The sequence below is a fragment of the Pseudomonas sp. AD21 genome, assembly GCF_002878485.1.
Taxonomy (GTDB): Bacteria; Pseudomonadota; Gammaproteobacteria; order Pseudomonadales; family Pseudomonadaceae; genus Aquipseudomonas.
This window is the reverse complement of the sequence record NZ_NQYG01000045.1, coordinates 1-44,826: the sequence shown is the minus strand read 5'-3', so window position 1 is coordinate 44,826 and position 44,826 is coordinate 1. Positions and strand designations below refer to the sequence as shown.

At 60.1% G+C, this 44,826-nt stretch carries 42 protein-coding genes and 1 riboswitch; of the genes, 19 read left to right on the top strand and 23 right to left on the bottom strand.

The annotated features are described in order from the left end of the window. Positions 1–184: 184 nt before the first annotated feature. Positions 185–922, bottom strand: coding sequence for an ABC transporter substrate-binding protein (locus tag PseAD21_RS21860; RefSeq protein WP_102357769.1), 738 nt, complete (start codon positions 920–922; stop codon positions 185–187). Between the two features lie 257 nt (positions 923–1,179). On the opposite strand from PseAD21_RS21860, the gene PseAD21_RS21855 reads away from it, so the two are divergent. Then, positions 1,180–1,632, top strand: coding sequence for a GNAT family N-acetyltransferase (locus PseAD21_RS21855; protein ID WP_102357767.1), 453 nt, complete (start codon positions 1,180–1,182; stop codon positions 1,630–1,632). A gap of 102 nt (positions 1,633–1,734) precedes the next feature. Here PseAD21_RS21855 and PseAD21_RS21850 read toward each other — a convergent pair whose 3' ends face one another. Genes PseAD21_RS21850 through PseAD21_RS21840 form a run of 3 tightly spaced genes read right to left on the bottom strand, consistent with a single transcriptional unit; the run spans position 1,735 to position 4,710 of the window. Further along, positions 1,735–2,031: a helix-turn-helix domain-containing protein gene (locus PseAD21_RS21850; protein WP_102357766.1), complete on the bottom strand. Its 297-nt coding sequence runs from the start codon at positions 2,029–2,031 to the stop codon at positions 1,735–1,737. A gap of 20 nt (positions 2,032–2,051) precedes the next feature. Beyond that, positions 2,052–2,543 carry a M48 family metallopeptidase gene (locus PseAD21_RS21845; RefSeq protein WP_102357764.1) on the bottom strand — a complete coding sequence of 164 codons (492 nt, stop codon included), beginning with the start codon at positions 2,541–2,543 and terminating at the stop codon, positions 2,052–2,054. Positions 2,544–2,586: 43 nt separating this feature from the next. After that, positions 2,587–4,710, bottom strand: coding sequence for a bifunctional diguanylate cyclase/phosphodiesterase (locus PseAD21_RS21840; protein WP_102357763.1), 2,124 nt, complete (start codon positions 4,708–4,710; stop codon positions 2,587–2,589). 335 nt (positions 4,711–5,045) lie between these two features. Here PseAD21_RS21840 and PseAD21_RS21835 point away from each other — a divergent pair, with 335 nt between their 5' ends. Next, the gene (locus PseAD21_RS21835; RefSeq protein ID WP_102357761.1) at positions 5,046–5,714 is read left to right on the top strand and encodes a polysaccharide lyase family 7 protein; all 669 of its coding nucleotides are present in this window, start codon (positions 5,046–5,048) and stop codon (positions 5,712–5,714) included. Between the two features lie 198 nt (positions 5,715–5,912). Here PseAD21_RS21835 and PseAD21_RS21825 read toward each other — a convergent pair whose 3' ends face one another. Beyond that, on the bottom strand, positions 5,913–6,287 hold the full coding sequence (locus PseAD21_RS21825) for a DUF6124 family protein (RefSeq protein WP_102357773.1): 375 nt from the start codon (positions 6,285–6,287) through the stop codon (positions 5,913–5,915). A gap of 591 nt (positions 6,288–6,878) precedes the next feature. Between PseAD21_RS21825 and PseAD21_RS29585 the strand changes: the two genes are divergently transcribed. Continuing rightward, positions 6,879–7,457 (top strand): hypothetical protein, encoded by a 579-nt coding sequence (locus tag PseAD21_RS29585; protein WP_146011306.1) that lies wholly within the window; start codon positions 6,879–6,881, stop codon positions 7,455–7,457. A gap of 68 nt (positions 7,458–7,525) precedes the next feature. Here the strand turns inward: PseAD21_RS29585 and fba are convergent, their stop codons facing one another. The 6 genes from fba to tkt all read right to left on the bottom strand — a co-directional run bounded on the left by fba (position 7,526) and on the right by tkt (position 13,916). Then, positions 7,526–8,590, bottom strand: coding sequence for a class II fructose-bisphosphate aldolase (gene fba, locus PseAD21_RS21820; RefSeq protein WP_019694035.1), 1,065 nt, complete (start codon positions 8,588–8,590; stop codon positions 7,526–7,528). A gap of 252 nt (positions 8,591–8,842) precedes the next feature. Further along, positions 8,843–9,175, bottom strand: coding sequence for an MliC family protein (locus tag PseAD21_RS21815; protein WP_102357758.1), 333 nt, complete (start codon positions 9,173–9,175; stop codon positions 8,843–8,845). Between the two features lie 57 nt (positions 9,176–9,232). Next, on the bottom strand, positions 9,233–9,454 hold the full coding sequence (locus PseAD21_RS21810; RefSeq protein ID WP_102357757.1) for a hypothetical protein: 222 nt from the start codon (positions 9,452–9,454) through the stop codon (positions 9,233–9,235). Positions 9,455–9,488: 34 nt separating this feature from the next. Continuing rightward, the gene (locus PseAD21_RS21805) at positions 9,489–10,652 is read right to left on the bottom strand and encodes a phosphoglycerate kinase (RefSeq protein WP_102357755.1); all 1,164 of its coding nucleotides are present in this window, start codon (positions 10,650–10,652) and stop codon (positions 9,489–9,491) included. A 26-nt stretch (positions 10,653–10,678) separates the two neighbouring features. After that, positions 10,679–11,737: an erythrose-4-phosphate dehydrogenase gene (gene epd, locus PseAD21_RS21800; RefSeq protein WP_102357754.1), complete on the bottom strand. Its 1,059-nt coding sequence runs from the start codon at positions 11,735–11,737 to the stop codon at positions 10,679–10,681. 181 nt (positions 11,738–11,918) lie between these two features. Further along, on the bottom strand, positions 11,919–13,916 hold the full coding sequence (tkt, locus tag PseAD21_RS21795) for a transketolase (protein WP_102357753.1): 1,998 nt from the start codon (positions 13,914–13,916) through the stop codon (positions 11,919–11,921). Positions 13,917–14,173: 257 nt separating this feature from the next. On the opposite strand from tkt, the gene PseAD21_RS21790 reads away from it, so the two are divergent. The 4 genes from PseAD21_RS21790 (at position 14,174) to PseAD21_RS21775 (ending at position 18,783) form a co-directional block, all read left to right on the top strand. Further along, positions 14,174–15,169, top strand: coding sequence for a metalloregulator ArsR/SmtB family transcription factor (locus PseAD21_RS21790; RefSeq protein WP_102357751.1), 996 nt, complete (start codon positions 14,174–14,176; stop codon positions 15,167–15,169). 18 nt (positions 15,170–15,187) lie between these two features. Further along, positions 15,188–16,378, top strand: coding sequence for a methionine adenosyltransferase (metK, locus tag PseAD21_RS21785; RefSeq protein WP_102357749.1), 1,191 nt, complete (start codon positions 15,188–15,190; stop codon positions 16,376–16,378). Positions 16,379–16,613: 235 nt separating this feature from the next. Further along, a complete protein-coding gene (ligB, locus tag PseAD21_RS21780) occupies positions 16,614–18,290 on the top strand; it encodes an NAD-dependent DNA ligase LigB (RefSeq protein WP_102357748.1) in 1,677 nt (558 codons plus the stop codon). Positions 18,291–18,387: 97 nt separating this feature from the next. Next, the gene (locus PseAD21_RS21775) at positions 18,388–18,783 is read left to right on the top strand and encodes a DUF1090 domain-containing protein (protein WP_102357746.1); all 396 of its coding nucleotides are present in this window, start codon (positions 18,388–18,390) and stop codon (positions 18,781–18,783) included. A gap of 120 nt (positions 18,784–18,903) precedes the next feature. Here PseAD21_RS21775 and PseAD21_RS21770 read toward each other — a convergent pair whose 3' ends face one another. After that, positions 18,904–19,353, bottom strand: a complete 450-nt coding sequence (locus tag PseAD21_RS21770) for a cytochrome c (protein WP_102357745.1) — start codon at positions 19,351–19,353, stop codon at positions 18,904–18,906. Between the two features lie 128 nt (positions 19,354–19,481). On the opposite strand from PseAD21_RS21770, the gene PseAD21_RS21765 reads away from it, so the two are divergent. Further along, entirely contained in the window at positions 19,482–20,666 is a 1,185-nt protein-coding gene (locus tag PseAD21_RS21765) for a murein transglycosylase A (protein ID WP_102357743.1), read from the top strand. A gap of 114 nt (positions 20,667–20,780) precedes the next feature. On the opposite strand, the gene PseAD21_RS21760 is transcribed toward PseAD21_RS21765, so the two are convergent. Next, positions 20,781–21,164 carry an MAPEG family protein gene (locus tag PseAD21_RS21760; protein ID WP_102357742.1) on the bottom strand — a complete coding sequence of 128 codons (384 nt, stop codon included), beginning with the start codon at positions 21,162–21,164 and terminating at the stop codon, positions 20,781–20,783. Positions 21,165–21,203: 39 nt separating this feature from the next. After that, positions 21,204–22,037, bottom strand: a complete 834-nt coding sequence (locus PseAD21_RS21755; RefSeq protein ID WP_102357740.1) for an EamA family transporter — start codon at positions 22,035–22,037, stop codon at positions 21,204–21,206. A gap of 155 nt (positions 22,038–22,192) precedes the next feature. Here PseAD21_RS21755 and PseAD21_RS21750 point away from each other — a divergent pair, with 155 nt between their 5' ends. Next, entirely contained in the window at positions 22,193–23,455 is a 1,263-nt protein-coding gene (locus PseAD21_RS21750) for a sodium:proton antiporter (protein WP_102357739.1), read from the top strand. Positions 23,456–23,486: 31 nt separating this feature from the next. Here the strand turns inward: PseAD21_RS21750 and PseAD21_RS21745 are convergent, their stop codons facing one another. Beyond that, positions 23,487–24,350: a LysR family transcriptional regulator gene (locus tag PseAD21_RS21745; RefSeq protein ID WP_102357737.1), complete on the bottom strand. Its 864-nt coding sequence runs from the start codon at positions 24,348–24,350 to the stop codon at positions 23,487–23,489. 91 nt (positions 24,351–24,441) lie between these two features. Between PseAD21_RS21745 and PseAD21_RS21740 the strand changes: the two genes are divergently transcribed. Continuing rightward, positions 24,442–24,855: a VOC family protein gene (locus tag PseAD21_RS21740; protein WP_102357736.1), complete on the top strand. Its 414-nt coding sequence runs from the start codon at positions 24,442–24,444 to the stop codon at positions 24,853–24,855. 38 nt (positions 24,856–24,893) lie between these two features. After that, on the top strand, positions 24,894–26,183 hold the full coding sequence (locus tag PseAD21_RS21735; protein ID WP_256588216.1) for a cation:dicarboxylate symporter family transporter: 1,290 nt from the start codon (positions 24,894–24,896) through the stop codon (positions 26,181–26,183). 2 nt (positions 26,184–26,185) lie between these two features. On the opposite strand, the gene PseAD21_RS21730 is transcribed toward PseAD21_RS21735, so the two are convergent. Both PseAD21_RS21730 and PseAD21_RS21725 read right to left on the bottom strand, forming a co-directional pair. Next, a complete protein-coding gene (locus tag PseAD21_RS21730) occupies positions 26,186–27,082 on the bottom strand; it encodes a formate/nitrite transporter family protein (protein WP_102357734.1) in 897 nt (298 codons plus the stop codon). Positions 27,083–27,271: 189 nt separating this feature from the next. Continuing rightward, the gene (locus PseAD21_RS21725; RefSeq protein WP_016984776.1) at positions 27,272–27,679 is read right to left on the bottom strand and encodes an acyl-CoA thioesterase; all 408 of its coding nucleotides are present in this window, start codon (positions 27,677–27,679) and stop codon (positions 27,272–27,274) included. Between the two features lie 196 nt (positions 27,680–27,875). Beyond that, positions 27,876–27,974: riboswitch (S-adenosyl-L-homocysteine riboswitch) on the top strand. Positions 27,975–27,997: 23 nt separating this feature from the next. Here PseAD21_RS21725 and ahcY point away from each other — a divergent pair. The 4 genes from ahcY to PseAD21_RS21705 all read left to right on the top strand — a co-directional run bounded on the left by ahcY (position 27,998) and on the right by PseAD21_RS21705 (position 33,481). Further along, positions 27,998–29,407: an adenosylhomocysteinase gene (gene ahcY, locus PseAD21_RS21720; protein ID WP_102357732.1), complete on the top strand. Its 1,410-nt coding sequence runs from the start codon at positions 27,998–28,000 to the stop codon at positions 29,405–29,407. A gap of 156 nt (positions 29,408–29,563) precedes the next feature. Then, complete coding sequence (gene metF, locus PseAD21_RS21715; RefSeq protein ID WP_102357770.1) at positions 29,564–30,409, top strand: methylenetetrahydrofolate reductase [NAD(P)H]; 846 nt, start codon at positions 29,564–29,566, stop codon at positions 30,407–30,409. Positions 30,410–30,565: 156 nt separating this feature from the next. Further along, positions 30,566–31,378 (top strand): ABC transporter substrate-binding protein, encoded by an 813-nt coding sequence (locus PseAD21_RS21710; protein ID WP_102357731.1) that lies wholly within the window; start codon positions 30,566–30,568, stop codon positions 31,376–31,378. 222 nt (positions 31,379–31,600) lie between these two features. Then, positions 31,601–33,481, top strand: a complete 1,881-nt coding sequence (locus PseAD21_RS21705) for a DEAD/DEAH box helicase (protein WP_102357729.1) — start codon at positions 31,601–31,603, stop codon at positions 33,479–33,481. A gap of 325 nt (positions 33,482–33,806) precedes the next feature. Here PseAD21_RS21705 and PseAD21_RS21700 read toward each other — a convergent pair whose 3' ends face one another. The 3 genes from PseAD21_RS21700 to PseAD21_RS21690 all read right to left on the bottom strand — a co-directional run bounded on the left by PseAD21_RS21700 (position 33,807) and on the right by PseAD21_RS21690 (position 37,088). Continuing rightward, on the bottom strand, positions 33,807–34,400 hold the full coding sequence (locus PseAD21_RS21700) for a YceI family protein (RefSeq protein WP_102357728.1): 594 nt from the start codon (positions 34,398–34,400) through the stop codon (positions 33,807–33,809). A gap of 31 nt (positions 34,401–34,431) precedes the next feature. Beyond that, a complete protein-coding gene (locus PseAD21_RS21695; protein ID WP_025109173.1) occupies positions 34,432–34,983 on the bottom strand; it encodes a cytochrome b in 552 nt (183 codons plus the stop codon). A 338-nt stretch (positions 34,984–35,321) separates the two neighbouring features. After that, positions 35,322–37,088, bottom strand: coding sequence for a flavin monoamine oxidase family protein (locus PseAD21_RS21690; protein WP_102357726.1), 1,767 nt, complete (start codon positions 37,086–37,088; stop codon positions 35,322–35,324). A gap of 223 nt (positions 37,089–37,311) precedes the next feature. Between PseAD21_RS21690 and PseAD21_RS21685 the strand changes: the two genes are divergently transcribed. Further along, positions 37,312–38,718 carry an adenosylmethionine--8-amino-7-oxononanoate transaminase gene (locus tag PseAD21_RS21685; RefSeq protein WP_102357725.1) on the top strand — a complete coding sequence of 469 codons (1,407 nt, stop codon included), beginning with the start codon at positions 37,312–37,314 and terminating at the stop codon, positions 38,716–38,718. Positions 38,719–38,927: 209 nt separating this feature from the next. Continuing rightward, on the top strand, positions 38,928–39,647 hold the full coding sequence (locus tag PseAD21_RS21680; RefSeq protein ID WP_102357723.1) for a 16S rRNA (uracil(1498)-N(3))-methyltransferase: 720 nt from the start codon (positions 38,928–38,930) through the stop codon (positions 39,645–39,647). A 121-nt stretch (positions 39,648–39,768) separates the two neighbouring features. Here the strand turns inward: PseAD21_RS21680 and PseAD21_RS21675 are convergent, their stop codons facing one another. Both PseAD21_RS21675 and PseAD21_RS21670 read right to left on the bottom strand, forming a co-directional pair. Next, positions 39,769–40,671 (bottom strand): transporter substrate-binding domain-containing protein, encoded by a 903-nt coding sequence (locus PseAD21_RS21675; RefSeq protein ID WP_102357722.1) that lies wholly within the window; start codon positions 40,669–40,671, stop codon positions 39,769–39,771. A 53-nt stretch (positions 40,672–40,724) separates the two neighbouring features. Continuing rightward, complete coding sequence (locus PseAD21_RS21670; RefSeq protein WP_102357720.1) at positions 40,725–41,966, bottom strand: D-amino acid dehydrogenase; 1,242 nt, start codon at positions 41,964–41,966, stop codon at positions 40,725–40,727. A 109-nt stretch (positions 41,967–42,075) separates the two neighbouring features. On the opposite strand from PseAD21_RS21670, the gene PseAD21_RS21665 reads away from it, so the two are divergent. Further along, positions 42,076–42,987, top strand: coding sequence for a LysR family transcriptional regulator (locus PseAD21_RS21665; protein ID WP_102357719.1), 912 nt, complete (start codon positions 42,076–42,078; stop codon positions 42,985–42,987). Between the two features lie 102 nt (positions 42,988–43,089). Here PseAD21_RS21665 and PseAD21_RS21660 read toward each other — a convergent pair whose 3' ends face one another. After that, entirely contained in the window at positions 43,090–43,707 is a 618-nt protein-coding gene (locus PseAD21_RS21660; protein ID WP_047596560.1) for a hemolysin III family protein, read from the bottom strand. Between the two features lie 142 nt (positions 43,708–43,849). Between PseAD21_RS21660 and PseAD21_RS21655 the strand changes: the two genes are divergently transcribed. Next, positions 43,850–44,770, top strand: coding sequence for a LysR substrate-binding domain-containing protein (locus PseAD21_RS21655; protein WP_102357717.1), 921 nt, complete (start codon positions 43,850–43,852; stop codon positions 44,768–44,770). Positions 44,771–44,826: the final 56 nt, after the last annotated feature.

The window sequence follows — 44,826 nt, the reverse complement described above, 5'->3', positions numbered from 1 at the left end:
TCCCCCCAGGGGAACGCACTCCAAAGGTGGGAGCGGGCTTGCTCGCGAAAGGGCCACCAGCCACACAACAATTTTCAGATCAGCCCCAACATCCCATGTCCCCCCAGAGGAACGCACTCCAAAGGTGGGAGCGGGCTTGCTCGCGAAGGGGCCATCAGCCACACAGCAGTTTGCGGATCAGCTCCTACATCCCATGCTGCCGCATCAACCGGTCATAACTGCCATCCGCCTTCATCGCCGCAATCGCTTTGTCAAACCCCGCCACAATCTGCTCATGCTCGGGATTCTTCAGGCTCACCAGAATATGCAGACTGTTCTCGCTCAGCGGCTTGGGCAGGAACTCCACGGCGTTGCGCACCTTGGGTGATTCGCGCGTCAGGTAATACCGCGCGACGTATTCATCTTCCAGCGTCAATTTGACCCGATCCGCCGCGAGCATGCGCACGGCCATGGCGAAGTTATGCACAGGGACTTTCTGCAGCGCGGTGTCGGCATCGAACGCCTGCGAATAGGCATAACCGCGCACCACCGCGACCGGATACGTGTGCAGTTGCTCCAGGCTGCTGTAGTCCAGCGGCGTGTCTTTGCGCTTGAGAAAGCGGATGCGGTTGAGCAGGTATTCGCCGGAGAACTGGCCGAGCTTTGTGCGCTCGTCGTTGTACCAGGCGTTGACCAGCACGTCGTAACGCCCTTCGCCAACCCCCAGCAGTGCCCGCGCCCACGGCACCTGCTCATAGTCACTGGCGTAGCCGGCCCGAGCCAGCGCCGTGCTGACAATATCCGTAGCCAGGCCGCCGTTGACCAGCGTGTCATCGGTAAAGGGCGGCCAGATATCAAACACCAGTCGCAGCTTGTCCGCTGCGGCGGTTTGGGCCAGCAAGAGCAATCCGATCAAAGCAAAGGCTCGATGCAGTCGCGGCATGCTTGAAAATCCTTAGCGGGCAGCTTGCCCAGCGTGTTTTCCAGTCAAAACCCCAAGACCCCTTACCGGCGAAACCCAGGCCCTAACAGTAGCTCATTGAAGCCAGTGCACAGCGCTTACCAGCAGATTACACAAAGCCGGCGCCGTCGCGAGAAAGGAATGATGGCATTTTGACCTTTGTCACAGACTCTTACGCCATACAGACATCCAAAGCCTGTGCGCTTAGTATCGGACGACAGCGTTCAAGGAGCCGGAAGATGACAATCGAGTGGATCTGCAAACATCACAGCGATCTGGGTAAAGAGCAGTTATACGCACTGTTGAAGCTGCGCTCGGAGGTGTTCGTGGTCGAACAGAAATGCGCCTACCCGGACCTCGACGGTCAGGATCTGGACGGCGACACCCATCACTTGATGGGCTGGGAAGATGATCACCTGATGGCGTATCTGCGCCTGCTCGACCCCGAGTCCCAGGGCGGTGACGTGGTCATAGGCCGCGTGATCATCGCGCCGCAAGGGCGTGGCAAAGGGCTGGGGCACACAATGATGGAACACGCACTGAAACAGGCCGAGAAGCATTGGCCGCAGGTACCGATCTATCTGTCGGCGCAGGCGCATTTGCAGGGGTATTACGGCAAGTACGGGTTTGTCGTGGCGGGTGAGGAATACCTCGAGGATGACATTCTGCACATAGGGATGCGTCGTTCCTGAGGCCCTATCGCGAGCAGGCTCACTCCTACATTTGATCGCATTCCATCTGAAGAAACCCGATCTACTGTAGGAGTGATGGCGTCAGCTCAGTCACCGCAGGATTCAGGGATATTCCAGCACAGCCTTGATCTGCCGCAAATTGCGCTCGATCCACCCACGATCAATCGCCCCCCACTCGCGAATCCGATAGCGCCCGGCATGGTTGCGTGCGCCCTCTTCCTGCTCGAATTCACAAACAATATCCAGATCCGCCAATGCGGCGATGGTGTCCTGCGCCGTGCGCCGCGGCATGCCGGTGACCTCGGTCAGCGCCGGCACGCTGGCAGCCAGGCCGCTGTCGATCAGGTAGGCCACGTACAGGCGACGGTAGAAACTGCTTTTGGTCTTGCTGACGTCCATCCACCCGCTCCTTGTTGCGGCTATTGCAGATCCCGCCACGTCAGGTACACCCGCAGGTCGAACTCGACCTGGTGATACCCCGGCAGCATGTGTTCACACAATTTGTAGAAAGACTTGTTGTGATCCGACTCTTTGAAGTGTGCCAGCTCATGCACGACGATCATCTTCAGAAACTCGGGCGCCGCCTCCTTGAACAGCGAAGCGATACGAATCTCTTTCTTGGCCTTGAGCTTGCCGCCCTGCACCCGCGAAACCGTGGTGTGCAGGCCCAGCGCTCGATGAGTCAGGTCGAGGCGGTTGTCGAACAGCACCTTGTCGATGGCCGGGGCGTTGCGCAGGTATTCCTGCTTCAGGTCCAGCGCGTAGCTGTACAACGCCTTGTCGCTCTGCACATCGTGGCGCCCGGGATAGCGTTGGCTCAGGTAATCACCCAGACGCTGCTCGGCGATCAGTTGGCGCACCTGATCCTGCAATTGCGCGGGATAGGCCTGGAGGTATTTCAACGCAGTCATGGACACGGCAACACGGTTTGAAAAGAGCGCCAGTGTAGCGAATTCAACCGGGCAGCGCGCTCCAGTCAAACGGCTCGGCAAAGCTTGCAGCAGCATCGGCCATCATCGGCCGCGCTACCAGGAAGCCTTGCACGTATTCGCAACCATGGGCCTGCAGCCATTGGTACTGCTCGATGGTCTCCACACCTTCGGCGATCACCAGCAAACCGTACTGTTTGCACAGGCTGATCACCGTGCTCACCAGCGAGGCATCCCGGGCCGAATCCGGCAGACGCGCGATCAGGTGCCGATCAAGCTTGAGTGTATCGAGTTCAAGATCACGCAGATGCGCCAGCGAACACGGCCCGGAACCGAAATCGTCCAGCGCCACCCGCACCCCAAGATTGCGCAGCAAGCGCAGCTGCTTACGGGTTTCATCGGGGTTGTGCATCAACGCTTCTTCAGTGATTTCGACTTCCAATTGCCGTGGCTGCAAGGCATGCCGCTCCAGCACCTGACGCAATTCGGTGGCGAGGTTGGGCAAGCCGAACTGGGTGTTGCTCAGGCTCACGCCGAGCACCAGGTCTTCGGCAAACAGGGTTTCCCAGGCTTTGCGCTGACCGGCGCCACGGTGATAGATCCAGCTGCCGAGCCGGCTGATCAGCCGTGCCTCTTCCAGCAATGGCAAAAACAGCCCCGGCGGCACATCGCCGACACTCGGATGCTGCCAGCGCAACAGCGCCTCGAAGCCACGGATCTGCCCGCTGTCGATCGCCACCTGCGGCTGATACACCAGATTGAAGTCACGATTTTCGATCGCCGCGCGCACGCTTTCTTCGAGCATCAGGCGCGAGCGTGCCCGACCGTTCATGTCGTGATCATAAAAGCGATATTGCTGCCGCCCGGCGCGCTTGGCTTCGTACATGGCGATGTCGGACGCACGCAGCAATCCGTCGAGGTTCGAACCGCAGTCCGGGTAAGTGGCGATGCCGATACTGGCGCCGAGGGCAATGTCCAGCCCTTCGATCTGCTGACAGATCGACACCCGCTCGATGAGCTTCTCGGCAATCTTCGCCGCCTGCTCGGGAAACTCCAGATCGAGCAACGCGGTGAACTCGTCCCCACCCATGCGCGCCAGAATGTCGAACGGCCGCAGGCAAGCCTTCAGTTGCTCGGAGACCCAGCGCAGCACCCGGTCGCCGGCATCGTGACCGAGGGAATCGTTGACCCGCTTGAAACCATCGAGGTCGAGGTACAACAGCACCCAACTGCTGTCGCTGCGTTCACCGCGCAGCAGCAGATTCTCCACGGTCTGATAGAAACCACGGCGGTTGAGCAAACCGGTCAGCGGATCGGTGCCCCCCTGAAACTCCAACTGCTGATGCAAGTGACGCACCACCGACATGTCCAGCACCGTCACCACCATCGCCTGCTGCACCGCCGGCAACGGCGCGCAAGACAGCGCCACCGGCACTTGCTGGCCGGGCGCCGTGCGCAACAGCGCGTCGTGCAGACGCAGGGTTTCGCCGCGCCGATAACCGGCAAACAACTCGGAGTCGGCCCATAGGGGAATGTGCGGTTTCTGCAGGAAATCGAGAAATTCCTTGCCCTCAAGCTCCTTCACCGGGGCATTGAGCAAGCGCGAAATCGCCGGATTGGCGAAGCGGATCAAACCGTCCTCGCCCAGCACCAGAATCCCTTCGGCCGCGTTATCCAGCACCGACGCATTGAAGGCGCGGGCGACTTCCAGATCATGGGTCAGGCGTTGCAAGGCGCGGCGATTGCGCTGATGTTCGAGCAGCGCCTGCACCTTGGGCTTGAGAATCTGCGGGTCGAACGGCTTGAACAGGTAATCCACCGCGCCGCTGGCATAGCCCTTGATCACCGCGTCCTGGGATTGCTCGTTGGCGGTGAGGAAAATAATCGGGGTGAGGCGCGTGCGCTGGCTGCCACGCATCAGCCGCGCGACTTCGAAGCCGTCCATGCCCGGCATCTGCACATCCAGCAGCACCAGGTCGACATCGTGTTCGAGCAAAAGACTGAGCGCCTCGAAACCGGAGGCGGCGGTCATGACGAGCCAATCCTGACGCTGCAACAACGCACGCATGCTGATCAGGTTTTCAGGGTAATCGTCAACGATCAAAAGGACAGAGCTGCCTTCACCTGGCTGGGGTTGCGCGCATTCCATGCTGCTTCTCTTGTCGGGACATCTCTTGTCGGGATATCGGCCGGTTTCTCGTGAAAACCGTACAGTTACTGAGCCATCACTCTAGTCCCGGATCTGTGAAAGCAGAAGCTGTCACGCCGCCATCATTTAACCAAAGCTACGATTTACCGACTAACGGTCACCCCTGCAGCCCCCGGAAACCGGCACAGATGGCATTTCGACAGGATGTTGACGCCAATCATCTGCCAAACGGGCGTTAACAAAAAACTCCTCTACGCTTATAACTGCCGCCCGAAAAGGCGCGGGCTAGAGCTTCTGGCACTCGCGTTCAGGATGAATTGAGTGGAAGAACCGACATGATCGATCTCGCAACCTGGAACCTCAGCGTTCCCGTCGGCAGTCCGCCGTACACCGTTGAAACCTCCAAACTGGTGAATGGCTTCAAGGATCAATACTTCCATTCCGACACCGGCACGCTGTTTTTCTGGTCACCGGTCACCGGGTCAAAAACCGAAAACGCCATCTACCCGCGCACCGAACTGCGCGAAACCTTCAGCAACGGCACCTTGCGCAACTGGTACTACCCAGATGCGGACAACACCCTGCGCGCGACCCTCGCGGTGAACAAGGTGCCCAGCTCCGGCAAAATCGTCATCGGCCAGATCCACGCCTATGAAAGCCAGCGCCCGATGGTCAAGCTCGAATACCAGTACAAGGAAAAAACCCAGACAGGCAACCTGGTGATCAAAGTCCGCATGCACCCCGACGACAAGGAAAGCCGCGTCATCACCCTCGCCACCGGGATCAAACTGGACAACGAATTCAACTACCTCATCCACCTCAGCCCCGGCGGCGCGCTAGGCGTGAGTGCGGCGGGTTATCAGTGGGATTCACAAATCAGCGCGACCTGGCGCAACAAGCCGTTGTACTTCAAGGCCGGGGTTTATGTGCAGGACAACACCGGCTATACCAGCGAAGGCGGCCAGGTGACATTTACCAAGCTGGATATTGATCACGACAAGTGACATCGACGAACTGAAGAACTACCCACAACCCTGTGGGAGCTGGCTTGCCAGCGATGGCGTCCCGACCACCAACCAATATATTGCAGAATGCACACGATCCAATTGTAGGAGTGAGCCTGCTCGCGATGACGGCGTATCAGTCGCCAACAATGCTGAATGTCAGATCGCAATCGCGAGCAGGCTCACTCCTACAAAGGTTCAGCGGTGTTCCGGGGATTGGCTGACTTCCACATTATCCAGCACCCGACTCACCGCCAGCTCCGCCAGCATGATGATCTGCTGAATCGCCAGAATCGTATGCCGTTGCGGCGTATCCACATAAGCGGCAATGTCACTGGTCATGATGCTCGCAGAGGCCAGCGACTCACAGGCATGAACCAGCAGACTTTCGTTGTCCATGCCCGGGCTGACCTGGAACATCGTGCTGGGTTTGTGGAACCTCAGAGTGGCGGCGTTCGGCTTGAGGTAGTGATCGAGCGCCCGTTCGGCGGCGTCGTGGAGCTTTTTTGAGTCGAGGGATTCGTAGGGCGACGTAGATTCCGCCTCGGGGGGATTGGGTGTTGGCTTGATCATCGTAGACATACTCATGGCTGGTTGAATTGCAGCCGCCATTTTCGTTTTCCAGGCGAAAGGGTGGCAGCTGAGCGCGGACTGGAAAAACCGGTCAACCAACCCAAACCGGCAGGCCCAAAGGCCTCCCGCGCGCAGCCGCCATTACATCGCGAGCAGAAAAGCGCCGCAGTATGCCATGGGCAGAGTTGGTATGAATCGGGTTTTCCAGACCCGGTCACTGATACGTCAGCGACACGACCAGCCTATCCAGCCGACTTCCGAGGGACAACCGACGCGACCTGTCGGAATATTCCCGGCGAATGCCAGTGTCTGTAGGACGAGCGCACGACCGACAAACCTTAACCCAAAGTAACTACTCTTCAGGCGGAATTTAAGTACAAAGTACGAAGCTAATATTCCAGCTCTTGAAATTTCTTTCGCGATCAAACTTTCCGCAATATCAATCACAGCAAAATCATCTTAAAACCTGTCAACTCTGACAGGTGTGCTCACCCCTCCCGCGCCTCTATTCTACTTCTCGAAGTAACTTACAATCCTTATCTAGCGCCAAGCGTAAACCACGCAACCTAAATAACTGCAATGAGGAATATCATGAACAAGGAAGGCTCATTCACAGGGTACATGTCGATATCCGGATACTCACTGCCGTGCCAACTAGGGTTTCAATACTTCGAGTCGACGTCAAGCCCTGGCAGCAAAGGAATCGGAATGGAGGGTGGAAGCTCCTCCACAACTATAACCTTACCGAAAACTGACTATCTATGTGCGAATACCTGCTCGGGAAGTAGAGGAGCTTTATTCCACTTTGAGCAAACCAGCAACTATGGAGAGTACACCATAACCAGTAGAGACAAAGATTTTTATGAAGGATGCTACTTGGGAATAACCGACAAGAGCTATCTTTTCGCCTATCGCCCTCGCTCCGAATCGAATCGCTTCAGTTTTAAGCAAAACGGCAAGGTGATAGGTCTAAATGAAATGACAGGAAACGTTATTGCTGGTTTGGAATTAGTTTGCAAACATGGCGGAATAGAGCTTCACAAAAAAATAGTACGACCAGGGAGCAACGGGGATAGTCAATGGGCAGCTTATGTTTGCACACAGGGAGGCGATGTCGGACTTGTCGGAACTAATATCGAATTGCGCATTAAAGAAAGAAACGTTGAGTAGCTTGAATGCGAACCATAAGAAACCCGCCTCTCGGCGGGGTTCTCATAACAGCGGCTCAACGCCCAGGCTTAGTTAACCTTGGCGTTCAACTCACCCTTCAAATACCGCTGGAACATCGCTTCCAACGAGATCGGCTTGATCTTCGAAGCATTACCCGCAGTACCGAACGCTTCATAACGAGCGATACATACGTCGCGCATCGCCGTCACAGTCGCGCCGAAGAATTTACGTGGGTCGAATTCGCTCGGGTTGGTGGCCATCAGGCGACGCATCGCACCGGTGGAGGCCAGACGCAGGTCAGTGTCGATGTTGACCTTGCGCACGCCGTGCTTGATGCCTTCGACGATTTCTTCAACCGGTACGCCGTAGGTTTCTTTGATGTCGCCGCCGTACTGGTTGATGATCGCCAGCCACTCTTGTGGCACCGACGAGGAACCGTGCATCACCAGGTGGGTGTTCGGGATGCGTTTGTGAATTTCCTTGATGCGGTCGATCGCCAGCACGTCGCCGGTAGGTGGCTTGGTGAACTTGTAAGCGCCGTGGCTGGTACCGATGGCGATGGCCAGGGCATCGACCTGAGTGCGTTTGACGAAGTCAGCGGCTTCTTCCGGGTCGGTCAGCATTTGGCTGTGATCCAGAACGCCTTCGGCGCCGATGCCGTCTTCTTCACCGGCCATGCCGGTTTCCAGCGAACCCAGGCAGCCCAGCTCGCCTTCTACCGAAACGCCGCAGGCGTGCGCCATGGCCACGGTTTGTTGGGTAACGCGGACGTTGTAGTCGTAGTCGGTCGGGGTCTTGCCGTCTTCGCCCAGCGAGCCGTCCATCATCACCGAGCTGAAGCCCAGTTGGATCGAGCGCTGGCAAACGTCAGGGCTGGTGCCGTGGTCCTGGTGCATGCACACCGGGATGTGCGGGAATTCTTCGATCGCGGCCAGGATCAGGTGACGCAGGAACGGTGCGCCAGCGTATTTACGGGCGCCGGCCGAAGCCTGGACGATCACCGGGGAGTCAGTCTTGTCAGCGGCTTCCATGATGGCGCGCATCTGCTCAAGGTTGTTGACGTTGAAGGCTGGAACGCCGTAGCCGAACTCGGCTGCGTGGTCCAGCATCTGGCGCATGCTGATAAGTGCCATTGTGTGTGTCTCTCCCGGTTGAGGGTCGTTAATCGTGCCAGCCTGCCGGAGCGGCGGCGGCTATTCAAGTGATTGCAGATCGGGGGTCGAGGCCCGGTCTGGTGATTCGATAAAGCAAAATCCTGAGAACTACACAGAACCCCTGTGGGAACGAGCCTGCTCGCGAAAGCAATCTTGCAGTCGCTGATGCAGTGCCTGTCAGACCGCTTTCGCGAGCAGGCTCGCTCCCACATTAGAACTGTGGTGTGTCAATTACTGCGCCTTGCAGCCACGCCCGATCAGGTCATTGGTGGCAACCCAGTACACCAGGCCTTCGTCACCCTTGACGTGAAACGCCAGCATGCCGTCGCTGTACAGCGTGCCCGAGGCGCCCGGCTCTTCTTTCAGGCGATAGACCTGATCACCGCCGCCGAGTCGAACATCGACTTCCTTCTGGCCGGCATCGGCGTAGCGCCACAGCACTTTGGCCTGGCTGTCGCAGGTCCATGTCGTCCAGCTGTCCACAGGGGCGGACGACTGAAACAGGTTCATCTGCGCGCAACCGCCCAACAATGCCAACGCCGCAATGGCGATCAAGCCTTTCATCCGTGTTCCTCGACTGACGGCGCACGCCGCCAGCCCTGAGTTAAAGAGTCAGACCCGTCAAGGACAACCATGTTCCTTGGCCGGGGTTTGCGTCTCGTATTTGTCCAGACCGTCCGGCCCCGAGCGCTTGTTCAGCACCGGGTTGGTTTCAGCCTGCCAGTCGGCCTGGTAGCAGCCTTTCTGCGCCTCTCCCGGCGCAGGCGTCGCCTCGGCCTTCGGGTTACTCCCGCAGGCCGCCAGCGTACCGGTCAGCAACAACAGCGCTAACGACTTGACCATGTGAACACTCCTTTGCCTGGCCAAACGGGCGGCCTCAGGCCTTGGCCCGGCTTTCCAGGACTTCAACGGCTGGCAGCACCTTGCCTTCGACGAATTCGAGGAACGCGCCACCACCGGTGGAAATGTAGGAGATTTGCTCAGCCACGCCATATTTATCGATCGCGGCCAGGGTGTCGCCACCGCCTGCGATGGAGAACGCGGCGCTGTCAGCGATGGCTTGCGCCAGCACTTTGGTGCCGTTGCCGAACTGGTCGAATTCGAACACGCCAACCGGACCGTTCCACAGAATGGTTTTCGACGATTTCAGCAGTTCGGCGAAGTTGGCTGCGGTTTGCGGGCCGATGTCCAGAATCATGTCGTCCGCTGCGACGTCAGCGATCAGCTTGACGGTCGCTTCGGCGGTTTCGGCGAATTCCTTGGCCACCACGACGTCAACCGGCAGTGGCACGCTGACCTTGGCGGCGATGGCGCGTGCGGTGTCCAGCAGGTCCGGCTCGTACAACGACTTGCCCACCGGGTGACCGGCCGCAGCGAGGAAGGTGTTGGCGATGCCGCCGCCGACGATCAGTTGATTGCAGATCTGGCTCAGGCTATTCAGTACGTCGAGTTTGGTCGAGACCTTGGAACCGGCAACGATCGCCGCCATTGGTTGCGCCGGAGCACCCAGGGCTTTGCCCAGTGCGTCCAGTTCAGCGGCCAGCAGCGGGCCGGCAGCGGCGACTTTGGCGAACTTCGCCACGCCGTGGGTCGAGCCTTCGGCGCGGTGAGCAGTGCCGAAAGCGTCCATCACGAACACGTCGCACAGGGCGGCGTATTGCTGTGCCAGTTCGTCGGCGTTCTTTTTCTCGCCCTTGTTGAAACGCACGTTTTCGAACAGCACGATGTCGCCGGCCTTGACGTCAACGCCGCCCAGGTAATCGGCCACCAGCGGCACTTCACGGCCCAGCGCCTTGCTCAGGTAGTCAGCGACTGGCTTGAGGCTGTTCTCGGCGGAGAACTCGCCTTCGGTCGGACGGCCCAGGTGCGAGCAAACCATCACGGCTGCACCTTTTTCCAGGGCCAGCTTGATGGTCGGCAGCGAAGCCAGGATACGCGCATCGCTGGTGACAACACCGTCCTTGACTGGGACGTTGAGGTCTTCGCGAATCAATACGCGCTTACCTTGCAGATCGAGGTCGGACATCTTCAACACGGTCATGGGTCGCACTTCCTGAGTAACTGTTCTTAGAGAGCAGGTTTTTTTGAAATCGCTGTTTGCAGATAGTGTTCTGCAACGTCCAGCATTCGGTTGGCAAAACCCCATTCGTTGTCGAACCAGGCCAGGATGTTCACCAGCTTGGGGCCGGAAACACGGGTCTGACTGGCATCGACGATGGCCGAATGTGGGTCATGATTGAAATCACAGCTGGCGTGCGGCAACTCGGTATAGGCCAGCAGTCCCTTGAGCGGACCACTGGTGGCGGCCTCGCGCAGGATCCGATTGACCTCACCCGCGTCGGTCGCGGTGGCGGTCTGCATCGTGATGTCGAGGCAAGACACGTTGACCGTCGGCACGCGTACGGCTTTGGCCTGAATTCGCCCGGCAAGTTCCGGCAGCAAGCGCTCGATACCACGCGCCAGACCAGTGGACACCGGGATCACCGACTGGAACGCCGAACGGGTGCGGCGCAGGTCTTCGTGGTGATAAGCGTCGATCACCGGCTGATCGTTCATCGCCGAGTGAATCGTGGTGATCGACACGTAATCGAGGCCAATGGCCTTGTCGAGCAAACGCAACAGCGGCACGCCGCAGTTGGTGGTGCAGGAGGCGTTGGACACCAGCAGTTCGTCGCCAGTCAGGCAGTCCTGATTGACGCCGTAGACGATGGTGGCGTCGACATCCGCCTCGCTGGCCATCGGCTGCGAAAACAACACGCGCGGTGCGCCGGCGTCGAGAAAGCGCTGGCCGTCTTCACGGGTGTTGTAGGCACCGGAACACTCAAGCACCAGATCGACGCCCAGCGACGCCCAATCGATGCCTTCGGGGGTAGCACTGCGCAGGACCTTCACGCAGTCGCCATTAATATGCAGACAATCGCCTTCTACTCGCACTTCGCCGGGAAAGCGGCCGTGAGTGGAGTCGAAGCGTGTCAGGTATTCGATGCTGGCCATGTCAGCCAGATCGTTGATCGCGACAATTTCAAACCCGGCTTTCTCGCCTCGCTCGAACAACGCACGCAAGACGCAACGACCAATCCGGCCGTAGCCGTTGAGTGCAACTTTGTAAGGACGCGGTTGAGGCATGGGGTTCTCGATTACCGTGGTGAATCCGTTATTGCAGTGGTGTCTGAGCCACCGATTTCGCGAGCAAGCCCGCTCCCACATTGGATCAGGGTTGTGAACACTGTTTGTGTCACACAACAAATCCCCCTGTGGGAGCGGGCTTGCTCGCGAAGGCGTCCGTCCAGACGACGCGACTCCTGGATCAGTCTTCCAGCAGTTCTTCAGCCTGACCCAGGATGTTTTCCAGGGTGAAGCCGAATTCTTCGAACAGTGCCGAAGCCGGCGCCGACTCACCGTAGGTGGTCATGCCGATCACGCGACCTTCCAGGCCCACGTACTTGAACCAGAAGTCGGCGTGTGCCGCTTCGATCGCGATACGCGCGCTGACCTGCAACGGCAGCACCGCTTGCTTGTAGCCAGCATCCTGAGCATCGAACACGCTGGTGCAAGGCATGGAAACCACGCGCACCTTGCGACCCTGCTCGGTCAGTTTGTCATAGGCCTGAACCGCCAGACCCACTTCCGAACCGGTCGAAATCAGGATCAGCTCAGGCTCGCCTGCGCAGTCCTTCAGCACATAACCACCGCGGCTGATGTCGGCGATCTGGGCAGCGTCGCGTTCCTGATGCTGCAGGTTCTGACGCGAGAAGATCAGCGCCGACGGGCCGTCTTTACGCTCCAGCGCGTTTTTCCAGGCCACGGCCGATTCAACGGCATCGGCTGGACGCCAGGTGTCGAGGTTCGGTGTGGTACGCAGGCTGGTCAGTTGCTCGATCGGCTGGTGCGTCGGGCCGTCTTCGCCCAGACCGATGGAGTCGTGGGTGTAGACGTGGATCACTTGCTTCTTCATCAGCGCGGACATGCGCACGGCATTGCGGGCGTATTCCATGAACATCAGGAAGGTCGCGCCGTAAGGCACCAGGCCGCCGTGCAGGGTCACGCCGTTCATGATGGCGGTCATGCCGAATTCGCGCACGCCGTAGTACATGTAGTTGCCGCTGGCGTCTTCAGCGCTGACGCCCTTGCAACCTTTCCACAGGGTCAGGTTGGAGCCGGCGAGGTCAGCCGAACCGCCGAGCAGTTCCGGCAGCAGCGGGCCGAACGCGTTCAGGGTGTTCTGGCTGGCTTTACGGCTGGCGATGGTTTCGCCTTTGGCCGCGACTTCAGCAATGTAGGCGCTGGCTTTTTCGGAGAAGTCAGCCGGCAGCTCACCGCTCAGGCGACGCACCAGTTCGTTGGCTTCGGTCGGGAATGCTGCGGAGTAAGCAGCGAAACGCTGATCCCACTCGGCTTCGACTGCGCGACCTTTTTCCTTGGCATCCCACTCGGCATAAATGTCGGCCGGAATTTCGAACGGGCCGTAGTTCCAGTTCAGCGCCTTGCGGGTCAGAGCGATTTCCGCGTCACCCAGTGGGGCGCCGTGGCAGTCTTCTTTGCCCTGCTTGTTCGGCGAACCGAAACCGATGGTGGTCTTGCAGCAGATCAGGGTCGGCAGCGGGCTCTTGCGCGCGGTTTCGATGGCGGTCTTGATCTCTTCCGGATCGTGACCGTCAACATTGCGGATCACTTGCCAGTTGTAGGCTTCGAAACGCTTCGGGGTGTCATCGGTGAACCAGCCTTCGACTTCGCCGTCGATGGAGATGCCGTTGTCATCGTAGAAAGCGATCAGCTTGCCCAGACCCAGAGTACCGGCCAGGGAAGCAACTTCGTGCGAAATGCCTTCCATCATGCAGCCATCACCCAGGAACACGTAGGTGTGGTGGTCAACGATGTTGTGGCCAGGACGGTTGAACTGCGCGCCCAGAACCTTTTCTGCCAGAGCGAAGCCCACAGCGTTGGCCAGACCCTGACCCAACGGACCGGTGGTGGTTTCAACGCCTGGGGTGTAGCCGAATTCCGGGTGACCCGGGGTACGGCTGTGCAGTTGACGGAATTGCTTGAGGTCGTCGATCGACAGGTCGTAACCGGTCAGGTGCAGCAGCGAGTAGATCAACATCGAGCCGTGGCCGTTGGACAGCACGAAGCGGTCACGGTCGGTAAACGATGGATTGCTCGGGTTGTGCTTGAGGTAGTCGCGCCAAAGCACTTCGGCGATATCTGCCATACCCATAGGGGCACCGGGATGGCCGCTGTTGGCTTTTTGCACGGCATCCATGCTGAGGGCACGAATGGCGTTGGCACGCTCACGACGGCTAGGCATCGCTGATCTCCTGGGTGTGAATAATCGAAACGGAAAAAAGGAGGGCATTTTCCCTCACCGGAGCGCCTCGGGGCAATGACAGATAGTCATCCGGAGGCGTTTTTCCCATGGTTAACAGTGGATTCTGTGGGTGAAACCTTTCCGCTGTTCGTTTGTAGAGTTAACCAGCCAGTGAGAAGTGCCATCTATCGAGCAATATCAAAACTTTTTGATATTGCCCTTGCGGCGATTTCCCACCGTCACTAGACTGCTGCCCCATGAACTTACGCGTGCCTTCCATTCGCCATGACGACTGCGACGAGCTGGCGGCCCTGTGCAAGGCCGGTGGCGACCCGCTGCGCCTGAATGTATTGCGCGCGCTGGCCAACGATTCGTTCGGTGTACTGGAACTGGCGCAGATTTTCGGTATCGGTCAGTCCGGCATGAGTCATCACCTTAAAGTGCTGGCCCAGGCTGATCTGGTGGCAACGCGCCGTGAAGGCAACGCGATTTTCTATCGCCGCGCCCTGCCCCACACCGAACTGCTGGGCGGCAAGCTGCACGCGGCATTGTTAGAAGAAGTCGACAATCTGGCGCTGCCGGATGACGTGCAGGCACGCATCGCTCAGGTACACGGGCAACGCGAGGCGGCCAGCCAGGACTTTTTCGCCCGGGTCGCGGAAAAATTTCGCGCCCAGCAAGACTTGATCGCAGGCCTGCCGCAGTACCGTGACAGCGTGCTGGCCCTGCTCGACAAACTGAACTTCAATGGTGCTGCCACGGCCATTGAAGTCGGCCCCGGCGATGGTGCTTTTCTGCCGGAACTGGCTCCTCGCTTCGGCACCGTAACCGCGCTGGACAACAGCCCGGCGATGCTCGATCTGGCGCGTCAGGTATGCGTTCGTGAACAGCTGGCTAACGTCAGCCTGCAATTGGCCGATGCATTGAATGGCACAAGCCTTCAGGCCGATTGCGTGGTACTGAACATGGTGTTGCACCATTTCGCCGCGCCGGCCGAAGCGCTCAAGCACATGGCCGGCCTGCTGCAACCGGGCGGTAGCCTGCTCGTGACAGAGTTATGTAGCCACAACCAGAGTTGGGCCAGGGAGGCCTGCGGTGATCTGTGGTTGGGGTTTGAACAGGACGATTTGGCCCGTTGGGCCACCGCTGCGGGACTCGTTCCCGGGGACAGCCTCTATGTAGGCTTACGTAATGGTTTCCAGATCCAGGTTCGCCACTTTCAGCGACCGGCTGGCGACACTCACCATCGGTAAATTCAGGAAAACATCGAGATGAGCGAATACTCCCTCTTCACCTCCGAGTCCGTGTCTGAAGGACATCCGGACAAAATCGCCGACCAGATTTCCGATGCGGTGCTGGACGCCATCATTACCCAGGACAAACACGCACGCGTTGCGGTGGAAACTCTGGTCAAGACTGGCGTGGCCATCGTTGCCGGTGAAGTCACCACCAGCGCCTGGGTCGATCTGGAAGAGATCGTGCGTAACGTGATTCTCGACATCGGCTATAACAGCTCCGACGTCGGCTTCGACGGCGCGACCTGCGGCGTGATGAACATCATCGGCAAGCAGTCCCCGGACATCAACCAGGGTGTTGACCGTGCCAAGCCTGAAGATCAAGGCGCCGGCGACCAGGGCCTGATGTTCGGCTACGCCAGCAACGAAACCGACGTTTTGATGCCAGCCCCGATCACCTTCTCGCACCAACTGGTGCAGCGCCAGGCCGAAGCCCGTAAATCGGGCCTGCTGCCTTGGCTGCGTCCGGACGCCAAGTCGCAAGTGACTTGCCGCTACGAAGGCGGCAAGGTTGTCGGTATCGACGCTGTTGTTCTGTCGACCCAGCACAACCCTGAAGTGTCGTACAAAGACCTGCGCGAAGGCGTGATGGAGCTGATCGTCAAGCACGTGCTGCCTGCCGAACTGCTGAGCAAAGACACCCAGTTCCACATCAACCCGACCGGCCAGTTCATCATTGGCGGCCCGGTAGGTGACTGCGGTCTGACCGGTCGCAAGATCATCGTCGACAGCTACGGCGGCATGGCCCGTCACGGCGGTGGCGCGTTCTCCGGTAAAGATCCATCGAAGGTTGACCGTTCGGCTGCCTACGCTGGCCGTTACGTTGCCAAGAACATCGTCGCTGCCGGCCTGGCCGAGCGTTGCGAGATTCAGGTTTCCTACGCGATCGGTGTAGCTCAGCCTACTTCGATCTCGCTGAACACCTTCGGCACCGGCAAGATCAGCGATGACAAGATCGTCAAACTGGTACGTGAAGTGTTCGACCTGCGTCCATACGCAATCACCACCATGCTCGATCTGCTGCACCCGATGTACCAGGAAACTGCAGCCTACGGCCACTTCGGTCGTGCTCCGCAGACCAAGACTGTTGGCGAAGACACCTTCACCACGTTCACTTGGGAAAAAACCGACCGCGCCGACGCCCTGCGTTCCGCTGCTGGTCTGTAAGACGTCCCCGGCTGCACAAAAAGCCCCGCACGGTTCGCGCCGTGCGGGGCTTTTTCATGCCTGAAATACTTTTCTGATTTCAACCCAAAATCCTGTGGGAGCCGGGCTTGCTCGCGATGAGGCCAGCTCTGATGCCCTGAGTTTCAGCTCGGAAACACGATGCAAAACACCCACCCGGTGCTGCTCAAAATCCTGACTAGCCTTCAAGCATTCCCCCTGAGCAAGGACGCTCACCATGCTTGCCACGCTGCGCCTGTTTTCAATTGTTCTGCTGAGCATCACCCACCTGATTGCTTATGCCGCTTGCCCCGATTGGTCCGCCGCCACCGCAACAAACGAAATCACCGCCCTGCAAAAAAAGATCGACCAATGGGACGACGCCTATCACCGCGAAGGCCGTTCTCTGATTGCCGACGACCTCTACGATCAAACCCGCTTGCGACTCAACGTGTGGCGCCAGTGTTTCCAGCAGCCACCAGCGCCCGAACCTTTGCGCAGCGCATCTGGCCCAATCGCGCATCCTGTCGCGCACACTGGTCTGGATAAACTGCACGAAGCAGCAGCCGTACAGGCGTGGTTGAAGGACCGCCGGGATGTCTGGGTCCAACCCAAGGTCGATGGCGTCGCAATAACACTGATCTACCGTCGCGGCCTGCTGCAACAAGCGATCAGTCGTGGCGACGGTATCAGCGGTCAGGACTGGACGGCGTCGGCGCAAAAGATCGCGGCCATTCCGCAACAATTGACGCAGCCCCGTGATCTGCTGGTGCAGGGCGAACTCTATTGGCGCCTGACCCAACACGTGCAGGCCCGCGCCGGCAGCGTCAATGCCCGCGCCACCGTTGCCGGGCTGATGAACCGTAAAGCCCTGAGCGCCGAGCAGGCAGCCGGGATTGGTCTGTTCGTCTGGGATTGGCCACAGGGGCCAGCGGCGCTTCCTGAAAGAATAGCCATGCTGACGACACTGGGTTTCGCCACGACGGCGCCGTTCAGTCAGGCCATCGCCAACCTTGAGGACGCCCAGAAGTGGCGCGAGCACTGGTATCGATCACCCCTGCCTTTCGCCAGCGACGGCATTGTCCTGCGCCAGAGCCTGCGCCCACCGGCCGAGCGCTGGCAGGCGAGTGCCCCCTACTGGGCCGTCGCCTGGAAATACCCGTTTGCCCGGGCCCTGGCCGAGGTGCGCAAGGTTAATTTCAAAATCGGCCGCACCGGCCGCATCACACCGGTGCTGGAGCTGACGCCGGTCATGCTCGATGACCGGGAGATCAAACGCGTCAGCGCCAGTTCGCTCAAGCGCTGGCGGGCGCTGGACATCCGCCCCGGCGACCAGGTGGCAATCAGCCTGGCCGGGCTTACGATTCCGCGGCTCGACAGCGTGGTGCTGCGAACGGCCGAGCGGGCCGACATCGAGATTCCCGAGGCAGGGGATTTCCACACCTTGAGCTGCTGGCAACCGACACCCGGCTGCGAAAGCCAGTTTCTCGCGCGCCTGACCTGGCTCAGCGGCAAGCAAGGGCTGGCAATGCCCCATGTGGGTAAAGGCACCTGGGAGAAACTTCTGGAAACAGGCCGCGTGAACAACCTGCTGGATTGGTTGACCCTCGATGAGCCAGAGCTTGCTAACATTGCCGGCTTCGGCGAACGCAGCAGTGCGCGCCTGATACTCAGTTTTCACAGTGCCCGCCAAAGGCCTTTCACACAGTGGCTCAAAGCGTTGGGCCTACCACCGACAGGTGAGGTTCAACTGGCTGATTCATGGCAGGCACTGGCACAACGAAATACCGAACAATGGCAGGCTGAAGCCGGAATCGGCCCCGGACGCGCAGCGCAATTGAGCGCATTCTTTCGCGACCCGCAGGTGCTGGCCATCAGCGAACAATTACGTGCCGCCGGAATCGACGGTTTCTGAACATGCAATCCCCGCACGCCGGGAACCCAACGGCCGTCGAGGCGCTCCAACTGCGCAGCGCCCGACTGACCCGATTGCCTTTGCACATGGAGCTTTTATGAAACTTCTTTCACCGCTCGCCCTGCTGACCCTCTGCGCCATGATGGCCGCCCCCGTGATGGCTGACGAAGATGCCCCGGGCCTGACCGGTTGCGCCGCCAAGAAACAGGGCATCACCAACCAGATCGAACAAGCCAAGTCCCGCGGCAACGCCGATCAGCAAGCCGGCCTGCAAACGGCACTGGATGAAGTGACGAAGAACTGCACCGATGCCGGCCTGAAGAAAGAACGCGAAAACAAGGTGCTGGATGCCAAGCACGAAGTCAGCAAGCGTCAGGCCGACCTCGACAAGGCGATGAAAAAAGGCGATCCGGAGAAGATCGACAAGCGCAAGAACAAGCTCGCCGAGTCGCGCAAGGAACTGCAGGACGCGCTGGACCAATTGGATAAGTAAGCATTCAGTGTTGCGGTGACTTTCAGACCGTTTTCGCGAGCAGGCTCGCTCCCACAGGATTGGCGATGAACCTTGTGGGAGCGAGCCTGCTCGCGATGACGTCAATTCAAACAATAGAGATCAATGATCCCGAAACTCTTTATGGCAAGCGCTGCAGGCATCTTCAACTTTTTGCACCGCCGGCCCCAGGTTACTGGCCTTGTACGGCTGAACCTTGCTGGCGATCACCAGTTCACCGGTGGCCGCTTCAAGGTTGCGGGCCAATTCTTGAAAGCGTGCCTGACGCAGCCAGACATCATCCTTGGCACTGGTGTGATCTTCTTCGCGCACCTGCGGGAAATGCTTCCACGGTTCATGCGACAACGCATCGAGTTTCAGCGCCCCGTCGGCGAATTTCGGCCCGTCGAACGCAATGCGCCCACGCAACATGCCGCCCAGCTCTTCGCCGGTCTTGAGCATTTGTTTGAAGATCGCCTTGCGTTGACCCAGCGGCGAATTCGGATCGACACCGCCACAGGCGGACAAGGTCAGACAGGCCAGCAATACAACAGAAATTCTTTTAAGAGTCATGGTGGCTTCAGGTCACGGAATTCGGCGGCCAGTATCCTCGCGTCGCCGACAAACACCAATAGCCCTATTAAAAATACGGGTTGCCGGAGCGCATGGAGCACTCGGGCAACCGACACAGGAATCACTCCATGAACAGCCGTTTCAAGGCCTGGCGTCACCCACTGATCGCAACCCTGCCGTTGCTGGCAATCCTTGCCGGCTGCACAGGCGGCGACACCGCCAAACCGAAAACCCACGCCTTGGCCACTTACTCCAGCGCCACCTGGGAAGCCCTTCCGGCCGTGTCCGACAGCGATCTGGTCGCCGGCTTCGGCTCATGGCGCAGCGCTTGCACCCGGCTCAAGGCCGACCCGATCTGGGGCGGGACCTGCACTGCGGCAGCCAATGTGCCGCAGAGCGCCAGCGAAATCCGCGCCTTCCTCAAGCAGAACCTCGACGTGTTCGGCCTGCGCGCCGAGCATGACAACCCGAACGGTCTGATCACCGGTTACTACGAACCGGTCTACCCCGGCAGCCTGACGCCCACAGACGCCGCCAACGTGCCGGTGTACGGCGTGCCTGAAGACATGATCATCGTGTCGCTGGACAGCATTTATCCGGAGCTCAAGGGCAAGCGCCTGCGTGGCCGCCTCGAAGGTCGGGTGCTCAAGCCGTATGACGACGCCGCGACCATCGAATCCAAAGGCGTGAAAGCGCCGGTGGTTGCTTATCTGACCGACCCGATGAACCTGCAATTCCTGCAGATCCAGGGCTCCGGGCGGATTCAGACGGCGGACGGTAAACAACTGCGTATCGCCTACGCCGACCAGAACGGCCACCCGTATCGACCGATAGGTCGCTGGCTGGTGGAACAGGGCGAGCTGAAGAAAGAAGACGTGACCATGAGCGCGATCAGCAACTGGGCCAAGGCTAACCCGTCACGCATTCCGGAACTGCTTGGCAGCAACCCGAGCTATGTGTTCTTCACCCGCAATCCCGACAGCAACGAAGGCCCGCGCGGCTCGCTGAACGTGCCGTTGACTGCCGGCTATAGCGCGGCGGTGGATCGCAAGGTGATTCCGTTGGGCAGTCTGCTATGGCTGTCGACCCCCCGCCCCGACGGCACGGCGCTGGTGCGTCCGGTCGCGGCGCAGGACACCGGTGGTGCGATTGCCGGTGAAGTGCGTGCGGATCTGTTCTGGGGCACCGGCGACGCAGCCGGGCAACTGGCCGGCGACATGAAACAACAGGGGCAGATCTGGATGCTCTGGCCTAAGGGGGTGGCGTTGCCGCAAGTGCCCCAAGTCGCCGACACTCCCAAAGACAAATCCTGAGTTGTTCAGCGTCTGACAATTAGCTATCGCGAGCAGGCTCACTCCTACAGGGGGACACGTTCCAATGTAGGAGTGAGCCTGCTCGCGATGGCGCCGGTAGCTACAAGCAAAGAATCAGACAGACACAAAGAAGAACGAAGCAATCAACCCCATCCCGACAAACCACACCAGCGACCGCAGAATCGCCCAGTCCGCCAGATAGCAGATGATGTACAGCAGGCGACTGGTGATAAACATCACCGCCAGCACATTCACCGTCACCAGCTGCGCGGTGCCTACCAGATGCGCGACAATCACCGCCGCGGCAAACGCCGGGGTCACTTCGAAACTGTTCAACTGCGCCGCATGCGCCCGTCGGGCCACGCCGTTCAGACTTTCCAGAAAGTCCCGGGGATCATGGTTGTCGCTCAGTCGGTAGCCGCCCACGGCCTTGGCCACGGCTGTGCAGATATAGGGCAGGAAAATCGCAATCAACACGCACCACAGAGCTACCGTCATAAAGCCGTCCTTCTTTGAGTGATGGAAAATGGCGGGCGGTCAGAACTTCATCACCAGCATGCCGATCAATACCAACCCACAGGCTAAGAGCCGCGGTCTGCCGAAAGGTTCTTTCAGGTAGCGCATGCCGAACAACACCACCAGGATCACGCTGATCTCGCGCAATGCCGCCGCCTCGGCAATCGAGCCCAACTGCATCGCCCACAGCACCAGAGCGTAGCTGAACAACACGCAGAACCCGACCGCCAGCCCCAGTTTCCATTGCTCGCGCCAGAACACCAGAAACGCCGGGCGTTTGGCGACCCATGCGAGCAACGGAAACGGCCAGGCGCTGAGCAGCGTGACCCAGACCAGGTAATCCAGCGGATGCGACCAGCGCCGTAAAGCCTGGCCGTCGATGTAGGTATAGCAACCGATGCACAGCCCGATCAGCGCCACCACCGGCAGCATCGACCACGGCAAATGCTTCCCGCCGCCGCCCTGCCAGAGCAGGCAAGCCATGCCCAACGGAATCAGCATGATGCCGAAGATCTGCTGCGCGCTGAGCACTTCGCCGGCGAAGATCAGGGTCAGCGCCAGCACCACCAGCGGCGACAAGCCACGCATCAGCGGATAGACCAGCCCGAGGTCGCCGACCCGATAAGCCTGAATCAACAGATAGCGATAGAGCAGCTCGAACGCCGCCGAAGCCAGAATCCACGGCCAGATGTCCAGCGGCGGCAGGCTGATAAAGGGTGACACCAGCGCCACGAACAACAGCGCCACCGTGTCCATGCACGCCACTACCAACAACCGTTCGGCGCTGAACTTGATCAGGGTATTCCACGTCGCATGCAACAGCGCCGCCATCAACACCAGAACTGTCGCCAGCACGTCTCACTCCTTGATTTTTTTGTTGACCCTACACCAATGTGCGCGGCTGACCAACCGAGGGGACAGGATTGTGTCCCCACCCCGAATCAGCCCATCCAACCTTTGCGCCGAAGAATCGGGGCGCTGTCTTTCCACCTTCATCCAAAGGACCCCGGATGCTTGAACTCGTAGCCGCTTTCATCTGCCTCACCACCCTCCTCACTTTCGTGAACTACCGCTTCATCGGCCTGCCGCCGACCATCGGCGTGATGGTCACCGCACTGATGTTTTCCCTGTTGCTGCAAGGCCTGAGTGTGCTCGGCTACCCCGGCCTGGAAGAACGCGTGCAGCAACTGATCGGCCAGATCGACTTCGGCGATCTGCTGATGAACTGGATGCTGTCGTTCCTGCTGTTCGCCGGCGCTCTGCACGTCAACCTGAACGACCTGCGCAGCTACCGCTGGCCGATCGGCCTGCTGGCGACCTTCGGCGTGCTGATTGCCACCGCCGTGATCGGCAGCCTTGCCTATTACATTTTTGCCCTGTTCGGCTGGCACGTGAGCTTCCTGTATTGCCTGCTGTTCGGCGCGCTGATTTCGCCGACCGACCCGATCGCGGTGCTCGGCGTATTGCGTACGGCCAACGCCTCCAAGCCGCTGAAAACCACCATCGTCGGCGAATCGCTGTTCAACGACGGCACTGCAGTGGTGGTGTTCACCGTGCTGCTGGGCATCGCCCAACTGGGCGAGACGCCAACGATCAGCGCCACGGCCATGCTGTTCGTGCACGAAGCCATTGGCGGCGTGCTGTTCGGTGGGCTGATCGGTTATCTGGTGTACCGGATGATCAAGAGTGTCCAGCAGCATCAGATCACGGTGATGCTGACCCTGGCGCTGGTGATCGGCGGTTCGGCGATGGCCACCGAGCTGCACGTCTCGGCGCCGATTGCGATGGTGGTGGCCGGTCTGATCATCGGTAACCTGGGGCGCAACCTGGCGATGAACGACATGACCCGCAAGTACCTCGACGGTTTCTGGGAACTGCTCGATGACATGCTCAACGCCCTGCTGTTTGCGCTAATCGGCATGGAACTGTTGCTGCTGCCGTTCAACTGGGCGCACGTGGCGGCGGCCAGTCTGCTGGCGCTGGCGATTCTGCTCTCGCGCCTGCTCACCGTGGCCCCGGCCATCGTCCTGCTGCGCCGCTGGCGCACGGTGCCGCGCGGGACCATCCGCATCCTGACCTGGGGCGGTTTGCGCGGCGGTGTCTCGGTGGCACTGGCGCTGGCCCTGCCGCTGGGCCCGGAGCGCGATCTGCTGCTGAGCATCACCTACATCGTGGTGCTGTCGTCGATCCTGTTGCAGGGTCTGACCATCGGCAAACTGGTCAAGCACGCCACCCGTGACGAGCCAGCCACAGCGGCCGGGCCCGCACACTGACGCAGCACTGTGGCGCCGTCGCGGGATACCTTCATGGCGGGCCGCAGAGTAATTCGAGCAGATGCCGCATCGCCAACGGGCGGTGCGGCGTCGAGCTGTGCATCACCACCAGTTCTCGCGAATAACGCTGACCATCCTCCACCGGCAAGACATACAGTCCGTCGAGCGCCATCCCGACCCATTGCGGCACCAGTGACACCCCCATCCCCTGAGCAACGAGCATGATGATGGTTTCCAGCGCATCCAGCTCACACAGCACATTCGGCTCGATCGCCTGCTCGTCGAGGTATCGCTGAGCGATCTGTCCGCCCCATGAGCGTGCGTCATAACGAATGAATGGACCTTCGCGCAGTAGAGTTTCCAGCGACTGTCCGACGCGCGCGGCGGGCGCAACCAGAATCAGCGGCTCAACCTTGAGCACAGCCAGGGCCAATGCCTTCGGCGGCTGGAACGGCGGTCTGACCAGAATCGCCGCGTCCAGCTCGGCGTTGAGCACTTTTTCGTAAAGGCTTCGTGAGTCACCCGGTGTGATCTTCAACTTTAGATCCGGCGCGGAAATCGCCAGCCGCTCGATCAAGGCTGGCAACACCCCGGTCAGCGCCGTCGAGATTGCGCCGATCTTTACTTCACCGACCAACCCGTCGAGGTGCAAGTCGTCCTGCAACGCCTGCGCCTGTTCGATGATCGCCCTGATCTTCGGCAACATCAGCAGGCATTGATCCGAAGGGCGGGTCGCATGGGCCGTGCGCAGTAACAACGTGCAGCCCAGCGTTCGCTCGAGGGCCTGGATACGCTGACTGATGGCCGCAGCCGTGCGATTTTCCCGCCGCGCGGCCGCCGCAATCGAACCGTTTTCAACCACGGCAACCAGGCTTTTCAGAAACCGAACATCCATAAGTTTTCCTTTCGCTCAGAACAAGGCGAAGCCGTTTTGCCCCACCGCGTGGCCTGTTTACCCTGAACGCTCCTTCACTCAGGGATATCCCATGAACAGACCCTTTCACGCTGCATACCACGTTTGCGATCTGCAACAGACGCGGATTTTTTATCGGGATGTGTTGGGCTGCACCGAAGGCCGCAGCACCGAGACCTGGATCGACTTCGACTTTTTCGGCAATCAGCTTTCACTGCACCTGGGCGAACCTTTCGCCACTACCCGCACCGGACAGGTCGGCGAGCACAAGGTATTGATGCCACACATGGGCGTGGTGCTGCCGCTGGAAGAATGGCTGGCATTGGCCGAGCGCCTGACACGCCTTGGCACTGCTTTCGAGATCCCGCCGGTGATCCGCTTCGCCGGCGAACCCGGCGAGCAACGCACGATGTTCTTTCTCGATCCCAGCGGCAATCCGCTGGAAGTCAAAGGCTTCAAGGACTTCAACGGTCTGTTCGCCCATTGATTCCACCCCCAACAAACACAAGAAAAAAGGGGCACAACATGAGCAACAAGAAAACCACCGGTCTGGTCACTCGCATCATGATCGGGCTCGCCGCCGGGGTCATTGTCGGCATCCTTCTCAACCAGTTTCCCGAATACAAGGGCTGGTTCATCGACAATCTGCTGCAACCGGCAGGCGATTTGTTCATCAGACTGATGAAGATGATCGTGGTCCCGCTGGTGTTTGCCTGCATGGTGGTCGGCATTGCCGGAGCCGGCAGTACCAAGGCGCTGGGCAGGGTCGGAATCAAAACGCTGGTGTATTTCTTCACGATCACCAGCATCGCCATCGTCTTCGGACTGGTCGTCGGCAATGTATTCCAGCCCGGCGCTGGCGCGGACTTCAGCAGTACCTTGCAGGCACCGGTCAGCGGACTCGCTACTTCGGGCGAAACGCAAAACCTTGGCCGCACCTTGGTCAATATCGTTCCCGACAACATTGTCCTGGCCATGTCTCAGGGCAAACTATTGTCGGTGCTGTTTTTCGCCATCCTGTTCGGCTGCGCCCTGTCGATGCTGCCCGAGCAGCAGAAAGCGCCGTTGATCGCAGTGATGCAGGCGGTCTCGGACACCATGTTCAAGGTCACGCACATGGTCATGCACTATTCGCCGATCGGCATCTTCGGCCTGATCGGCGTCACCGTGGCGAGCTTCGGTCTAAGTGCCTTGCTGCCACTGGCCAAGCTGATCGGCATCACCTACGTGGCGGTGTTGCTGTTCGCGCTGTGCGTGTTGGGTGTGGTGGCGCGAATGGCCGGAATCCGTTTTTTCCACCTGATCCGCGAAATACGCAGTGAACTGCTGCTGGCTTACAGCAGTGCTGCATCGGCCACGGTGATGCCGCAGTTGATCGAGAAAATGGAGCGTTACGGGGCACCGCGCCCGATCACCAGCATGGTCATTCCATTGGGTTACTCGTTCAATCTGGACGGCGCATCATTGTTCGCAGGGCTGGGCACGTTGTTCATCGCCCAGGCTTACGGCATCGAGCTGGGCCTGGCGGATCAGGCGATGCTGGTGTTGATCATGGTGCTGACATCGAAAGGCGCGGCGGGCGTACCGGGGTTCATGTTCATCATTCTGACGGCAACACTGACTGCCGCCGGGTTGCCGGTGGAAGGCGTGGCGATCATCGCCGGCGTCTACCGCTTGATGGACATGCCGGTGACAGCACTCAATGTATTGGGCAATGCGCTGGCGCCGCTGGTCATCGCGCGCTGGGAAGGCCAGCTCAAGGCACCGCAGAGCGAAGCGGTCATAGCGACGGTCAGTCCACCGTTCAAGGCCTGACGCTATTTGGCCTTGCTGTCGGCGTCATCCTCGCGGGGTTCGTCAGAGTCTGGTTTATCAGTCTTTGGCGCCCCGCTCTCGCTGCGGATCTGCGCATGGCTGATCAGTGCGAAAATGAAACTGCCGCCGATGATATTCCCCGCCAGCGTGGGCCCGGCGAACACCCTCCAGAAATCACTCCACGGCAATTCGCCGGCAAACACCAGATACGACACTTCCGCCGAACCGACCACGATGTGGGTGAAGTCGCCCAGCGCCATCAAATAGGTGATGAGGATGATGATCCACATCTTGGCGCTCTCCATGGACGGGATCATCCAGACCATGGTGGCGATCATCCAGCCGGAGACGATGCCCTTGGCGAACATCTGGCTGGCGTGGTTTTCCATGACCTTGCGGCCGATTTCAAGGAAGGCGTGATCGGTCTTGCTGTCGAAGATCGGCAACTCGAGCATCACGTACGCCACCAGAATCGTGCCGCACAGGTTGCCGAACAGCACCACGCCCCACAACCGGATCAGCCGACCGAAGTTGCGTATCGTTGGTTTGGTCATGACCGGCAGGACCGCAGTCAGGGTGTTTTCGGTGAATAGCTGCTGACGGGCGAGGATCACCGCGAGGAAACCCGCGCAGTAACCGAAACTGGCGATCACCTTGAATTCGTCGCCCTCGGGCAGGCGTGAGTTGAGCAGGCCCATGCCCATCAGCGACAGGCCCATGGTCAGCCCGGCAGCAAGCGCCGACCACCACAATGCAGCAATGCTGCGCTCCAGCTCCTGGTCGCCCTGGGTGCGGATGATTTCATGCAGAACCGCCGCGCGCGGCGGCTGGTTTTTCTCGACTTCGTGTTGCTCCTGGGCCGAGAGGTCGGGGGTCTTGCCGTCTGTCGGGGTGCTCATGGCGTGGGAACCGTGGGGGGCTTTTAGCTACGACCCCCGCCGTTCACAGCTGTTCACTGAGCAGATGAATCTTCGGTGGATACAAAACCGCATTCGCGAGCAAGCCCGCTCCCACAGTTGACCGAGATGCGGGGCAGCACGCGGTCTGATGTGGGAGCGGGCTTGCTCGCGAAGGGCGCACCGCCGATGTCACTTGGTGACTAATTCATCTTCCTGAAACTGATCTTTCACATATTTGATTTCAGTGCGCCCGTGCGGTGCCGGCAGACCGTCTTCACCGAGGTTGACGAAGACCATCTTCTCCACCGTGAGGATGCTCTTGCGGGTGATCTTGTTGCGCACCTCGCAAGTCAGGGTGATCGAGGTACGGCCAAACTCGGTGGCGGTGATGCCCAGTTCGATGATGTCGCCCTGGCGCGAGGCGCTGACGAAGTTGATCTCGGAAATGTACTTGGTCACCACGCGCTGATTGCCCAACTGGACGATGGCGTAGATCGCCGCTTCTTCGTCGATCCAGCGCAACAGGCTGCCGCCGAACAGGGTGCCGTTGGGGTTCAGGTCTTCGGGTTTTACCCATTTGCGGGTGTGGAAATTCATGTTCACTCCTGAGCGTTTGCCGAAAGATGACGCCATCTTGGCAGACCGAGCGGTCAGGCTCCATGAGCCTTCTACTATGGTCGCTATTAGCGATCTTCATTTGGCCGACAGAAACCCTTTGGAAGATCAGTCTAGACGGCTATAATCGCCACCGTTTCAAAACGGTCATCTTCAATTGGTACCGTTTTCCCGCCACCTGTCCGAGGGGCGCTGCAGCAGGTTCAACCTGTCAGGCTCGGATGGGGCGTTGACTGGCTCAGGCCAGACACTAAACGCACAACGGCGCCCATTCGCATACATTACGAATGGAGGCTCTTCATGAGCGCTGTTATCACGCCTGCCGATTTTAACGATTACAAAGTTGCCGACATGTCCCTGGCTGCCTGGGGCCGTCGCGAAACCATCATCGCCGAGTCGGAAATGCCGGCCCTGATGGGTCTGCGTCGCAAGTACTCCGGCGAACAGCCGTTGAAAGGCGCCAAGATCCTCGGCTGCATCCACATGACCATTCAGACTGCCGTGCTGATCGAAACCCTGGTTGCCCTGGGTGCCGAAGTACGCTGGTCGTCCTGCAACATTTTCTCGACTCAGGATCAGGCTGCTGCCGCTATCGCTGCTGCCGGCATCCCGGTTTTCGCCTGGAAAGGCGAGACTGAAGAAGAGTACGAGTGGTGCCTGGAGCAGACCATCCTGAAGGATGGCGCACCATGGGACGCCAACATGATCCTCGACGACGGCGGCGACCTGACCCAGCTGCTGCACGACAAGTACCCACAAGTACTGGATCGCGTTCACGGCGTGACCGAAGAAACCACCACCGGCGTACACCGTCTGCTGGACATGCTGGCCAAGGGCGAACTGCGCATCCCGGCCATCAACGTCAACGACTCGGTAACCAAGTCCAAGAACGACAACAAGTACGGCTGCCGTCACAGCCTGAACGATGCGATCAAGCGCGGTACCGACCACCTGCTGTCCGGCAAGCAAGCGCTGGTCATCGGTTACGGTGACGTGGGCAAGGGCTCGGCCCAGTCCCTGCGTCAGGAAGGCATGATCGTCAAAGTCTCCGAAGTTGACCCGATCTGCGCCATGCAGGCCTGCATGGACGGTTTCGAACTGGTTTCGCCGTTCATCGACGGTATCAACGACGGTTCCGAAGCAAGCATCGACAAAGCGCTGCTGGGCAAGATCGACCTGATCGTGACCACCACCGGTAACGTCAATGTTTGCGACGCGAACATGCTCAAAGCGCTGAAGAAGCGTGCTGTTGTCTGCAACATCGGTCACTTCGACAACGAAATCGACACCGCTTTCATGCGCAAGAACTGGGCATGGGAAGAAGTGAAGCCACAGGTACACAAGATCCACCGTACCGGCCCGGGCGCATTCGACGCGCAGAACGACGACTACCTGATCCTGCTGGCCGAAGGCCGTCTGGTGAACCTGGGCAACGCCACTGGCCACCCAAGCCGCATCATGGACGGTTCGTTCGCCAACCAGGTTCTGGCGCAGATCTTCCTGTTCGGCCAGAAGTACGCCGACCTGTCGCCAGCCCAGAAAGCCGAGCGTCTGACCGTTGAAGTACTGCCGAAGAAACTCGACGAAGAAGTGGCCCTGGAAATGGTTCGCGGCTTCGGCGGCGTGGTCACTCAACTGACCAAGCAACAGGCTGACTACATCGGCGTGACCGTCGAAGGCCCGTTCAAGCCGCACGCTTACCGCTACTAACAGGCGCTTGCTCGCTCTCCCTGTGGGAGCGAGCCTGCTCGCGAAGGCGTCTCAACATTCGGCATCCGTGTTGTCTGACCCACCGCTTTCGCGAGCAGGCTCGCTCCCACACGGGATTGCAGCGCCTCGAAGGTTCTTGTTTCCAAGGGTATGACCATGTCCCAAGACCGTCGCTACAGCTTCGAGTTCTTCCCGACCAAGACCGATGCTGGGCAAGAAAAACTGCTCGCCACTGCCCGTCAGTTGGCCACTTACAACCCCGATTTCTTTTCCTGCACCTATGGCGCTGGTGGTTCGACCCGGGATCGCACCCTCAACACCGTTCTGCAACTGGAAAGCGAAGTCAAAGTACCGGCCGCACCGCACCTGTCGTGCGTCGGCGACAGCAAGGACGACCTGCGCGGCCTGCTGAACGAGTACAAGGCAGCCGGTATCAAGCGCATCGTTGCCCTGCGCGGCGACCTGCCGTCCGGCATGGGCATGACCAGCGGCGAGCTGCGTCACGCCAATGAACTGGTGGAATTCATTCGTGAAGAAACCGGTGATCACTTCCACATCGAAGTCGCCGCTTACCCGGAGATGCATCCGCAAGCGCGCAACTACGAAGACGATCTCGCCAACTTCGTGCGCAAGGCCCGCGCCGGTGCCGACAGCGCGATCACCCAGTACTTCTTCAACGCCGACAGCTACTTCTACTTCGTCGACCGTTTGCAGGCGCAGGGTGTCGATCTGCCGATCGTGCCGGGGATCATGCCGATCACCAACTACAGCAAGCTGGCACGTTTCTCAGATGCCTGCGGTGCGGAAATCCCGCGCTGGATCCGCAAGCAACTGGAAGCCTACGGCGATGACAGCCAAAGCATTCAGCGCTTTGGCGAGCAGGTCGTCAGCGAAATGTGCGAACGTCTGCTGCAGGGTGGCGCACCGGGGTTGCACTTCTATTCCATGAACCAGGCCGAACCGAGCCTGGCGATCTGGAACAACCTGAAGCTGCCGCGCTAAGCAACACCCGAGCAAGACCCAAAGATCGCAATTTTTGACAGTGTTCCGGCCCTGCGAACCCTGCCAGAAGCTGCGATCTTTTTCTTTTAACGCCCGAAACAGAGCTTGTGCAGCCACTTTCTGGCTCTTTCGCGTTTCTCGTCGTAATCTCAAGCCATGCCTTTGATCACGCAGTTATTCGCCGTGCTGGTTTTTGCTTGCCTGAGCTTTGCCGCTCGGGGCGAGAAGTTGCGTATTGTCACCGAGCCATGGGCGCCTTATGTCTACGAAGAGGGCGGCAAGAACCTCGGGCTGGACTACGAAACCACTGCCATTGTGTTCAAGCGCCTGGGGATCGAGGTCGAGTGGCAGTTCCTGCCATGGAAGCGCTGCCTGTCGATGCTTGAAACCGGCCAGGCCGACGGCGCGCTGGACATCTTTCACAGCGCCGAACGCGACGCCACCCTGCTCTACCCCAGCGAACCGCTGTCGGACGTCGAGTTCGTGATGTTCTACGCCAACGACCGCCCGCACCCGTTCCATAAGCTCGAAGACCTCAAAGGCCTGACCATCGGCACCTCGCCGGGATATCTGTACAGCCCGGACTTCAGCGAATCCTTGCTGTTCACCCGTGAACCGGCGCCAACCCACGAGGCGAACTTCGGCAAACTGCTGCGCGGGCGCATCGACTTGCTGATCACCGATCGCCGTGTGGGTCAGCATTTGCTCGATCAACTGAATATCCGCGATCAGATCACCGAAAACCCCACCGTAATTAGTCGTCAGAGCCAATTTCTGGCGGTTCGACGCAATGCCGGGATGGATCTACTGGTGCAGCGTTTCGGCGCCGAACTCAAGCGTTTCAAGCGTGAACCGGCCTATGCCGAGCTGAGCGCACGCTACGGCGCAGCACCGGCCGGCACCGCGCCGCTGGGCAACGCCTCGGCCAGCCGCAAAACCGTTGAGCAGCAGGAAAGCAGCGCGCAGTGATTGCTCTGTTATACTCCGGCGTTCCCGCCAGGCTCACGCCCGGACGCCCGGAACCGTAACAGGCCTCTAGACCCGCTACAGCGCAGCTTTTCAGCCCGCGCGAGCGCTCCTGACGTGCCTTCGAGACCGCAGCTGGACCGGACGGGATCGCGTCCTCTTAAACGCGATTCGCGCCAGGCAAGACTCCCATTGGGCCAAGCCCTAACTAAAACAGGATTACTCATGTCCTTTGCTTCCCTCGGTCTCTCCGAGGCTTTAGTCCGTGCCATCGAAGATGCGGGCTATACCGAGCCTACTCCGGTGCAACAGCGGGCCATTCCCGCCGTGTTGCAAGGTCGCGACCTGATGGTTGCGGCACAGACAGGTACCGGTAAAACCGGCGGTTTCGCCCTTCCGATCCTGGAGCGGTTGTTCCCCAACGGTCACCCGGACAAATCCCAGCGTCATGGCCCGCGCCAACCGCGCGTACTAGTTCTGACTCCGACCCGCGAACTCGCGGCCCAGGTTCACGAGAGCTTCAAGATCTACGCCCGTGACCTGAAATTCGTCAGCGCCTGCATATTCGGCGGCGTCGGCATGAACCCACAGGTTCAGGCCATGTCCCGTGGTGTTGACGTGCTCGTTGCCTGCCCGGGTCGCTTGCTCGACCTCTGCGGCCAGGGCAGCGTTGACCTGTCCCACGTCGAAATCCTCGTCCTCGACGAAGCCGACCGCATGCTCGACATGGGTTTTGTGCACGACGTGAAGAAAGTCCTCGCGCGTCTGCCAGCCAAGCGTCAGAACCTGCTGTTCTCGGCGACCTTCTCCAAAGACATCACCGACCTTGCCGGCAAGCTGCTGCACAACCCGGAACGCATCGAAGTGACGCCGCCGAACACCACGGTCGAGCGCATCGAACAACGCGTCTTCCGTCTGCCGGCCAGCCACAAGCGTGCCCTGCTGGCGCACCTGATCACCGCAGGCGCCTGGGAACAGGTGCTGGTGTTCACCCGCACCAAGCACGGCGCCAACCGTCTGGCCGAGTACCTGGACAAACACGGCCTGCCGGCTGTGGCGATCCACGGCAACAAGAGCCAGAACGCTCGCACCAAAGCCCTGGCCGACTTCAAGGCCGGTGAAGTGCGTATCCTGGTGGCCACCGACATCGCTGCTCGCGGTCTGGACATCGATCAGTTGCCACACGTGGTCAACTTCGAACTGCCGAACGTCGATGAAGACTACGTGCACCGTATCGGCCGTACGGGCCGTGCCGGTCGTTCGGGCGAGGCGATCTCGCTGGTTGCGCCGGACGAAGAAAAACTGCTGAAAAGCATCGAACGCATGACCAAGCAGAAAATCGCCGACGGCGACCTGATGGGCTTCGATTCGAGCACCATTGAAGCCGAGAAACCGGAAGTGCGTGAGCGTCCGGACGTGCGCAATCCACGCAATCCACGTGGCCCACGCGGCGACGGCCCGAATGGCGGCGGTGGCGGCGGTCGTAAAGACAAAGGCAAAGACAAGGGCAAGGAAAAACCGGCCGGTGAACGTGGCGAGCGTCCTGCCCGTCAGCAGAAGCCGCGCGAAGGCACTCCAGCCCGTGAACAGCGCCCAAGCCAGCCGCCACGTGCTGCTGCCGATCGCGCACCGGACGAGTTCCTCGACGACGATATCGACAACTTCGGTAACCGCGTTGACTACGTGCCGAAGCCGGCTCCTGCTGGCGGTCGCGGCCGTCGTCCAGGCGCACCGGCTCAGGGCGCAGGCGCAGGTTCGGGCGCACCACGCGGCGGTCAGTCGCAGGGTCGTCAGAACGGTCCGCGCAACAGCAACGGTTCGAGCACCGGCACCCCGCCGGCCAAACGCAGCGGCCCGCGCAACGGCGCACCGCGTGATGGTCAGTCGGCTCGTCGTGACGAGTCTTCCTCGTCGTCGCGCAACCGCCGTCCTGCCCGTGACGATCAGCCACGTAGCGAGCCAGCCGTACAGAACCCGCGCAGCACCGGGCCGAAGATCATGCACAAGGAGTCCAAGGCTGACCGCTTCCCGACACCTGAGCAGCTCGATCAACTGCCGACCCGTCCGCGCGGCGAAAAACCAGCCTTGCTGACCCGCAATCGCTGAGTTATCGCTGCAATGAAAAATGCCCCGCCTCGCAAGAGACGGGGCATTTTTTATGGACGCCACGAATATCCCTGAATCCCCCCCTGTGCACACCAACCCTGTAGTGAGGGGATTTATCCCCGATCGGCTGCGAAGCAGTCGCAAAACCATTCAACGCGGTATGCCAGATACCCCTCAGTTGAAGTTTTTGGGGCCGCAGCGCGACCCATCGGGGATAAATCCCCTCACCACAAAAAGCCCGCCCCCACAGGGATCAGGGTTGTAGCGGGCAATAAAAAACGCCCCCGGCCTTGCGACCGGGGGCGTTTTTGCATGACGGCGAAAGTTACTTCGCTTTCACACCTTCGAACGAGATGTACAGGTCGACGTTGTCGGACTGTGAACCCAGGTCCATCATCTTGCCGAAATCAGAGCGCTTGATGCTGGTGGTGCCTTCGAAGCCGGCACGGTAGCCGCCCCATGGATCCTTGCCTTCACCCAGGAAAGTGGCCTTGACCACGATCGGCTTGGTTACGCCGTGCAGCGTCAGGTTGCCGGTCACGTCAGCAGTGTCTTTGCCCTCGGCGTTCTTGCCGGTGGACTTGACGCTGGTGGAGACGAACTTGGCGTCAGCGTATTTGCCCACGTCCAGGAAGTCTTTGCTGGCGATGTGCTTGTCGCGCTCGGCGTGGTTGGTGAACACGCTGGCGGTTTTCACGTTGAATTCGATTTTGCTGTCTTCAGGCTTGGCAGCGTCAAAGCTGAACTTGCCGTCGATGTCCTTGAAAGTACCGGTGATGTAGCTGTAGCCCAGGTGGCTGATCTTGAAGTCGACGAAAGCGTGCTGGCCTTCTTTGTCGACGGTGTAATCAGCAGCCATCACGTTCGCGGACAGTACGGCCGAACCGATTGCCAGAGCGGCCAGAGTCTTTTTCAACATGCTTTCTTTTCCTTTGAGTCGAGGTTGAATTTCAGGCTTTGCGACCGAGCATTCGCGTCAGGGTCGCATCACGATCGATAAAGTGGTGCTTCAATGCTGCCAACGCATGGAGGCCGGAAAAAATTACCAGCGCCCACGCCAGCCAGAGATGAATCACCCCAGCGGTATCTGCCTGATCCGGTAGCCCGGAGACCAGTGCAGGAACTTCAAACAGGCCAAACACCGGGATCCCGACACCGTCTGCGGTGGAAATCAGGTAACCGGCAATCATCACAGCGAACAGCGCCAGATAAAGAAACCCGTGGCCGAATTTGGCGCCAATGCGGGTCATGCGGCTGTAGCTTTGCAGTGTTGGTGGCGGTGGGCTGATAAAGCGCCAGAGTACCCGCAACACCATCACACCCAACAACACCAGACCGATGCTCTTGTGCAGATCCGGCGCGTCTTTGCGCCAGCTGCTGTAGTAATCCAGCCCCACCATCCACAGACCCAGTGCGAACAGCCCGAAGACTGCCAGCGCCACGCCCCAGTGCATGAAGATGCTGACCCAACCATAGCGTGAAGAAGAGTTACGTAGCTGCATTGCCCAAATCCTGTGAGAACTGCGAACCAAGACTAGCGAGTTATCTATCGAATTAAAGCGGAAAATTTTGCTTTGAAGTATCGAGAAATACGATCAAGAGTCTGTAAGTGGCTTGTTAAGGAAAGATTAAAGGGAAAAGTGTGGCGGGATGTTGTTTCTAAGCAATGGATTTTTGTTGGCAGAGCTGGCCCTATCGCGAGCAGGCTCACTCCTACAGTTGGCCGTATTCCAATTGGAGAAATGCGATCCCCTGTAGGAGTGAGCCTGCTCGCGATAGCGGTCTTACAGGCAAAAAAAAGCGCGGCATAAAAGCCGCGCTTCTTCATTCACCGCAAGGCTTACTGCGCCTTGGTCTCGGTCGTTGCAGCAGGCTTGGCCGCTGGCTTCTTCGCCGGTTCAGCCTTTTTCGCAGCAGGCTTGGCTGCGGCTTTCTTCGCGTCGGTTTTGGCCGCCGGCTTTTTCGCCGCAGGCTTGGCTGGCGCTTTCTTCGCCGGCTCGGTTTTCTCCGGAGCGGCTGGTTTCGGTGCTTCCACCGGAGCTGGCGCAGGGGCTGGAGCCGGTGCAGGCGCTGGGGCCGCTGGAGCTGGAGTTGGCTCAGGCGCCTTCACAGGCTCTGGCTTCTTCTCGTCATCCGAACCACCGAACAGATTGCTGAAGAAGTTGCCCTTCTTCGCCGCCACGGCACCTGCCGCGCCTGCTGCTGCAGCCGGAACCACTTTGACCGGTTCAAACGACTTGCCGGCTGCCAGATCTTCAACCTGACTGGCCGCACGCTGACCGGTGCGCAGTGCGCCTTCCAGAGTGCCCGGGTACAGGGTGTCGGTGTGTTCGCCGGCGAACGTTACGCGTTGCAGCGGACGTTCCCACAGGCGCCAGAACTTGCTGATCTGGCCCGGGCCGTAAGCCAGGTAGGCGCCGCCCATCGACGGGTCGGTGCTGTAACGACGGATCTCATAACCGGTGAACGAGCCACGGGCCTGTGGATAAAACGCGTGCAGACGGATCAGCACCTGATCGACCATCTGCTTGTCGCCGAATGCCTGCATTACGCGAGCGTTGTCGCCGGACAGGTTGATCACCACGTTGGCGCCGCCCTTCAGCGCAGGCTCGATCCACAACATGCCGAGGCCAGTGTTGCTGTAGATCTCACCGGACATGCGCGCCTTGCTTTCCCAGACTGGCGTCTTGAACTTCAGCATGATCTGGTCGCGCCAGCCGTAGTTGATGCCCTTGATCGCAGCCAGGTGCTGGGCATCCAGCGCAGGCGTCAAAGCAATCTTGTTCAGCGCACGCAATGGCACGGCCAGTACGACGTAATCAGCCTGGTAGCCAACACTGCCGACCTTGACGGTCACGCCGTCCTTGTCCTGATTGATCGCTGACACCGGCGAGTTGGTCTTGATCGTCTTGATCTGTTTGACGAACGCCTGGGCCAGCACCTGACTGCCGCCGACCAGACGCGAAGCACGCAGGTCACGGTCGGAGACGCCGCGATACACGCGGTTCTGCTGGGCGAAATACAGCAACGACAGACGCGAAGGTTCGTCGTAGTGGGTGCGGATGTCCTGGTTGATCAACTGGCGCGCGGTGGCCGGCAGATTCTGCTTGTCGAGCCAGCTCGACACGGTGATTTGGTCCAGCGCGTGCAGCGTGCTGGTCGCCGCCGGGTTCTGCGGGTCGTCGATCGAGCGCGCCAGATCGTCGAGGGTTTTCTGGTAGCGCTTCAAGGCGTCGGCGGTGACCGGTTGCTTGGTCGCCAGATCAGCGGCGGAGAAATACTCGCCGTCGATCAGATAACCCGGCGTACGCACGAATTCCGGAGCCGGCGTGGTGCCCAGCTTGAAGGTCGAGACGTACTTGTTCAGCACCGGTTGGGTCTTGTCGTTGCCGATCCACTCGCTGGTGGCCATGCCGGAGCGACCGCCCAGGCTCGGTTTGGCTTCCAGCAGGGTGACCTGCCAGCCCTTGTTCTGCAGCTCGTAAGCCGCGGTCAGGCCCGACAGGCCGCCGCCGATCACGATTGCGGTTTTATCCTTGGCCAGCGCCGTAACGCTGAACAGCCCCAACATCACCAGCGCACAGGCGCGCAGCCAACCGACAGACATTCAGCGAACTCCGGAAATACACGTAGGAAAAAGCAGTTTTGCGGGTCAGACGACCCAAAGAACCGCGAAGAATACGTCAGCCATCAAAACGCCGCCAGCGACGTCTATCGGCCCATACAAAGTAGCTCAATCGACGCAATGGGTTGTCCCGGCGCGATGCATTGCATAGGCTTGCGCGATTGTTTGCCCGCGCCTGACGCGAGCCGCCTCGAGGAGACTGTAAATGGGCCTGAATAACCAGTGGATGCAACGCGACCTCGCGGTGCTGTGGCATCCCTGCACCCAGATGAAAGACCACGAACAGCTGCCGCTGATCCCGATCAAGCGCGGTGAAGGCGTGTGGCTCGAAGACTTCGAAGGCAAGCGCTACCTCGACGCCGTCAGCTCCTGGTGGGTCAACGTGTTCGGCCACGCCAACCCGCGCATCAACCAGCGCATCAAGGATCAGGTCGATCAACTGGAACACGTGATTCTTGCCGGTTTCAGCCATCAGCCGGTGATCGAACTGTCCGAGCGTCTGGTGAAGATGACCCCGGAAGGCCTGAACCGGGTGTTCTACGCCGATAACGGTTCGTCCTGCATCGAAGTCGCGCTGAAAATGAGCTTTCACTACTGGCTCAACCGCGGCCAACCGAACAAAAAGCGCTTTGTCACCCTGACCAACAGCTACCACGGCGAAACCATGGCAGCGATGGCCGTTGGCGACGTGCCGCTGTTCACCGAAACCTACAAAGCCCTGCTGATGGACACCATCAAGGTGCCGAGCCCCGATTGTTACGGGCGCCCTGAAGGCATGAGCTGGGAAGAACATTCGCGCAACCTGTTCGCGGCCATGGAACAGACTCTGGCCGAAAATCATGACAGCGTCGCGGCAGTGATCGTCGAACCGCTGATTCAGGGCGCCGGCGGCATGCGTATGTATCACCCGGTGTACCTCAAGCTGCTGCGCGAATCCTGCGATCGCTACGGCGTGCATTTGATCCTCGACGAAATCGCTGTCGGCTTCGGCCGCACCGGGACCATGTTCGCCTGTGAACAGGCCGGCATCCGCCCGGATTTCCTCTGCCTGTCCAAGGCCCTGACCGGCGGCTACCTGCCGCTGGCCGCATGCCTGACCACCGATGAGGTCTACAGCGCGTTCTACGACGACTATCCAACCTTGCGCGCCTTCCTGCATTCGCACAGCTACACCGGCAACCCGCTGGCCTGTGCGGCGGCACTGGCGACGCTGGATATCTTCGAGCAGGACAACGTCATCGAGAACAACAAGGCCCTGGCCCAGCGCATGGCCTCGGCCACCGCGCATCTGGTCGATCACCCGAACGTCTCGGAAGTGCGCCAGACCGGCATGGTCCTGGCGATCGAGATGGTCAAGGATAAGGCCACGAAAGAGGCCTACCCTTGGCAGGAACGTCGCGGTTTGAAAGTGTTCCAGCATGCTTTGGAGCGTGGCGCGCTGCTGCGTCCGCTGGGCAGCGTGGTGTATTTCCTGCCGCCATACGTGATCACCCCGGAGCAGATCGACTTCCTCGCCGAAGTCGCCAGCGAAGGCATCGACATCGCCACGCGTGACAGCGTCAGCGTCGCTGTGCCGAAAGATTTCCACCCCGGCTTCCGCGATCCGGGCTGATTGCCATCTAAAGGTTTGAAAAGAACCCTGTGGCGAGGGGATTTATCCCCGATGGGCGGCGAAGCCGCCCTAAAATCAGCAATCGCGGTGAACCAGAATGATCGCATTCTCTGATTTCACGACTGCTGCGCAGCCGATCGGGGATAAATCCCCTCACCACAAAAGCTCTTCATCACAGTGACTACGCGCCAATTTTTTAGAGACCCGAAATGAGACTGTCCCGCTTCTTTATCGACGCCCCCCTGAGCACCGGCGAACACGAACTGCCGGAAGCCCAGGCGCATTACATCAGCCGCGTGCTGCGCATGGCCGAGGGCGATGCGGTGCAGTTGTTCGACGGCTCCGGCCATGAATTTCGCGGCGCCCTGCTGGACGTCGGCAAGAAGCGTGTGACCGTGCAGATCGACGAGCAACTGGCCGGCCAGGTCGAGTCGCCATTGCAGATCCACCTCGGCCAGGGCCTGTCCCGGGGCGAGCGCATGGACTGGGCGATCCAGAAAGCCACCGAGCTGGGTGTGAATGAAATCACCCCGATCTTCAGTGATCGCTGCGAAGTCCGCCTGAAGGACGAACGCGCCGACAAACGCCTGCTGCACTGGCGTCAGGTGGCGATCAGCGCCTGTGAGCAGTGCGGCCGTTCGCGGGTGCCGGTGATTCATCCGCCGGTGTTGTTGGCTGACTGGATCAAGCAGACCGAAGCCCAGTTGAAACTGGTGCTGCACCCGGTGGCGGAGCCGCTGGTGAGCCATGCCAAACCGGCGACGCTGGCGTTCCTGATCGGGCCTGAAGGTGGTTTGACGGATGCCGAAGTCGAGCAGGCCAAAGGCAACGGCTTCCACGCCGCCCGCCTCGGCCCGCGCGTGTTGCGTACCGAGACGGCGCCGGTGGTTGCACTGGCGGTAGCCCAGCAGCTTTGGGGTGATTTCTAGGGCCTCTTCGCGAGCAAGCCCGCTCCCACAGTAGATCTTGGGTGTACACAAAGTTTGTGCTCACTGGACATCCACTGTGGGAGCGAGCTTGCTCGCGAAAAGCTTCACCTCGGTCTAACTGTCACTCCACCGGATCACTGACAGGCTTGGCAATAATCGCCTTCAACTCGCTGGTCATCGGAAACTCCAGGTTCAACCCCTTCGGCGGAATTGGCTGTTCGAACCAGCGTTTGTAAATCCCATTGATCTCCCCCGAACGATACAGGTCAGCCAACGCGCCATTCACCAACGCGAGGAACTGCGGATCGTCCTTGCGCACCATGCAGCTGTAGATCTCCCGCGACTGCTCCTCCCCGACCACCACCCAGTGATGCGGATCGCGCGCCTTGGCCCGTTCGCCGTAGAGCAACGCGTCGTCCATGTAGAACGCCACCGCCCGCCCCGACTCGAGCATCTGGAATGCCTCGCCATGATCCTTGGCGCTGATCACTGACATATCGAGCTTGTGATCGTGGTTGTAGCTCTTCAGATAGCGCTCGTTGGTGGTGCCCGCCGTGGTCACCACGTTCTTGCCACGCAGATCGTCGAAGCGCTGGATGCCACTGTCCCTGGCGGTCAGCAACTGCCCTTTGACGTAAATGAACCCGTAGGAGAACGACACCTGTTTCTGCCGCTCGGCGGTGACTCCGGTGGAGCCGCACTCAAGGTCGACCGTGCCGTTCTGCACCAGTGGAATGCGCGTCTGCGAGGTGACGAGGTTGTACTTCACCTTCAGCTCCGGCCGCGCCAGTTGCTGGCGGATACGTTCGACAACCTTGCCGGCCAGATCCACCGAATAACCCATCGGCTGACCGCTCTGATCGCCCACGTAAGAGAACGGCACCGACGCATCGCGATAACCCAGGGTGATGCTGTTGGCGCTGGCGATTTTGCCAAGAGTGCCGGTCAGCGGCGCCTCATTGGCCTGAGCCTGACTGCCGAGCAGCAGCCCCAAAGTACAGGCAAGCAACGTGATTTTTTGCATTGTTATTCTCCGTTGTGGGCATTGTTGTTTTTGAACGGTGAAGCATCAGTCAATCACGCCGCACGGGGATTGAAGCCGTGCAGATCAATAGAGGTACGTTGCTGGCCAATCAGTTCGCTGAGCAACCGTCCGCTGCCACAGGCCAAAGTAAAACCGAGCGCACCGTGGCCAAGGTTCAGCCACAGATTGCGATACGCCGTGGCACCCAGCAGCGGCACGCCAGTGGGCGTCGCCGGGCGCATACCGGCCCATTCCACGGCGGCCTCATAGTTTCCGGCGTCGGGGAAGGTGTCGCGCGCCTGACGCTTGATCAGCGCCAGCCGCTGAGGATCGACCGCCGGATCGAAACCGACAATGTCGACCATCGCCGCCACCCGCAACTGTTCGCCGATGCGCGCGTAGACGATCTTGCGGTCGTAGTCGGTGATGCTCATGTCCGGTGCCCGATGTTCAGCGCCGATCGGCACCGTCAGGCTGTAGCCCTTGAGCGGATACAGCGGCAGGCGCAGGCCGGGCAACGCCAGCAGTGGGCTGCGATGGCCGGCGGCGATCACCAGTTGTTCAACCGGCAGCACTTCGCTACCCAGTTCGATAGCGCTGACGGCGCCATTGCTGTGGCGAATCCCGGTCACGGCCTGACCAAGGCGAAACTCACAACGCCCGGAGGCGCGCAATCGCGCGGCCAGTTGCAGGCAAAACCCATGGCAGTCGCCCACTTCTTCGTCCGGCGTGTAGATCGCCCCGACAAACGCGGCGTCGGCCAACGCGGGTTCCAGTTGCGCGCATTCGGCAGCGGACAACACCTGCTGTTGCTGCGGGTCGGCCAGGCCCTTGCGCGCATGTTCAAAGCTGCCGGCGTTGCGGAAGGTCACCAGTTTGCCGTTACGACGCCAGTGGAATCCACTCAGGCCGTCATCCTCGCGCCAGTGCTTCAGCGTGCGTTGGCTGAGCAGCGCCAGACGCAACAGATGCGCGGCGTTCTCGCGGTTGACCGAAGTGCGACAGGCGCCGAGGAACGCGGCCATCCAGCGCCACTGCGCCGGATCCAGACGTGGGCGCAGCTTGAGCGGTGAGTCGCCGCGCAGCATCCAGCCCAGCGCCTGCAACGGCACCCCGGCATCGGCCAGCGGTGCGACATAGCGATAGGACAACTGGCCGCCGTTGGCGAAACTGGTTTCGACGCCGAGCGCATCCCGCGCTTCGATCACCGTCACCTCAAAACCGTCGCGCACCAGCGCATACGCCGTTGCCAGACCGATCACCCCACCACCGATGACGCATACACGCTGAGCCATGTCTGTCCCTGAAACCGTTGTGAAGACGGGGCCGAGGTTAGGGCCAGGTGACAGCCGGCGAACAATGAATAAAGATGTTCGCCCCATAAACAAAGGTTATGGACTCGTCATGCGCTTACGTCACATCGAGATTTTCCAGGCCATCCGCCAGACCGGTTCGATCAGCGCGGCCGCGCAGTTGCTGCACGTCTCGCAACCGGCAGTGACCAAGGTCTTGCAACACGCCGAGCAGCAATTGGGCTTCCCGTTGTTTTTGCGCGTACGCGGCAAGTTGCAGGCGACCCCGGAAGCGCTGGAGCTGGAACGCGAGGTCGACAAGGTCACGGAGAGCTTGCAAGGCGTGCGCCGTCTGGCCCAGAGCCTGCGCCGCGAGCCGGGCCACAGCCTGCGTATCGGCGCGACCCCGGCGCTGGCGCTGTCGTTGCTGCCACCGGCGATTCATGAGTGGACGACGCGTTATCCGGACAGCGCCTGCGAGCTGTCCAGCGCCCACAGCCGCGAGTTGATGCAGAACCTGCTGATGCGCGAAGTGGACGTGGCCCTGACCCTGCAACTGCCGGATCACCCGGGGCTGAAAGCGCAGCCATTGGCGGCAGGTGTGCTGGTGGCGTTGGCGCCGAAGGATTTCTGGCCGCTGGCAGACGTCGGCAAACCGCTGCCCTTGATGGCGCTCGCGGGGGCGCCGCTGATTGGCTTGTCCAGTGCCGACCCACTGGCGGCAAGGCTGGACAGCTATCTGGAAGCGGTCGAGCCGCCGCCCCGGGTGAGGATCGCCGTGCAGACCTATTCACTGGCGCGAGCGATGGTCGAGTCCGGTGCCGGGGTCGCGGTGATCGACCCGTTCACGGCGCTGGGTGCCTCGTCGGCGACCACCACTATCCGCCCCCTCGCCCCGCCGCTGCCGATCACCCTTTACGCCGTGACCCGCGCCACCGAACCACCGCCGCATACCCTCAACCATCTGCTGCAAATATTCAGCGATCGCGCGAAAAAGCAACTGGATGAACTGGTACCCCTGTAGGCCTTCGCCTGCTCGCGATGGCGGTGGATCAGCCAAAAACTCTGCCGCCTGACCTGACGCTATCGCGAGCTGGCGAAGGCCTACAGAGGGAGGGTGGTGTGTCTAGAGGACATAAAACAAAATCGCCACAAAGTGCAGCAGACTCCCGGCAATCACGAACAAATGCCAGATCCCATGCGCATGCCGCAACCGGTGATCCAGGGCAAAAAAGATGATCCCCACGGTGTACAACACGCCACCGGACGCCAGCCAGGCAAACCCGGTCGTGCCCAGCGCTGCGATCAGCGGCTTGACCGCCACCAGCACGATCCAGCCCATCACCGCGTAGATCACGATCGACAGGATCCGCGCCTCCGAGCGCGGCTTGATCTCTTGCAGGATGCCGATCAGCGCCAGCCCCCAGACAATCCCGAACAACGTCCAGCCCCACGGCCCGCGCAGGGTCACCAGGCAGAACGGCGTGTAACTGCCGGCGATCAGCAGATAGATCGAAAAGTGATCGACCTTCTTCATGATCGCTTTCTTGCGCCCGCGCACGCTGTGGTACACGGTCGAGGCGCTGTAGAGCACCAGCAAGGTAAACGCGTAGATCGCCACGCTGACAATTTTCCACGGACTGCCGTCGAGGCTGGCAATCACCAGCATCCACACGCCGCCGATAAACGCTGCCACTGCCCCGACCAGATGCGTCCAGGCGTTGAGTTTTTCTCCGTGATACATGTGTCGCTCACCTCAATATTCGTTACCGCAGCGCGCAAGGCTCGGGCCTTGAGCGTAAAAGCGCAATGTTTCTGTTCAACGCGGACCTGCGCACGCCACGGTAATTGGGCACAATCGGTCGATACCAAAAAGAGTCCGCGCCATGCTGATCGACGAAGAATTGACCCTGAAAAAACTCGAGGTGTTCCTCGCCTTCATGCGCACCGGCAATCTGGCGCGCGCCGCGGCCGAGTTGCAGACCAGCAATGTCAGCGTGCACCGGGCGATTCATTCGCTGGAAAGCGCTCTGCGCTGCCCGCTGTTCAAGCACGAAGGCCGCAACCTGACGCCGCTGGAAAGCGCCTACGTGCTCGAAGAACGGGCGCAGAAGCTGATTCAGGACGTGGTCGAAAGCGTACGCCTGACCCGCGAAGCCGCCGGATTCTCCGCTGAACGCTTCAAGCTCGGATCCCTGTATTCGCTGACGGTGAAAACCGTACCGCAACTGATCATGGGCCTGAAGATCCGTCGCAGCGAGCTCAACATTGACCTGATTCTCGGCTCGAACATCGACCTGCTCTACAAGCTGAAGAACATGGAAGTCGACGCGATCCTGGTGTCGCTGGACGACAGCGTCAGCGACCCGGACTGCGAACAGATCCCGCTGTTCTCCGATGACATTTTCCTCGCCACGCCGGCAGATTCAAGGTTCGCCCAGCGTCAGGAAGTCGATCTGGCCGAGGTCCGCGATGAAACGTTCATCACCCTGACCCAAGGCTTCGCGACCCATCAGGACGGCATCCGGGTGTTCAGGCAGGCGGGGTTCGAACCGAAGGTGGCGATGCAGGTGAATGACATTTTCACGCTGCTGAGCATGGTCAGCTCGGGGGTGGGTTATGCGTTGCTGCCAGGAAGGATTGCGGCGGTGTACGAGAATCGGGTGAAGCTGATTCCGTTGCAGGAGAAGTACCGGTTGCAGCAGCACATTGGCGTGGTGTTCTTGAAGGCCAAGGAGCGGGATCCGAATTTGCTGGCGTTGTTGGCGGAGTGCCGGATGTATGCCAATCGGCAGTTGGCGGATTAACAGCAGATCAAGAGCTTACCCCCTCACCCCAGCCCTCTCCCCCAAGGGGGCGAGGG

What these genes read in the sequence shown, in the direction of transcription:
- PseAD21_RS21740 (WP_102357736.1), top strand. Translation starts at nt 24,442, where the DNA reads ATGAACAGACCCTTTCACGCTGCATACCACGTTTGCGATCTGCAACAG.
- PseAD21_RS29585 (WP_146011306.1), top strand. Translation starts at nt 6,879, where the DNA reads ATGAACAAGGAAGGCTCATTCACAGGGTACATGTCGATATCCGGATAC.
- PseAD21_RS21845 (WP_102357764.1), bottom strand. Translation starts at nt 2,543, where the DNA reads ATGACTGCGTTGAAATACCTCCAGGCCTATCCCGCGCAATTGCAGGAT.
- PseAD21_RS21815 (WP_102357758.1), bottom strand. Translation starts at nt 9,175, where the DNA reads ATGAAAGGCTTGATCGCCATTGCGGCGTTGGCATTGTTGGGCGGTTGC.
- PseAD21_RS21675 (WP_102357722.1), bottom strand. Translation starts at nt 40,671, where the DNA reads ATGCAAAAAATCACGTTGCTTGCCTGTACTTTGGGGCTGCTGCTCGGC.
- PseAD21_RS21750 (WP_102357739.1), top strand. Translation starts at nt 22,193, where the DNA reads ATGCTTGAACTCGTAGCCGCTTTCATCTGCCTCACCACCCTCCTCACT.
- PseAD21_RS21770 (WP_102357745.1), bottom strand. Translation starts at nt 19,353, where the DNA reads ATGACTCTTAAAAGAATTTCTGTTGTATTGCTGGCCTGTCTGACCTTG.
- ahcY (WP_102357732.1), top strand. Translation starts at nt 27,998, where the DNA reads ATGAGCGCTGTTATCACGCCTGCCGATTTTAACGATTACAAAGTTGCC.
- PseAD21_RS21695 (WP_025109173.1), bottom strand. Translation starts at nt 34,983, where the DNA reads ATGCAGCTACGTAACTCTTCTTCACGCTATGGTTGGGTCAGCATCTTC.
- PseAD21_RS21665 (WP_102357719.1), top strand. Translation starts at nt 42,076, where the DNA reads ATGCGCTTACGTCACATCGAGATTTTCCAGGCCATCCGCCAGACCGGT.
- PseAD21_RS21765 (WP_102357743.1), top strand. Translation starts at nt 19,482, where the DNA reads ATGAACAGCCGTTTCAAGGCCTGGCGTCACCCACTGATCGCAACCCTG.
- ligB (WP_102357748.1), top strand. Translation starts at nt 16,614, where the DNA reads ATGCTTGCCACGCTGCGCCTGTTTTCAATTGTTCTGCTGAGCATCACC.
- PseAD21_RS21775 (WP_102357746.1), top strand. Translation starts at nt 18,388, where the DNA reads ATGAAACTTCTTTCACCGCTCGCCCTGCTGACCCTCTGCGCCATGATG.
- PseAD21_RS21850 (WP_102357766.1), bottom strand. Translation starts at nt 2,031, where the DNA reads ATGGACGTCAGCAAGACCAAAAGCAGTTTCTACCGTCGCCTGTACGTG.
- PseAD21_RS21860 (WP_102357769.1), bottom strand. Translation starts at nt 922, where the DNA reads ATGCCGCGACTGCATCGAGCCTTTGCTTTGATCGGATTGCTCTTGCTG.
- PseAD21_RS21655 (WP_102357717.1), top strand. Translation starts at nt 43,850, where the DNA reads ATGCTGATCGACGAAGAATTGACCCTGAAAAAACTCGAGGTGTTCCTC.
- PseAD21_RS21700 (WP_102357728.1), bottom strand. Translation starts at nt 34,400, where the DNA reads ATGTTGAAAAAGACTCTGGCCGCTCTGGCAATCGGTTCGGCCGTACTG.
- PseAD21_RS21685 (WP_102357725.1), top strand. Translation starts at nt 37,312, where the DNA reads ATGGGCCTGAATAACCAGTGGATGCAACGCGACCTCGCGGTGCTGTGG.
- PseAD21_RS21725 (WP_016984776.1), bottom strand. Translation starts at nt 27,679, where the DNA reads ATGAATTTCCACACCCGCAAATGGGTAAAACCCGAAGACCTGAACCCC.
- PseAD21_RS21810 (WP_102357757.1), bottom strand. Translation starts at nt 9,454, where the DNA reads ATGGTCAAGTCGTTAGCGCTGTTGTTGCTGACCGGTACGCTGGCGGCC.
- PseAD21_RS21660 (WP_047596560.1), bottom strand. Translation starts at nt 43,707, where the DNA reads ATGTATCACGGAGAAAAACTCAACGCCTGGACGCATCTGGTCGGGGCA.
- PseAD21_RS21710 (WP_102357731.1), top strand. Translation starts at nt 30,566, where the DNA reads ATGCCTTTGATCACGCAGTTATTCGCCGTGCTGGTTTTTGCTTGCCTG.
- tkt (WP_102357753.1), bottom strand. Translation starts at nt 13,916, where the DNA reads ATGCCTAGCCGTCGTGAGCGTGCCAACGCCATTCGTGCCCTCAGCATG.
- metF (WP_102357770.1), top strand. Translation starts at nt 29,564, where the DNA reads ATGTCCCAAGACCGTCGCTACAGCTTCGAGTTCTTCCCGACCAAGACC.
- epd (WP_102357754.1), bottom strand. Translation starts at nt 11,737, where the DNA reads ATGCCTCAACCGCGTCCTTACAAAGTTGCACTCAACGGCTACGGCCGG.
- PseAD21_RS21835 (WP_102357761.1), top strand. Translation starts at nt 5,046, where the DNA reads ATGATCGATCTCGCAACCTGGAACCTCAGCGTTCCCGTCGGCAGTCCG.
- PseAD21_RS21670 (WP_102357720.1), bottom strand. Translation starts at nt 41,966, where the DNA reads ATGGCTCAGCGTGTATGCGTCATCGGTGGTGGGGTGATCGGTCTGGCA.
- PseAD21_RS21825 (WP_102357773.1), bottom strand. Translation starts at nt 6,287, where the DNA reads ATGATCAAGCCAACACCCAATCCCCCCGAGGCGGAATCTACGTCGCCC.
- PseAD21_RS21705 (WP_102357729.1), top strand. Translation starts at nt 31,601, where the DNA reads ATGTCCTTTGCTTCCCTCGGTCTCTCCGAGGCTTTAGTCCGTGCCATC.
- PseAD21_RS21790 (WP_102357751.1), top strand. Translation starts at nt 14,174, where the DNA reads ATGAACTTACGCGTGCCTTCCATTCGCCATGACGACTGCGACGAGCTG.
- PseAD21_RS21690 (WP_102357726.1), bottom strand. Translation starts at nt 37,088, where the DNA reads ATGTCTGTCGGTTGGCTGCGCGCCTGTGCGCTGGTGATGTTGGGGCTG.
- PseAD21_RS21680 (WP_102357723.1), top strand. Translation starts at nt 38,928, where the DNA reads ATGAGACTGTCCCGCTTCTTTATCGACGCCCCCCTGAGCACCGGCGAA.
- PseAD21_RS21730 (WP_102357734.1), bottom strand. Translation starts at nt 27,082, where the DNA reads ATGAGCACCCCGACAGACGGCAAGACCCCCGACCTCTCGGCCCAGGAG.
- fba (WP_019694035.1), bottom strand. Translation starts at nt 8,590, where the DNA reads ATGGCACTTATCAGCATGCGCCAGATGCTGGACCACGCAGCCGAGTTC.
- PseAD21_RS21855 (WP_102357767.1), top strand. Translation starts at nt 1,180, where the DNA reads ATGACAATCGAGTGGATCTGCAAACATCACAGCGATCTGGGTAAAGAG.
- PseAD21_RS21745 (WP_102357737.1), bottom strand. Translation starts at nt 24,350, where the DNA reads ATGGATGTTCGGTTTCTGAAAAGCCTGGTTGCCGTGGTTGAAAACGGT.
- PseAD21_RS21735 (WP_256588216.1), top strand. Translation starts at nt 24,894, where the DNA reads ATGAGCAACAAGAAAACCACCGGTCTGGTCACTCGCATCATGATCGGG.
- PseAD21_RS21760 (WP_102357742.1), bottom strand. Translation starts at nt 21,164, where the DNA reads ATGACGGTAGCTCTGTGGTGCGTGTTGATTGCGATTTTCCTGCCCTAT.
- PseAD21_RS21805 (WP_102357755.1), bottom strand. Translation starts at nt 10,652, where the DNA reads ATGACCGTGTTGAAGATGTCCGACCTCGATCTGCAAGGTAAGCGCGTA.
- metK (WP_102357749.1), top strand. Translation starts at nt 15,188, where the DNA reads ATGAGCGAATACTCCCTCTTCACCTCCGAGTCCGTGTCTGAAGGACAT.
- PseAD21_RS21840 (WP_102357763.1), bottom strand. Translation starts at nt 4,710, where the DNA reads ATGGAATGCGCGCAACCCCAGCCAGGTGAAGGCAGCTCTGTCCTTTTG.